Annotated in this window: 47 protein-coding genes and 1 tRNA gene (1 of these 48 only partly in view); 15 read left to right on the top strand and 33 right to left on the bottom strand. The window is 39.1% G+C overall.

All coding sequences use genetic code 11. The annotated features are described in order from the left end of the window. A protein-coding gene (locus tag WC614_08540) for a hypothetical protein (protein MFA5033053.1) crosses the window boundary here: on the top strand, positions 1–581 show its 3' portion. It extends 484 nt beyond the left edge of the window; 581 of the gene's 1,065 nt are visible here — the last part of the coding sequence; the start codon falls outside the window, past its left edge; its stop codon occupies positions 579–581. A 1-nt stretch (position 582) separates the two neighbouring features. Here the strand turns inward: WC614_08540 and WC614_08545 are convergent, their stop codons facing one another. The 12 genes from WC614_08545 to WC614_08600 form a co-directional block, all read right to left on the bottom strand. Then, positions 583–1,113, bottom strand: a complete 531-nt coding sequence (locus tag WC614_08545) for a Fe-S-containing hydro-lyase (protein ID MFA5033054.1) — start codon at positions 1,111–1,113, stop codon at positions 583–585. Further along, positions 1,107–1,943, bottom strand: a complete 837-nt coding sequence (locus WC614_08550) for a fumarate hydratase (GenBank protein ID MFA5033055.1) — start codon at positions 1,941–1,943, stop codon at positions 1,107–1,109. The genes WC614_08545 and WC614_08550 overlap by 7 nt, the downstream gene beginning before the upstream one ends. Then, positions 1,921–3,177: a malic enzyme-like NAD(P)-binding protein gene (locus WC614_08555; GenBank protein ID MFA5033056.1), complete on the bottom strand. Its 1,257-nt coding sequence runs from the start codon at positions 3,175–3,177 to the stop codon at positions 1,921–1,923. Before WC614_08555 ends, WC614_08550 begins: the two co-directional genes overlap by 23 nt. A gap of 530 nt (positions 3,178–3,707) precedes the next feature. Further along, complete coding sequence (locus WC614_08560; GenBank protein ID MFA5033057.1) at positions 3,708–4,484, bottom strand: radical SAM protein; 777 nt, start codon at positions 4,482–4,484, stop codon at positions 3,708–3,710. A gap of 4 nt (positions 4,485–4,488) precedes the next feature. Next, positions 4,489–4,953: an NUDIX pyrophosphatase gene (locus tag WC614_08565; GenBank protein ID MFA5033058.1), complete on the bottom strand. Its 465-nt coding sequence runs from the start codon at positions 4,951–4,953 to the stop codon at positions 4,489–4,491. Next, positions 4,925–6,205: an RIP metalloprotease RseP gene (gene rseP, locus WC614_08570; GenBank protein ID MFA5033059.1), complete on the bottom strand. Its 1,281-nt coding sequence runs from the start codon at positions 6,203–6,205 to the stop codon at positions 4,925–4,927. The genes WC614_08565 and rseP overlap by 29 nt, the downstream gene beginning before the upstream one ends. A 17-nt stretch (positions 6,206–6,222) precedes the next feature. Continuing rightward, positions 6,223–7,371 (bottom strand): 1-deoxy-D-xylulose-5-phosphate reductoisomerase, encoded by a 1,149-nt coding sequence (locus WC614_08575; GenBank protein MFA5033060.1) that lies wholly within the window; start codon positions 7,369–7,371, stop codon positions 6,223–6,225. 36 nt (positions 7,372–7,407) lie between these two features. Then, positions 7,408–8,979, bottom strand: a complete 1,572-nt coding sequence (locus tag WC614_08580; GenBank protein ID MFA5033061.1) for a SurA N-terminal domain-containing protein — start codon at positions 8,977–8,979, stop codon at positions 7,408–7,410. A 459-nt stretch (positions 8,980–9,438) separates the two neighbouring features. Continuing rightward, on the bottom strand, positions 9,439–10,362 hold the full coding sequence (locus WC614_08585; GenBank protein ID MFA5033062.1) for a glycosyltransferase: 924 nt from the start codon (positions 10,360–10,362) through the stop codon (positions 9,439–9,441). After that, on the bottom strand, positions 10,359–11,300 hold the full coding sequence (locus WC614_08590; protein MFA5033063.1) for a glycosyltransferase: 942 nt from the start codon (positions 11,298–11,300) through the stop codon (positions 10,359–10,361). The genes WC614_08585 and WC614_08590 overlap by 4 nt, the downstream gene beginning before the upstream one ends. A 168-nt stretch (positions 11,301–11,468) precedes the next feature. Then, on the bottom strand, positions 11,469–12,623 hold the full coding sequence (locus WC614_08595; GenBank protein MFA5033064.1) for a lipid-A-disaccharide synthase-related protein: 1,155 nt from the start codon (positions 12,621–12,623) through the stop codon (positions 11,469–11,471). Between the two features lie 189 nt (positions 12,624–12,812). Next, positions 12,813–14,519 (bottom strand): TonB-dependent receptor, encoded by a 1,707-nt coding sequence (locus WC614_08600; GenBank protein ID MFA5033065.1) that lies wholly within the window; start codon positions 14,517–14,519, stop codon positions 12,813–12,815. A 496-nt stretch (positions 14,520–15,015) separates the two neighbouring features. On the opposite strand from WC614_08600, the gene tuf reads away from it, so the two are divergent. Together tuf and recA are read left to right on the top strand one after the other, a co-directional pair. Next, positions 15,016–16,209, top strand: coding sequence for an elongation factor Tu (gene tuf, locus WC614_08605; protein ID MFA5033066.1), 1,194 nt, complete (start codon positions 15,016–15,018; stop codon positions 16,207–16,209). Between the two features lie 195 nt (positions 16,210–16,404). Then, positions 16,405–17,496: a recombinase RecA gene (gene recA, locus WC614_08610; protein MFA5033067.1), complete on the top strand. Its 1,092-nt coding sequence runs from the start codon at positions 16,405–16,407 to the stop codon at positions 17,494–17,496. 411 nt (positions 17,497–17,907) lie between these two features. Here the strand turns inward: recA and WC614_08615 are convergent, their stop codons facing one another. Further along, positions 17,908–18,330, bottom strand: coding sequence for a hypothetical protein (locus WC614_08615; GenBank protein MFA5033068.1), 423 nt, complete (start codon positions 18,328–18,330; stop codon positions 17,908–17,910). Between the two features lie 217 nt (positions 18,331–18,547). Between WC614_08615 and mutL the strand changes: the two genes are divergently transcribed. Together mutL and WC614_08625 are read left to right on the top strand one after the other, a co-directional pair. Beyond that, positions 18,548–20,128, top strand: coding sequence for a DNA mismatch repair endonuclease MutL (gene mutL, locus WC614_08620; protein MFA5033069.1), 1,581 nt, complete (start codon positions 18,548–18,550; stop codon positions 20,126–20,128). Positions 20,129–20,195: 67 nt separating this feature from the next. After that, positions 20,196–20,486, top strand: a complete 291-nt coding sequence (locus WC614_08625; protein MFA5033070.1) for a (2Fe-2S)-binding protein — start codon at positions 20,196–20,198, stop codon at positions 20,484–20,486. A gap of 5 nt (positions 20,487–20,491) precedes the next feature. Here WC614_08625 and WC614_08630 read toward each other — a convergent pair whose 3' ends face one another. Next, positions 20,492–21,232 (bottom strand): hypothetical protein, encoded by a 741-nt coding sequence (locus WC614_08630; protein MFA5033071.1) that lies wholly within the window; start codon positions 21,230–21,232, stop codon positions 20,492–20,494. 192 nt (positions 21,233–21,424) lie between these two features. Then, complete coding sequence (locus WC614_08635) at positions 21,425–23,653, bottom strand: T9SS type A sorting domain-containing protein (GenBank protein ID MFA5033072.1); 2,229 nt, start codon at positions 23,651–23,653, stop codon at positions 21,425–21,427. Between the two features lie 279 nt (positions 23,654–23,932). Between WC614_08635 and WC614_08640 the strand changes: the two genes are divergently transcribed. The 3 genes from WC614_08640 (at position 23,933) to WC614_08650 (ending at position 26,719) form a co-directional block, all read left to right on the top strand. Continuing rightward, on the top strand, positions 23,933–24,766 hold the full coding sequence (locus WC614_08640) for a hypothetical protein (protein MFA5033073.1): 834 nt from the start codon (positions 23,933–23,935) through the stop codon (positions 24,764–24,766). Between the two features lie 242 nt (positions 24,767–25,008). Beyond that, positions 25,009–25,737, top strand: coding sequence for a hypothetical protein (locus WC614_08645; GenBank protein ID MFA5033074.1), 729 nt, complete (start codon positions 25,009–25,011; stop codon positions 25,735–25,737). A gap of 43 nt (positions 25,738–25,780) precedes the next feature. After that, positions 25,781–26,719 carry a hypothetical protein gene (locus WC614_08650; GenBank protein MFA5033075.1) on the top strand — a complete coding sequence of 313 codons (939 nt, stop codon included), beginning with the start codon at positions 25,781–25,783 and terminating at the stop codon, positions 26,717–26,719. A 166-nt stretch (positions 26,720–26,885) separates the two neighbouring features. Here the strand turns inward: WC614_08650 and gyrA are convergent, their stop codons facing one another. The 4 genes from gyrA to WC614_08670 form a co-directional block, all read right to left on the bottom strand. Beyond that, positions 26,886–29,336, bottom strand: a complete 2,451-nt coding sequence (gyrA, locus tag WC614_08655) for a DNA gyrase subunit A (GenBank protein MFA5033076.1) — start codon at positions 29,334–29,336, stop codon at positions 26,886–26,888. After that, entirely contained in the window at positions 29,308–31,050 is a 1,743-nt protein-coding gene (locus tag WC614_08660; protein MFA5033077.1) for a tetratricopeptide repeat protein, read from the bottom strand. The genes gyrA and WC614_08660 overlap by 29 nt, the downstream gene beginning before the upstream one ends. A gap of 179 nt (positions 31,051–31,229) precedes the next feature. After that, positions 31,230–31,937 (bottom strand): C4-type zinc ribbon domain-containing protein, encoded by a 708-nt coding sequence (locus WC614_08665; protein ID MFA5033078.1) that lies wholly within the window; start codon positions 31,935–31,937, stop codon positions 31,230–31,232. A gap of 10 nt (positions 31,938–31,947) precedes the next feature. Continuing rightward, positions 31,948–32,021: transfer RNA gene (locus tag WC614_08670), tRNA-Val, on the bottom strand. Positions 32,022–32,185: 164 nt separating this feature from the next. Here WC614_08670 and WC614_08675 point away from each other — a divergent pair. Continuing rightward, positions 32,186–32,635: an FKBP-type peptidyl-prolyl cis-trans isomerase gene (locus WC614_08675; GenBank protein ID MFA5033079.1), complete on the top strand. Its 450-nt coding sequence runs from the start codon at positions 32,186–32,188 to the stop codon at positions 32,633–32,635. Between the two features lie 92 nt (positions 32,636–32,727). Here WC614_08675 and murI read toward each other — a convergent pair whose 3' ends face one another. From murI to WC614_08710, 7 genes are all read right to left on the bottom strand, one after another. Next, a complete protein-coding gene (gene murI / locus WC614_08680) occupies positions 32,728–33,519 on the bottom strand; it encodes a glutamate racemase (protein MFA5033080.1) in 792 nt (263 codons plus the stop codon). 297 nt (positions 33,520–33,816) lie between these two features. After that, positions 33,817–35,688: a T9SS type A sorting domain-containing protein gene (locus WC614_08685; GenBank protein MFA5033081.1), complete on the bottom strand. Its 1,872-nt coding sequence runs from the start codon at positions 35,686–35,688 to the stop codon at positions 33,817–33,819. Between the two features lie 109 nt (positions 35,689–35,797). Continuing rightward, positions 35,798–36,493 (bottom strand): 3-oxoacyl-[acyl-carrier-protein] reductase, encoded by a 696-nt coding sequence (gene fabG, locus WC614_08690; GenBank protein MFA5033082.1) that lies wholly within the window; start codon positions 36,491–36,493, stop codon positions 35,798–35,800. Between the two features lie 63 nt (positions 36,494–36,556). Continuing rightward, positions 36,557–36,970: a tetratricopeptide repeat protein gene (locus WC614_08695; protein ID MFA5033083.1), complete on the bottom strand. Its 414-nt coding sequence runs from the start codon at positions 36,968–36,970 to the stop codon at positions 36,557–36,559. A gap of 8 nt (positions 36,971–36,978) precedes the next feature. Then, the gene (locus WC614_08700) at positions 36,979–37,836 is read right to left on the bottom strand and encodes a class I SAM-dependent methyltransferase (GenBank protein MFA5033084.1); all 858 of its coding nucleotides are present in this window, start codon (positions 37,834–37,836) and stop codon (positions 36,979–36,981) included. A 24-nt stretch (positions 37,837–37,860) separates the two neighbouring features. Further along, on the bottom strand, positions 37,861–38,760 hold the full coding sequence (gene fabD, locus WC614_08705; protein ID MFA5033085.1) for an ACP S-malonyltransferase: 900 nt from the start codon (positions 38,758–38,760) through the stop codon (positions 37,861–37,863). Between the two features lie 118 nt (positions 38,761–38,878). Then, entirely contained in the window at positions 38,879–39,847 is a 969-nt protein-coding gene (locus WC614_08710) for a hypothetical protein (protein MFA5033086.1), read from the bottom strand. Positions 39,848–40,060: 213 nt separating this feature from the next. Between WC614_08710 and WC614_08715 the strand changes: the two genes are divergently transcribed. From WC614_08715 to WC614_08730, 4 genes are all read left to right on the top strand, one after another. Then, positions 40,061–43,015, top strand: a complete 2,955-nt coding sequence (locus WC614_08715; protein MFA5033087.1) for a C25 family cysteine peptidase — start codon at positions 40,061–40,063, stop codon at positions 43,013–43,015. A 317-nt stretch (positions 43,016–43,332) separates the two neighbouring features. Then, complete coding sequence (locus WC614_08720) at positions 43,333–44,871, top strand: hypothetical protein (protein ID MFA5033088.1); 1,539 nt, start codon at positions 43,333–43,335, stop codon at positions 44,869–44,871. Then, positions 44,868–45,959 carry an AmmeMemoRadiSam system radical SAM enzyme gene (amrS, locus tag WC614_08725; GenBank protein MFA5033089.1) on the top strand — a complete coding sequence of 364 codons (1,092 nt, stop codon included), beginning with the start codon at positions 44,868–44,870 and terminating at the stop codon, positions 45,957–45,959. The genes WC614_08720 and amrS overlap by 4 nt, the downstream gene beginning before the upstream one ends. Then, positions 45,956–47,659, top strand: coding sequence for an FAD-dependent oxidoreductase (locus tag WC614_08730; protein ID MFA5033090.1), 1,704 nt, complete (start codon positions 45,956–45,958; stop codon positions 47,657–47,659). The genes amrS and WC614_08730 overlap by 4 nt, the downstream gene beginning before the upstream one ends. On the opposite strand, the gene WC614_08735 is transcribed toward WC614_08730, so the two are convergent. Continuing rightward, the gene (locus tag WC614_08735) at positions 47,586–48,437 is read right to left on the bottom strand and encodes a 4Fe-4S binding protein (protein MFA5033091.1); all 852 of its coding nucleotides are present in this window, start codon (positions 48,435–48,437) and stop codon (positions 47,586–47,588) included. The genes WC614_08730 and WC614_08735 overlap by 74 nt on opposite strands. Positions 48,438–48,476: 39 nt before the next feature. Then, a complete protein-coding gene (locus WC614_08740) occupies positions 48,477–48,611 on the bottom strand; it encodes a hypothetical protein (protein ID MFA5033092.1) in 135 nt (44 codons plus the stop codon). 138 nt (positions 48,612–48,749) lie between these two features. Between WC614_08740 and WC614_08745 the strand changes: the two genes are divergently transcribed. Together WC614_08745 and WC614_08750 are read left to right on the top strand one after the other, a co-directional pair. Next, positions 48,750–49,280 (top strand): hypothetical protein, encoded by a 531-nt coding sequence (locus tag WC614_08745; protein ID MFA5033093.1) that lies wholly within the window; start codon positions 48,750–48,752, stop codon positions 49,278–49,280. Positions 49,281–49,559: 279 nt separating this feature from the next. Beyond that, positions 49,560–50,273, top strand: coding sequence for a DNA alkylation repair protein (locus tag WC614_08750; protein MFA5033094.1), 714 nt, complete (start codon positions 49,560–49,562; stop codon positions 50,271–50,273). Positions 50,274–50,297: 24 nt separating this feature from the next. Here the strand turns inward: WC614_08750 and WC614_08755 are convergent, their stop codons facing one another. From WC614_08755 to WC614_08775, 5 genes are all read right to left on the bottom strand, one after another. Further along, positions 50,298–52,748, bottom strand: coding sequence for a S8/S53 family peptidase (locus WC614_08755; GenBank protein MFA5033095.1), 2,451 nt, complete (start codon positions 52,746–52,748; stop codon positions 50,298–50,300). A 322-nt stretch (positions 52,749–53,070) separates the two neighbouring features. Continuing rightward, positions 53,071–53,574: a glucose-6-phosphate isomerase family protein gene (locus WC614_08760; protein ID MFA5033096.1), complete on the bottom strand. Its 504-nt coding sequence runs from the start codon at positions 53,572–53,574 to the stop codon at positions 53,071–53,073. 5 nt (positions 53,575–53,579) lie between these two features. Further along, positions 53,580–55,085, bottom strand: coding sequence for a hypothetical protein (locus WC614_08765; protein ID MFA5033097.1), 1,506 nt, complete (start codon positions 55,083–55,085; stop codon positions 53,580–53,582). 132 nt (positions 55,086–55,217) lie between these two features. Then, positions 55,218–56,468 carry a nickel-dependent lactate racemase gene (larA, locus tag WC614_08770; protein ID MFA5033098.1) on the bottom strand — a complete coding sequence of 417 codons (1,251 nt, stop codon included), beginning with the start codon at positions 56,466–56,468 and terminating at the stop codon, positions 55,218–55,220. A gap of 29 nt (positions 56,469–56,497) precedes the next feature. After that, positions 56,498–57,661: a DEAD/DEAH box helicase gene (locus WC614_08775; GenBank protein MFA5033099.1), complete on the bottom strand. Its 1,164-nt coding sequence runs from the start codon at positions 57,659–57,661 to the stop codon at positions 56,498–56,500. Positions 57,662–57,671 lie beyond the last annotated feature (10 nt).

Here is a 57,671-nt window from a genome sequence, read left to right on the forward strand (position 1 = left end):
TAGATATCTCGGATATTAAAGATGAAGTTTTTTATAAGGATTTTGTATCCCCAGCTCCTTTAACGAAAGGAATAGATCCTTTTTTGCAAAAAACTTCTTTTGTTTATGGATTTTTAAGGGTTCATTTATTAAATGAACACAATTTTATCAGGTTTTTCAAGAAAAACAAAAAAGGCCCTGCAGATAATAATTATTGGGATAAATGGGCAAATGATTGGGGAAAATGGACTTACGACAAAACAACTTTTGACAAATGGGGGACAGAAGGATTAAATCTGGGAGAAGAAAATATGAATAAACTTTATAACTTATGTAAAAAAAATGATATTAAAATTAATATTGTTGTTTATCCATGGCCTGAGCAAATACTTAATGACAGCTTAAAATCCATACAGGTCACATTCTGGGAAACATTTTCTCTAAAAAGAAATATTGATTTTATAAGTTTCTTTCCTGCCTTTATTCGTGAGGCTAATCATCGGGCAACTATTGATAAATATTTTATAAAGGGAGATACCCATTGGAACGAAAGGGGCAGCAAATTAATAGCCGATACATTACTTGCAAAAATATCCGGCTAGTTTAACGTCGATTATATATGTTCTTGCCCCTGCAATCTATTCCTACGATTGCCGGGAAATCTTTGATTTTCAATTTGTAAATAGCTTCACACCCTAGTTCGCCATACGCTACCAGATCACACTTTTTAACCGTCTGCGAAAGTAACGCCCCACATCCCCCCGGCGCAATAAAATAAACCGCTTTGTGTTTTTTTATTTCGGATACGACTTCCTTCGAACGGTCTCCTTTTCCAATCATTCCTTTTAAATTGTTTCTCAATAAAGACGGAGTATATTCGTCCATCCTGCTGCTTGTCGTAGGCCCGCAGGAACCTATGATTTGTTTCGGTTTTGCAGGAGCAGGCCCCGTGTAATAAATCGTCTGGTTTTTTAATTCCAGCGGGAGTTTCTTTTTGTTTTTTATGCAATCGGTCAATCTTTTGTGCGTCGCATCTCTTGCAGTGTATATTATTCCCGTCAACAAAACCCTGTCGCCGGCGTTTAATCCGGAAATTATTTTATCATCCAGAGGAAGCCTAATCTTTTTCATAATATTATAGTTTGAACACGATGACACCAGCACCCTATGTTTATTGCCACGGGCAATCCCGCAATGTGCGTCGGATAAGTTTTTATGGTCACCCTTAATGCGGTTGTCTTTCCACCCAATCCTCCCGGCCCGATATCTAATTTGTTTATTTCTTTTAATAAATCTTTCTCAAGTTTTTTTACCGTAACGTTTTTGTGACTATCTTCGGAATCGTTTATTAACGCTTCTTTCGCCAGCAGCGCTGCTTTCTCAAGCGTTCCGCCGATTCCTATCCCGATGACTACAGGCGGGCAGGAGTTTCCGCCGGATTCTTTTACGGAATCCAACACGAATTTTTTTACTTCCTTAACGCAATTTCCTATGTCAAGCATTGAAGCTTTTCCCATATTCTCGCTGCCAAATCCCCTCGGCACAACCGTAATTTTTAACCTGTCTCCCTTTACCAGATTCGTATGTATTGTTGCGGGAGTATTGTCTCCGGTATTCTTTCTGGTTAACGGGTCAACTATTGACTTCCTGAAATACCCTTCACGATAACCTTTCCGAACTCCCTCCTGGATTGCTTCTTCCAGACCGCCATCAACCTTTACCCCTTCGCCTTTTTTTACGAACACCACTGTTAACCCCGTATCCTGGCACATAGGTATTTTCTTGGCTTTTGCGATGCTGCAATTTTTTAATATGTCACGGATGACTTCTTTGGGGAGGATATCGGTTTCTTCTTTGTAGGCTTTTTCCAGTAACCGTTCAATGTCTTTATCTATTTCAAAATTGGATTTAATGCACAAGTTCTTAACGGAGTCAACGATCTTATCTTTTTTTATTGTTCTCATTTTTTAACAGGATAACGGTTTTCTTAAAAACTTCTCCCGGTTTGAGTTTTATTCTTGCAACACCGCTTTTTATTGCCGCCTGCGCTACGGCTTCCGCAACTGCCGGCGCAACTCTCGGGTCATAGGCTTTTGGAATAAAATATTCTTCGGTGAGTTCTTTTTTTGAAACTAAACTGCTAATCGCCAGACTGGCGGCTATTTTCATTTCTTCGTTTATAACTTTTGCGCGCACATCCAGAACTCCTCGAAATATTCCCGGGAAAGCCAGAACGTTGTTTATCTGGTTCGGGAAATCACTTCTTCCCGTGGCGATTATTTTTGCGCCGCCTGCTTTTGCTTCTGTAGGAAGAATCTCGGGATCAGGATTTGCCATTGCAAATATTATTGGATTTTTATTCATTGAGGCAACCATCTTTTTATTAAGAATATTTCCCGCGGACACTCCGATAAAAACATCCGCATTTTTAATAACGTCTACTAATTTGCCTTTCTCTTTTTTGCGGTTCGTAATTTTTACAAGTTCTTTTCTGGAGGAATTCATTCCTTCTTTTATCCCTTCGTATATAGCTCCGTATATATCGCAGACGATAATATTTCTTGCTCCAAAATTATACAGACACTTGCAAATGGCCGTTCCTGCTGCGCCGGCGCCGTTTATGATAATCTTTACTTTGCTTATTTCTTTTTTAACCAGCTTGAGCGCGTTAATCAAACCCGCCAGAACGACTATTTCCGTGCCGTGCTGGTCGTCGTGAAAAATGGGAATGTCCGTTTCTTTTATGAGTCTTTTTTCTATTTCAAAACATCGTGGAGCAGAAATATCTTCAAGGTTAATTCCGCCGAAAGTTGGAGATATATTTTTTACGATGTTTACGATTTCATCGGTATCCTGTGTCGCAAGACAAATAGGAACTGCATCCACTCCTCCGAACTTTTTAAACAATATTGCTTTGCCTTCCATAACGGGAAGGCCTGCTTCTGGACCAATGTTCCCGAGTCCGAGAACTGCGCTCCCGTCGGTGACGATTGCGATGAGGTTAGCGCGTGAAGTATATTCGAACACGAGGTCTTTATTTTTGGCAATTTCCCGGCAGGGTTCAGCGACGCCCGGGGTGTATAACAAACTAAGGTTATCTTTGGTGACGGGGATTTTGCTTTCGATTGTAATTTTTCCCCTGAGCTTTTTGTGTAGGAGCAGGGATTTTTCTTTTAGCTTTTCCGATTTGCTTTTCATAAAAGTGATAATGTATCATTTAAGGTAGGAATGAGAAAAGTCAAGAGGAAAACAAACAACAAATTGGAACCACAAGATTACACGAGATTTCCACAAGATTAAAAAACATAACAAATATTAGCCACGCCTGCCTGCCGGTAGACAGTGATGGACAAGGATTTCCACGGATTACCACGAAAAACGGAAAGCTTGAAAGTTAAAAAAGAACAACCTTTTTGGGACACAGATGAATAAGATAAAAAATGGGTAGGGAACAGGCATTCTGTCATTCTGAACGAAGTGAAGAATCTCGTTTTTGTTTTTCCTGTTCTATTAAAATATTGGGTAGTCCGCCTGAGGCGGATTAGAGTTTGTTATCCAGCTCCGCTGGGGTCTGTTATCCGTGGCTAATTTTTTTGTATTCTGTTTTTATCCTGTTTATCTGCGGAAATCTGCGTCCAAAAATTCTTTTTGTTGTTTTTTTCTCTCTGCGTGCTTTGCGTCGAAGTTTACCCCGAAGAAGGCGGGGCGGTGAAAATTTTCTTTTTCACTCAAAAAACCGTTACTTTTATACCCGTTTTTTCTGTTAGTTTTCGGGCGATGTCTTTCAACACCAACTTATCCAACACTTTCAAGTTCGAATCTGCCGGCATCCTGTCAAGTGTATATATTTGAACTTCTAACGGTTTAATTTCTTCTATGCAGGTTATCCATTTTTCAACTGCAGAATCGTTCGCATTCGTTTCTAAAAACATTGATTGAATAATAATATCTTTTAACGTTTTTAGATTTTTTACGATGTCATCGAGAGTTACTCCTTCCGCAGGTTTATTAATTTCATTGAAAATATTTTCTTCACAGGCATCCAACTTCATTGCCCGCACATCTGCAAGCTGAAGTCCCTCTCTCGCGTTTTCTATGTTCGTGGAATTGGATATCACGACTATCGGTATCGGGGGAACGTTATGGTCTTTCGAATATCTATCCCGCAAATCTTTTGTTTGTTTTATTATTTCATTAAACTGCGGATGCAATGTAGGCTCGCCGTAACCGGAAAACGTCAGACAATCCAGGGGCGTTTTGATTCTGTGCAAAACGCCTTCTATTGCAGTTATTACTTCCTGGACACCCGGGAATTTTACTCTGCCAAGTTCGTTTTTGTTTATCGTGTGAGTATCCGTCCACCCGTATTGACAGTAACTGCAGTTGAAAGAACAAACTTTACACCCTACGGGCAAAAGGTTAATTCCCAGGGAATTGCCTAACCGTCTTGATTTAACCGGACCGTAAATTATGCTTCCCGGGAAATGAGAATTATCTGCTTTCATATTTTTATACCTCGCTTATGCTTTGAAATGTTTCTTTTAAGTTTGGAACCGTATCATATTTCTCCATATCTTCGGGTTTAATCCAAATCGTTTCGGAATGTTCCCAATCGATTTTAATTTTGTCCGGCGTTTTCACCCTGAACATAAAAGGATATATTTTCCATTCTTTATTTAATTTTTCGTCTTTAACCATTACCGGTTTCCCTTTTTTTAATAGCTCAACTTCTTCCGCAGCCAGTGATGTTTCTTCGTTTATTTCTTTCAACGCTTGCTGTTCCGGTGTAGTATCCCTGCCCGTCGTTTTTTTGGAGGGCATATATCCGCTCACTCCCGCCCATTTTCCTTGATAAGTTCCAACTTTGCTACTTCTTTTTAGTATTAAAATTTTTCCCTCGGATTCAAGAAAGCAGGTTACTACATTACTTATTTCGGGGGACATTTTATTTTTTGAAAATGCGGGTGATATCATTAAAAGTGACGTATACCATAAACAACATCAGCAAACTAAATCCGATATTTTGAATTAAAATTATTGTCTTCTCGGGAACGGGTCTTTTCTGCAACTTTTCAATTCCTATAATAAAAATCTGTCCTCCGTCAAGAGGCGGGAAGGGCATAAGGTTGAGTAAAAACAATTGAATTGACAGGAAAGATATGAGCAATATAAAGCTGTCCAATCCCCATCTTGCGCTTTCGCCTGCAAACTTTCCGATTGATACGGGTCCGCCAAGCGCTTTGGCTGACATTTTTCCTGCAAAAAGATTTTTGAAGAATTTTAACGTAAGCAATGCAACATCCCACGTTCTTACGAACCCGTCCTTGAATCCGCCTATTAAAGTGATAGGTTTTCTTACGGTTTTTAATTGAACTCCGACCATTCCTATTTCTTTTATTTTATTGTTTTCATCCATATACTCTTTTTTTTCGGGTATTAGAACTGCGCTCATCAATTTGGAATCTCTTGTCCACAGGAAAGACACTTCTTTGCGTGCGTTATTCTGGATTAAAGTTACGAGCGTGTCCCAATTGCTAATTTGTATCGTATCCCTGAGACTATCAATAATTATTTGGTTAATGACGTCATTCTCGCGGATCCCGGCCTTCCACGCAACGCCCTGTTTTATGACTCTGCCGACTACCGGAAGTATTCTTGGAGCGATGTCCAGGCTTTCCCCGTACACTATAACTTTTTGTATTTCGTTGTTTCTTTCGATTTCACAACTTACACTGTCTTTTTTGGAAATACCGGAAATGACGTCGTTCCACGTTTTTGTTTCAATCCCGTTTACGGAAACGAATTTGTCGCCTGTTTGGAGGTTTATTTGTTTCCCGGGAGTTTGCACAAAAGTGGTCGGAATTTCACTATTTCCCTGCATAAAAGAAACAATCGTAAATCCTACCCACGCCAGAACCAGGTTAAATACGGGACCCGCAACTATTACACTTGCCCTTACTCCGGGAGATTTTGACGGAAATTCATTGCCTTCACCTTTTACGTCTTTCAGGTCTTCGCCTGCCATTTTTATGTACCCGCCGAACGGCACAAGCGAAATCCTGTAATCCGTATCTCCTTTTTTTATTCCTATAAGCCGGAGTCCCATCCCAAGGGAAAATATTTCTACTTTTATACCCGAGCGTTTCGCGACTATGAAATGCCCAAACTCGTGAAAAAGTATTAATACGCTTAAAACAATGAGTGTGCTTACAAGGGTTAGTATCATTTTATTTTTACTTTACGTTAAAGATTCAAAAAGTCAACTGTTTTAGCTTTTGCCCATTTTTCCGCTTCCTCTATTTCCTTAAATGTTGGGCTTGGTATAACTTTATGTTTTGACATAACTTTTTCTATGATACGTGGGATGTCTTCAAATTTTATTTTTTTATGTAAGAATGCATTTACGACTTCTTCGTCTACGGCATTTAATACTGCCAGCATCGTCCCGCCTATTTTTGCGGACTCGTAAGCAAGCCCCAAACAGGGGAATCTTTTGAAATCGGGTTTGCTGAATTCCAGTTTAATCCCGCTTTTGAAATCCAGTTGTTTTGCCATAGAAGGAACTCTTAAAGGGTAAGTCAATGCATACTGGATTGGAAGTTTCATGTCGGGCAATCCCATCTGGGCAATAACCGAAGAATCCGGAAATTCTACCATTGAGTGAACAATTGATTGCGGGTGTATTACGACTTCTATGTTTTTCACGGGCACATCAAACAACACACTTGCCTCGATAACTTCAAATCCTTTATTCATAAGGGTGGCGGAATCTATCGTAATTTTTTTCCCCATTTTCCATACGGGATGGAGTAATGCGATTTCCGGGGTAATGTTTTTTACGGATTTTTTGTTCCAAAAAGGTCCACCGGACGCAGTTAAGAGTATGCGTTTCACAACAAAGTCTTTTGCTCCTTTGGCTCTATAAGAACCAAGGCATTGATGTATTGCGGAATGTTCGGAATCCACGGGCAGGAGGGATGCTTTTGATTTACTCAATTCTTTCATAATTATCGTTCCGTAAGCAACGAGTGTTTCTTTATTTGCGATGGCAATTGTTTTATTTGCTTTTATTCCGGCAAGCATAGGACGAACCCCGATGGAACCGACAAGTGCGTTTAACACGATGTCCACGTCCGGGTGGCTTGCGAGTTCGCATAAGCCATCCGTTCCGGCAAGCACTTTACAATTGAGTTTTTTATTTATTTTTGAAAAAGAACTATTTGCGACACATACGTATTTTGGTTTAAATTGTTCTATTTGTTTTTGGAGGAGTTCTGTATTTTCGAAGCAGGTAATGGCGAATACTTTATATTCCGGTCCGAGCTTTTGAATGACTTCAAGTGTTGATTTTCCTATGGAACCGGTAGCCCCGAGAATGCATACGTTTTTCATAGATTTGTGATATTTGACGTTTGCCCAAAAGAAAGATTAGTAGGTCTTATATCTGTAATCCTGGATTTTGGCAGTTTCTTTTTGCCCGTTTACCCATTCCGTAAAGATTTTTTTGCCTTCTTCTTCCGACCATATGCTATAGAACTGGGGCATTTCATTTTTTATGGAATCGGCTTCGGGTTGAATTCTGTCTAAAGAATGAACTATATAAGATGTGCCGTTAACTACTACGTACATCGTAGTATCTTTTGGAATGTTTACTGCTTGCATAAAGAATTCAGGCCCTTCCGGCGAGCTGTAGAAATCAAATGTTCCGGGGTTTATTGCCGTTAAGCCTTTTGCTTTAACGAATTCTTTAAAGCCTTGTTTAAACAAAATAGGAGAATTTACAGACAGGTATTTGTATTTAACTTTATCGGCTATGTCGTTAAATTTTGGTATATACTTCTCGGATATGCCGGCAGTTCGGACAACATAAAAAGCGTTTTCGCCTTCCACGGGACCTATAAGAATAGGCTTCTTTTTAGACTCAATATAAGACAAGTCAATTTCGTTTATCGGCGCTTCGTCTATCCTGCTTGTTTTAACTTCCATTTTGTATGCTTTTGCCGTTCCTTCAAAATCGGATTTTGCTTCTTCAATAAAGCTTTCCGCAGATTCTTCTACTCTACCCATCGTCTCAGTAGAAGGATGCATCGGCAATAATAAACTTCCTACAATACTGTCTTTTTTTACGGAAATATGCCAGCCGTCATCTTTCTTGACGATGCCTGAGTTTTCAGGTTTTTCCGGCAATAAAATGCAGTTATGGGTTTCGACTATAGTGTCAAGGGGGGTTCCCTGAAGCGCAAGATTAAGAATTTCTTCTGCTGCTGCCTTGGAATCCATTTCATCTTCAACGGTTATTTTTATCGGGAACATAACATATTTTACAATTGGTTTGCTTTCTTTGGCAAAAATATCTTTATTCTTGTCGTAATAGTTTTGTATTTCAAATGGACTTACTTCGGGGGCCGATTTTACATATTCCACTTTTAGTTTAGTTCTTCTCTGCAAGAATTCTTCCATAAAGTCTATGGTAGTCGGTCTAACTGTTCCTACAATCATCTGGTATAGGACCTGTCTCGGCAATTGAGTTCTCAGCACTTCTTCGTAACTTTTCAGCCATTCAATATTTGAGGGATTGGAAATTATGGATAAATATTTACCGTAGTCAAATTGTCCGTTTGTTTGCAATGAGGTATCGCCTAGCAACTGTGGTGGAGGGTTAGTTTTTATGAACTCAACGATATTTTCATCCGTGATGTTAATCTTTTTCTTTTGTATTGCGTTGTTAATCAATACATCTTCTACCAGTTTATTGAAAGCCGCTTTTCCTGCTTCGCTTCTTGATTGCCCGCTTTTAACATAATATTCCATAAGGTCGCCGTAAGCTTTATAAGTAATCGGTTCTTTGTTTACTTCTGCGATTATTCCCTGGTCGCGTTTGCTTATTTTCTGGGTAGAATAGTCCTGCATTCCCCAGCCAACGAATATAAAGGCTACGAATACTATTATAAGAAGCCAGAGAAAATATACTGTTTTCCCCCTCAATCTTCGCATCATCATAGATTATTTCCCTCCCAAAAATGTATCCGCTTTAGGCGGACCAAACAATTAATAAAAGTTTTTATTTAATAGCCTAAAAATGATTTATTGTCAATTTATATATTTCTAGTTGATGTTTTTTGAGAGGTTCTGTCTGCTTATAGACATAACAATAACGGCGTTATTGCAATGTCTGTTTGTAGGGAACGCATATATGCGTTCCCTACAGTCTCTGCAGACAAATCTACTCAAAAAACTGGCAGTTACCCCGCCGGAGCGGAATAAACTCCGGTTTATTCCTATGCAAAAAGAAATAATTTTTCTGTTTTAATCTCGTAAAATCCCTGTTAAATCCTTTGTTTCTTTTCGTGCTTTTCTTCCATTTTTTATTTGTGTTTCCGTGATTGAAATCTTTCTGTCTTTTAATCTTTTTCTGCGATCATCTGCGTCCAAAAATTTTGTTCCCTACCTACTGCCTACCTACTTTCTAATGCTCTTAATTCCCTTTGCGCGGTAGTGGTATTTCGTAAGTTCTTTAAGTATGGGAAATATAAACGGCAAGGGAAAATCTATACTCTTTACCAGCAAATTAAACAATCCCGTTTTTTCTATCCATTTGTTGGTTTGTAATAAACCCGACAGGTAAAGCACTTTTAAATTTGCGACGTTTTCCGAAGTTTTTCCCTGCGCGCGCGCTATGAAACGCAGTGAAGTTCTTCCACGTTCCTCGGCTTTGGAAAAAACGTTTTTTAGTTTTTCTCTGGTATAAAACCCGTCAACGTGATAAGCAATACAGTTGTTAAATGCATACACGACTTTTACTCCGGCTTTTTTAAGCCTCATCCCAAGTTCCACGTCCATATATCCCATAAATTTATATTCATCAAACAGACCTACATCCAGAAGTTTTTGTTTGGGAACGGAGCAGTTTTGTATTACGAGTCCTGTGTTACATATCCCGTCTACTCGCAGGGTTTTGATGCCGAATTTCTCCGGTCTGCTTATGTGTCTGACTACGCCCTGGACTGCAATGTTTGGATTATTTTTATGCAACTCAATATGGTCGGCAATGAAGTTTTTATCTACCAGAACGTCCGAATCTACGAAAATGATTATTTCTCCGGATGCATTTTTTATGCCAACGTTTCGCGCTGCCCAACATCCTATCCTTTTAGGTAATTTTATATACCTTATTGATTTGCTGAGTGACGAAATTAAGTCTCCCGTGTTATCATCTGAAGCGTCATCAATAATAATAATTTCATAATCTTTTGCGGATTGGTTTGACAAATGGCGTATGCAATCTTTTAAAACCCAGGAACGATTTCTTGTCGGAATAATTATGGAACATCCCGCCTTGTCGGAGATCCCGCTGTGGCGGTGGGCGGTGATGGATGCTTTCATTTTTTCATCTCCGCTTCTCTTATCCCTTTCGCGCGATAATGATATTTAACTGCTTTCCTGAACAACGGAAACAACGGGTAAATAGGAGAGTCTATACTGTTCTCAAGAAATTTCATACACGACGGTTTTTCCACCCACTTATCCGTATTAAGAAATTTTGCTTTGGCAAGTATTTTCTTTGTATGGGCGATTTGTTCTGCTTTTGCCCCATGTTTTTTAGTAAAATAATACGCACATTTCCCGCGTTCAAAATGTTTTGAAATATATTCTTTAATGCTTTTTTTGCTATGAGGCAGGTTAATATGGTATGCCTTACATTGTTTAATTGCGTACCGGAATCTTAATCCCAGATTCTGCAATCGGATACCCAAATCTATATCTTCATACCCGATACCAAAAGTTTCATCAAATAACCCGGCCTTTATAAGCCATTCTTTTTTTATGGATGCATTTTGCGATACGAGTATTCCAAAGGACATCAGATTGGTATAGAAAAGTTTAAATGTTGCTTTCCGTATATCTTTTATGTAGCGCACCATACCTTGCAGAATTATATCGGGATATTGCGTATGAATATTGATATGGTCTTTAATAAAATCCGGATGTACCAAAACATCGCTGTCTACGAATATAATAAGTTCGCCTGTTGCTATTTTTATTCCGGCGTTCCTTGCGGCATGAGGTCCACTCTGTTTCTCCAATTTTATGTATTTGAGGTTTGAATATTTTCCCAGCTGAGCTGGATAAGTTGGAGTAATCTGCCTATCGTCGGAAACTCCAACTAAAAACTTTGATATTATTTTTGCCGTATCATCGGTAGAGGCATCGTCTATAACGATTACTTCGTAGTCGGAAATGCTCTGGTTCAGAATGTGTTGAAGACAATCTTTCAATATATAAGCCCTGTTGTGTGTAGGTAAAATTACGGATGCTTTCATATCGTTTTTTTTTTTTTTTTATTCAAATCAGGGTAGAGGACGGAGCACGTGCTCCGTCCTACCCAATATAATTGTCATAAATGTTTGTCGGGGCAGTTGCTCTGAATATACTAGTGGGGTTGACCGACGTCGGTCAACCTGCCCCATTTTTTCTTCCCTACATACTATCTACTTCATGCTACCTACTATAACTTGTGCTATTCTTTCTGCGCCACCGGACGGACCCATCCTGAATTTTCCGATTTTGCTTCTCCTTTTTATTTCATCGGGATGCTGTAATAAAAACATTATTTCATTTACGACTTCGTCAGGGAAATTTTTAACAACTTTCAAACATCCCCCCAATAAATTTTGCTGGTTATTCATTCGCACGTTCGAAGTTTGCGGGCCTGTTCCTTGGAACCCAACGATAGGTTTCCCGAAATACGCTGCCTGTTCGTTTGCCGTTCCCGCTAACCCGATTATAATATTTGCCTGCTCAATTATGTCAACAAAAGCATTGTAATATAAAAATACTTTTGTGTCTTTTTTTGTCAGAACGCTTATATCATCGGTTGACAAATTCCATCCGTTATTTTGAGAAAGAGTTGTCAACGTATCCAACTTAATAGTATTCGGCAAAGCCGTAACGAAGGATAATTTCGGTAAGTTTTTTTGTTCGAGCAACTCAACGACTTGTAGTATTTTGATAAAATTTTTATAAGCTTCGGTTCGTGAACCGGGAAGTATTCCGATTGTGATAGAATTCTTTTCCGGGGTGAATTTATGTTCACGTTTTAGTTCGTCAACCATCGGGTTGCCGACAAATGTCGCGGGGACGTTATTTTTTCGTAAGTTATTTGCGGTATATTCATCGTGAGTAAAAATTTGTTTTATTTGTTTTTTGTGAATCAGACTTCTCATTATCCACAACTCAACTTTGTAATGGGGGTTCTGGTAATCGGACTTAGCGGGAGCAAGAAAGAAGATAGGTTTGCGTGCGCCGAGCCATCCCAGAATGAGCAAAAAAACGTCTCCCGTTATCATAACGGAATCCGTTTTTGGACGAAGTTTTTTAAGGGCAAGGCAATATCTGATGGGAATGTAAAACCCTGTTAGCACGTCAAGAATTCCGGCAATGCTTCTTGTGGTAAAGCCTCCGGACGGTGGGACTTTAGTTTTCAGGAGAACGGGGATATTTCTTTTTTCGTATTCTTCGCCAAAGGATATGAGTGGCGCGCCTATGATTTCGGTATCGGGGCGCATCTTTTTTAGTGCGGAAGCGATAATGGCGGCGGAGCGGTCTTCGCCGTAACAGTTACTTAAGAAAAGAACGGTAGGCATTATTGTAATGCAAGCATCTTGCTTGCTGATATCAGATACAATGTATATTAGACATAAATAATGTCAACAAATAACAGACCTAGCGAACAGTTTAATAAGTTTAGTGAGTTGAGTTAGTAAGAGAAAGAAAAGAATAAGTCATACAGGGCATATAAGAAATATAAGTCAACAGGCAAGAGAAAAGGCCGTCTATATTTCTAACTTAATTCCTACCTGATAACCTCTGCCGGGCATCTCCATATTGAGGTCTTTATAGTAAGCATCCAACAAATTCATTCCCTGCAGGAATAACTTCCCTTTTATTGAAGTCGTGGCCTGAATTTCTACCGATAGTTTACCATTGAACACATAATAATACGTCGTGCCTTGCACCATTACCGTGTCCTGTAACTCCTTATATAAACCGTCTATACTCGTTTCAATGCCATACGGAAACGTGTATTTCAGTTCACCCGAAATCAATTGCTTTGCCCTGTTGCGGATGTATTTTGCGGTTTGCATATTTTGCGCCCACAGATACGTATAGTTCAAACGAAGTATCTTTGAAGTTAACCCCGTTTCAATCCCTTTCACACGGTCACTCGTTATGTTTCTTGCGTGGACAAAACCGTCCGATTCCCCTACCCAGTCTATAATATTATTCCCGTCCCGTATGAATACCGAATTCATAAGAGTGAAATTCTTTACTGTATAATCAATACCCGCTTCATAATTCCACGCGTTTTCGGGTTTCAAGTTTGGATTTCCTCTTAAATTGCCCACATTATAATATAATTCTGTAAAAGACGGCGTCCTGAATGCGTGTCCAACGGATACACGGATTTTTATCGGCGAGCGAAATCCTTTGCTTAACTCAAACCTCGGATTGGTCTGCCAGCCGTAAAGCGAATTGTAGTCAGACCGTATGCCTGTTATAAAAAACATTCTACGACCAATTTTTTTGCGCAACTGTCCAAACAGGGCAAACTTTCCGACGATATGGTTGTCAAGTATGTTGCTTGTTAAATAGTCAAATACGGTTTCCGTGCCGAGGATAAAAGATTTGGTGCTGAGTTGCGTTTCAGCGCCTATCGTATAAACCGTATGTCGATTAACCGGACTGTCGGGATTGGTTATGTTTTGGGTGTATTTATCTTTGTGGATACGCGAATAGACATTGGTTTTCAAAAGCCGGTTTTCGAGTTTTATTCCCGAGAATATCGTATTCGTGTGTTCCCGCGCATAATGCTGGCCGTAAAAATCTGCTGCGCCGAATTCTTTCTCCATATAATTTATAAAAGTATGAGTTAATTTTGTGGAATATTGCGCTCCATAAGTCGAGTTTTTGAAGTCCGTGTTCTCCCTGTACCCGTCAGAAGACGAACTCTCATAAGATAGTCCGGCTTTTTCGTTTTCAACGCTTGCGGTTTTGAGTTGTGCATTGTAGGTCCCGAAAGAAGTTCCTGCGGAAGCGTGAAACTTTTCCCCTGCGGGACGGGTTATAATATTGACGACTCCGCCAAAAGCGTCAGGCCCGTAAATGGAAGAAGCGCTCCCACCGAGTATTTCGATTTTGTCTATATCCGAAACCATAAAAGGAATTTCAAGATTATGATGAGAGGTCTGGGGGTCGTTCATTCTTATCCCGTTTACCAAAACCAATGCCTGGTTAAAAGTTGAGCCTCTTATCGATAAATCAGTTTGCACGCCGGGCAGCCCCCTGTCGGAAGCGTTAACGGATAATGCAGTTTTAAGGGCATCGCTAAGGGAGGAGGTGGTGAAATCTTTAATTACGGTGATAGCACGGGAGGATTCGGAAAGTTTGGTAGGAGTTCGTGTGCCGACGACGACAACGGTGTCCATCATATATGTTTTGATGGGAGTTGCGGACAGAAGAAATAAAAAAGGTATAAGCATTGGGGTATAATAGGAGGGGATTCAAAAATTGCAAGTTTTTCTTACGGGAAGTCTCACCGCAGAGTCGCAGAGTACGCAGAGAAGAAATAAAATTTAGAGTCAAACAACATAACAGATAGAAGAGAGTTTAACAAAAGAGGAGAAGAGGACACAGAGGAAAGAAATTGTAACTGCAGATAAATCCGCCTGAGGCGGACAGGCGCTAATAAACACAGATAAAAATTCGTAGAATTTCGCATATTTTTGTCCTTTGCGTGCGGAGTTTATCCCGAAAAAGGCGGGACGACTCTGCGGTGAATATTTCTTATCTCTTCAATTTCCACCTACCCCAGAAAAGAAAAAAGGGAGAATATTCGTTGCAGAGTTTCCCCGAATATAGTTAGAAATAAAGGTATATATTTATTTTCTTGACAATTATTTTAGTATAAGATAAGTTAAGCAGAATATAGATTTAACAAGACAAATAACAATTTAGTATCAGGGAGGAGGATGTTTTATGGCAAAAGAAAAATTTGAACGGAAAAAGCCGCACGTAAACATAGGGACAATAGGCCACGTCGACCATGGAAAAACAACATTAAGTGCTTGTATTACAAAGGTGCTCGCAACCAAGAAATATGCAAGCTTTATGGCTTATGACCAGATAGATAAGGCACCTGAAGAAAGAGCTCGTGGATTGACCATTCAGTTATGTCACCTTGAATACGAGACGGACAAAAGACACTATGCACACATCGATTGCCCGGGACATCGTGACTACATTAAAAATATGATTACCGGTGCAGCACAGATGGACGGAGCAATACTTGTAGTTTCAGCTGCAGACGGAGCACAGGCGCAAACTCGCGAACACGTTCTACTTGCAAGACAGGTAAACGTTCCCGCGCTTGTCGTATGTATGAATAAAATTGACCAGGTCGATGACCCCGAATTACTCGAACTCGTTGAACTTGAAATCAGAGACCTTTTAAAGAAATACGAATTCCCCGGCGATACAACGCCAATCATAAAGGGTTCAGCATTGAAATGCCTCGAAAGTCCTGACCCGAATGCAGATTGCTGCAAATTTATATGGGAACTTATGGACGCAGTGGATAGTTTTATTCCTGAGCCTACAAGAGAAGTAGACAAAACGTTCCTTATGTCAGTGGAAGACGTTTTCTCGATTACAGGTCGTGGAACGGTAGCGACGGGAAGAGTTGAAAGAGGCAGAGTGAAAGCAGGCGACCCGTTGGAAATCGTAGGATTTACAGACACACAGAAAACTACGGCAGTAAGCGTTGAAATGTTCAGAAAGATACTCGATGAAGGACTTGCAGGGGATAACCTTGGAGTACTTTTAAGAGGTGTAGAAAAAGACAAAGTTGAAAGAGGTATGGTTCTTGCAACACCGGGAACAATAACTCCGCATACACATTTCAAAGGAAGAGTGTATATTTTGACACAGGCGGAAGGCGGAAGACATACGGCTTTCTTTAACGGATATTCGCCACAGTTCTTCTTTAGAACGATGGACGTTACCGGTAATGCAAACCTTCCGGCAGGTGTAGAAATGGTAATGCCGGGCGATAACGTTGAACTTGAAATAAAATTGATTTCACCGGTTGCAATGGAAAAAGAAATGAGATTCGCCATCAGAGAAGGTGGACAGACAGTCGGAGCCGGCGTAGTAACTGAAATCATATCGTAAGACTGCTAAGAAAAAGTTGTTTGAACGTTTGTAGGTTTGAATGTTTGCCCAGTATAGCTGGATAAGTTGGACTAAAGTCCCGCTTTCGTCATAGCTAAAGTTCAACTATTCAACTAATTAGGTAAAGAAATAACGGATAACAAGATATAATTTAATTTTCTCCGAACAATTGAAGAGAAAGAGGAGTGGGGTGTCATGGATATAGATCGTAAAAAAGCAATAGACGAAGCATTAAAACAGATAGAAAAGTTTGCAGGAAAAGGTTCAATAATGAGACTGGGCGACGAAGAAGTTCACGAATTCAAAGACATTATTCCGACGGGTTCACTTGCTCTTGACAAGGCGCTTGGAATCGGAGGAATCCCCAAAGGAAGAATTACGGAAATATTCGGAGCTGAAGGAAGTGGAAAAACTACACTTGCGCTGCATATTCTGGCAAATGCCCAGAAACAGGGCGGAGTAGGCGCTTTCATTGACGTAGAACATGCATTAGACCCGTTTTATGCCAAGAATCTTGGTGTGGATACGGTTAACCTTTTAATCTCCCAACCGGATACGGGCGAACAGGCATTGGAAATAGCCGAAGTCCTTACGAGAAGCGGCGGGTTAGACGTAATAATCGTTGACTCGGTGGCAGCTCTTGTTCCACGAGCCGAAATAGAAGGTGAAGTCGGAGATGCTTTTATCGGATTACAGGCAAGACTTATGTCACAGGCTTTGAGAAAACTTACCGGTATAGTCAGTAAATCAAAAGTAAGCATTATATTCATAAACCAGTTAAGATATAAAATAGGCGTTATGTTTGGAAATCCTATGACGACACCCGGCGGACTTGCATTGAAATTCCATTCATCAATTAGACTTGAAATGTTAGGTTCTGCTCCTATTAAAAGAGGAGAAGAAAGAGTCGGCAGCAGGATGAAAGTCAAGGTAGTGAAAAACAAATTTGCACCTCCTTTCAAATCGGCAGAGTTCGATATGTTTTTTGGCAAAGGAATATCTAAAGAAAGTGAAATTATTGATATTGCTTCCGAGAATGATATCATTGATAAGTCCGGCGCATGGTTCTCTTATAAAGGGGAGAAACTCGGGCAGGGAAAAGAAAACACTTTGGAAATGCTGATACAGCGTCCGAAAGTCTTGGCCGAAATAGAAAAAGAAGTAAGGAAATTCCTTAAGCTTGCTCCGGTCGAACTGGCGAAAATAGAGAAAGAAATAAAGAAAGCCGTTAAGACGGAAGTAGCCGAACTAGAGAAGGAAATAAAAAAGGTTACGAAACCGGAATAAGTTTTTTTCTATTGAATTGTTTTTCTTCGTTGGAAAATCCATAAAACTCTAATACCTACTAATTTGCCACAAAAACACTAAAACACGAAAGACGGAAAGAGTGCACACAGATTCCCACACCTGCCTGCCGGTAGGCAGGGATTAGAAAGATAAGCACAGATTAAACAGAGAGAACAGAGACAACTAACGGAAATTTTGGCCCAGCTGAGCTGGATAGGAATCTCTAAGGGCTTCGCCCAAGAGCTTCTTACCACGGATAACAGACCCAACAAACTCTAAGGATTACATCCAAGAGTTTGTAAACGGATCTCCACGGATAGAAAAACAGATAATTTAACAGGGATTTGCAAGAGATTAAGAAAGATTAACACAGATTGAAAAGTTTATTTGAAGTTATTAAAAGCTAAAGGATTATCCAAACCCGTTTGATGATTCATTCCATACAAATCTTGATATTATAGCTCTTACTTTTAAAGTATCGCTCGACGAAGTATTTACAATTTTAAATACAACGGTATCACACTTATCCGTTTTCCAATACCAATTAATAGAAAAAGTTGTATCTTTTCTAATGTCCGTATATTCTCCCGTTTTGTAAGCACTAAGAACTACTCGCCCGGTAGAAGGCCCGTATTCTCTAGTTACTTCAAAACGCAACGTATCTTCACGAGATTGTGGCTGTTTCCACGTAACAGAATCGTTCTCGGGGATAATCCATGTTGAGTCACATGCAAGAATCAATGTTCTATAAGGTGGAGCTTTTCTGCACGATGATGAACAACAAACAAGAAGAGCAAAGATTATGCAAGAAACAAGAGAATAAATAATTTTCATATCTATGAGGAAGATATTGTCTTTATGTTAATTTGTCAATAGAAAAGGGAAGAGGTAGGAGCAGATGCTCCTACCTACCCGCTGTTTTTCTTCGTTGGAAAGATATACTTTTTTCCCAATTGACAAGTCCATATTTCCTATATAACATCTTTTTAGTGTTGGGATGCATAGAACAAGCAGGGCATTAAAGCCCTGCCTACCCAATAAGAGAATTAAAATGGAATCACGAATCATAAAACTTTCCGAAGATATAATTGCAAAGATTGCCGCAGGCGAAGTTATAGAACGCCCCGCTTCCTGCATTAAAGAATTAATCGAAAACGCAATTGACGCCGGTGCGCATACCATATCCTGCGAAGTCAAAGGGAATGGAGTTCCCGAACTTAAAGTCATTGACGACGGTTACGGGATGAGTCAGGACGAAATAGAAATCGCCGTCCAGCCGCATACCACAAGTAAACTCAAAACCGAAAAAGATTTGTTCAACATAAAAAACTTCGGGTTCAGGGGAGAAGCCCTCGCTTCAATATGCAAAGTCGCAGAAGTAGAAATCACTTCCCGCGTTGCTTCCGAACCAAACGGAAATTACATAAAAGTGCGGGACGACCAAATACTTGAAAAGAAACCGGCATCAAGAAATACGGGCACGACAATAAGAATTAAGGATTTGTTTTATTCTATGCCCGCGAGAAGAAAATTCCTGAAATCCGCCCCGGTAGAACTTAAACATATTATAAACGTAATCCAGAATATGGCGCTCGTGTATCCTGATATCGCTTTTACTCTTACACACGACGATAAAGAAATCATGAAATTTCCAAAATCGGACTTGAAACACAGGATACTTGCAATGCTTGGAAACGATTTTCTTGCCTCGCTTGCTCCCATAGAACATAAAGTTTCCGATTTCGTATTCAGCGGATACCTGTCAAAACCTTTCAGTTTTGCGGAACACCCAAAGCAATTTATTTTCATAAACAACAGAACGTGCAGGGACAGAATAGTGAGACGCGCCATAGAAAACGCATACGCCGTTCCGATGAAAGAAAAGATTCCGTCGTTTGTAGTGTTCCTGAAAGTGCCGCCGGAATTCATAGATGTAAACGTTCACCCGAGAAAAGAAGAAGTGCGGTTCAAAGACGAATCTTTTATTTATAATTTGATAATAAACGGAATACGAATTGGACTGGGAATAAAAGGATTCACGGGACAGGAACAATACCAGGTGTTGGAAGAAGCTTTTGACCCTAAGGAATGCGAAGTATGGCAGCTGCATAACTCTTATATATTTGCCCAGACCCCTTCGGGATTGCTTATCGTTGACCAACACGCTGCGCACGAACGAATTATGTTTGAAAGGGTAATGAGGGAAAAGGGCACGTCACAAAAACTGCTTTTTCCCGTAGTTGCAGAACTTACAGACATAGAAGAAAAGTTCTTATTGGAATATAAAGATTGTCTTATAAAGTTAGGTTTTGAGATAGAAGAATTCGGGAAAGCGACGTACAGGATTACTGCTATTCCTTCCGTATTAAAGGAATGCACGGCACCTGAATTCAAGTCGTTGTTGTCCGAGTTGCAGGAGAACGAAGCGATAAGCGAAGACAAATTTACGAATGCCGCAAAAAGGGTTGCTTGCAGAGCATCGGTAATGGCAGGCGCTATTATGAAAACACGGGAAATGCAGTCGCTTTTGGACCAGCTATTCCATACGAATAACCCTTATTTCTGCCCTCACGGCAGGCCGACAATAATAAAATTGACAAGAGAAGAATTGGAACGTAAATTCGGAAGATAATTAAAAAAGTAGTAGGTAGTAGTAAGTAGGTAGGAAAGCAGGAAAGATAATCTGCGTCCTAATAAAAATGAGAATAGATAGTCATCCAATATTGGAGTTCAAAAGGGAAAAGAAAACCACTTTTTATTTTGAAGATACAGAAATAGAAGCTTATGAGGGCGAGACTATAGCCGCCGCGCTTATAGCCGCGGGAGTAAAAGTCTTCCAGCACAGCAAACATCACAACAGGCCGCGGGGGTTCTTTTGCGCAATCGGTAAATGTTCCAGCTGTCTTATGGAGGTCAATGGAGTCCTAAACCAGATGACCTGTATGCGGTTGGTAGAACAAGGGATGCGCGTAAAAAGACAGAAGATATAACGGGGTTATTTTATGTAGGGGGAGGCGGTTTTATCGAAGGGGTTTGTCCTCATAGCGAGCGAGAACAGATAAGGATAGTTGTTTTTTAAGTATTTCATATAGTCCAGCCACTGGTGAACCAGCAAAACATATACTCTTTTTATATCCCCGTTTAGATGTTTGTAATCATTTTCCGGGAGGTTTTCCATTGAGTCCCTGCTTTCGAGTTCTTCAGTAAGATGAAACAACGCCCTGAGGAGTTCGGTGAAAGATTCGTGTTCGAGTAAATTGGGATTCTCCAATAAACGGATTGAAAAATTTCTTTTTTCTTTCAGGAATGTTTTTAACTTTTTCAGGTCAATCTTTTTGCTTTCAATAACATAATCGTAACTTTTAAGTTTGAGGCTGACATCGTTGAATTTCTTTTCGGACCAGCTATCGGTTACGATTAAGTCTTTTTTTATTTTATCAAGTTCGGGGTCAAAATCCGAGAAATAAATTATAAGTTTTGTTCCGATTTCGCTGAAAAAAACGCCTATAACCATATTCATTTTTTCCAGAAGGATGCGTTTTTCTCTTTCCGTTAATAATTTATTGAGGATGAAAGTAACAAGTAGAATTTCAATAGGCAAAAAGGCAAGTCCTGCAAGTAAATACATAAACATCAGATTGGCATCTTTGAAAACGGCGAAGAAAATCATATACAGCAATACGGATAATATGATTAAGATTATTGCTGCACGAACCTGCCAACTTAAACGTTTCATTTTTTTTAATTAGACATATAAGTCAATAGAGAAAAACCTAACCCAGAGCCATTATCTTTCGCTTCGCTTCACCACCGCCAAGGCGGGTTGTCGCTTTGCTCCAGATAGGCATCCCTCCGGTAAAAAATTCCGGACAACAAGCTCTAACTAACGTAAGAGCTTGTAAGTAATTGCTAAAGCTTCAAGGGCTGCCTAGATCTTAACTATTTTCTTTGTTATAGTTCTGGTATCCGTGGTAAAGCGTATAAAGTATATACCGTTCTTTATATTTCTATCTTTTAGTTCTATTTGTTGCCTACCTGTTCGAATTTCGTTATTTATGAATTTCTTCACGCATCTGCCGCTTAAGTCATACAGCGCAAGAGTTACTTTTTCCGCTGATGGCAGCATAAAGTCAATGGAAGAAGACGTTTTGAAAGGACTCGGCAAGACGTTGAAATAGAACTTGTTTTTGGGCGAGCCCTCAACTCCTGTCGTATTAACAGAAAGTTTTACGTTAAGGTTTACGACTTCTTCATCTTCAACTAAATCTTTGGCGGAGAATACTACATACCATTTTCCTTTTGGACAGGTAAAAATAACGGAGCCGGAGTCTACATTATGTCCGATTTCAAAAGCCTGGAAAGCCGAACCTGCTTTATATAGTACAAAGTTGGAAGAATCGCAGATGAAAAATTCTATATTTTTTGCATCATCAAAGTATTCGCCATATCTTTGTATAATGGAGAGTTCGGGTGACGGGTACAGAGCTTGTCCGCGGACGATTTCTTTTTGAACGCCAAAATTGGCTTCTATTTTATAGAACTCCGACATATCCGATAAAGTGTCTTGAGTGACGGAAAGAACAGGTTGTTTTCCGGACAGGTTATGAGACCATGTATAATGTTGTCCGGCAACGGAGCCGGTTACTATTTTATACAATTGGTCTCCCGAGGGATAAAAACCGCGGGTTCCTGCTTTCAGGTTTATAAAGTAGTCTCTTGTATCGCCAACCAGAAAGTCCACTCTGCCGTCAGAATCCGTATATCTTTTATTTCCAAAATCCGGGAAAGAATCCATAGGATCATCATAATAAACACATCCCAGTCTGACCTGCGCGCCATCAACCGGGACACTATTTACATCATTCACAATAACCGTAAGCGTGCAATAAGGTGTGTATCTATGCGTTACGTCATAATTATAACCATCGCCTCTCCAGCAGAAAACGTTATTGAACTGCCATCCATCGTCTTCGTAGTGGGAAGTGGAGTTAATGTAATTATTGATTGGTTCCCACCCCCGGTGATCCGTGTCGTACCATTCGTTCCAGGTATGGTCCCTGCAAACGTCGTAAGGGTCGTTGGTAGGTATCAGTGCAGCTCTTGATGTGGCGGCGGTTATTGCGGCATGTTCGCCGCATCTACCGATATGTATATGGAATATTCTTACAGGTTGGCGCGGTCTTTCCGTTCCGGAGTTAAAAACGAGAACGTCCCTGATCCAATTATTTACGATTCCAATGGCGCCATTATCGCCCGGGTTATCCTTTCTGCCGTTGTATAAAAGTTTTTCTCCGGCAAGAAGGTCTTTTAGTATGGGGGAGACAAAACCTGCTAATATGGTATCGTTTTGATCTGGGTAGACGCTGACTACCGTTGCGGGGCAGGTGTCGGGGTAATTGAACAAATAATCTCTCCAGAATTTTCCGGTCGGTGGAGCGGCTTCTTTTCCTGTTTTAGGGTTTACATAGAACAGGGCTTCATTTGTAATGATTGGGTGAACGACATTCCAGTAATATTCCTCTTTTGGAATTTCAATTTCCGTAGTGTCGTCACCTTTATCCGCTATTTTATATTTTGCGGTAGTATAGCCAGAGTATTCGACAAGGCGAACATAATCAAGAACGCTGTCATTTTTGTATATAAGACTTACGTTATCCAGAAATATTTGGGGATTAGAGTTATAGTGTTCAATAATAACCGGGTCAGTTCGCGCTATTACAAAAGCAAGTTCATCCCTGTAAAGAGAAGGAGCGGATAAAACAAGTGCTCCAAAGACATTCTGTCCCGTAGCGCCCATAAGAGAAAAGTTATCCCATAGAGGTATTCTTATCCATTCCGGGGACGCTTCTACTGCCTGTTTTGCTATAGTAGTAAGAGTATCGGAAAGAATGGGATGAATTCCGTTATTATCAATTAATGCAACATATTCTCCCTTATTTTTTATCCTCCCGTAAAAAGAACAGGTATCAGTAAGTACCCAGTTCGCATCTGTTTTTTTATTTTGGGAAAAGATTTTATTTTTTGTTGGACGCGGGATATTGCCCATAATAACTTCTTTGGTAACATCACCAATTACCTGGAGTTTTTGGATGGGCAGACCCGTTTCCGTGTTTTCCTTCAAAGTAAGTACGGCAAACATAAAGATTAAAAGTGGCATAGTGCCTCCCTTTTGGTTTAAATAATAATTATAATTATATATGTAATTAAGAACGCTATTTGTCAAACATAAAAATAAAATCATCTTAACTCTAAAAAAATTTGACAAAAGCGGGTTAATAAATTATCTTGAGTGCAATAAGCACTTATGAGAAGTTCTCTGTGGTTTTGTTTCGGGCTAAAGCCCAAGAGGGCGTTGAGTTAGTCGTCACCCCCGCTCCTACTGAGGCGGACAGGTCTAAAGGGCAGGGTAAGTTTAAAGAAGAAGTGAGGAGGTAGTTTGAAAAAGTTTTTTGTAGACGGAATAAATCAAATTATACAAATTTTGAACGGCAGTCCAGAAGAAGGTGGGACGTATTATCACACGGTTTTGTGGACAGGCGAGACGGCTTTTCACTGGTGGGCAAATTTCGGGTATGAAGAACTTTTGCAGGAATTAATCATCCCGTACATAAACAAACAGGTCGTTCTGGTGGCTCCTTATGGTGAGAATAAAGCGATAGCGAATTTTGGAGCCGTGTCGTATCTTAAAGTATTTAAAACAATTAAACCTTTATACGGCAGGAAAACAGGCGACAGGTTGTTGTCCCGCAGGTTCCGTAACAAGGAATGCACGCAGGAAGTAATAGAAGCGGCACTGTTAAATAAGTCTGTGGCGGATTCAAAATCCTTGCTCCAGCTTTCATTTATGCCGGATAAAAAGCAGGTGTTCGTAATAATGGATTTCAAGTCGAAGTTGTTAAATTCTGCTTATGACAATAGTATTTTGCCGGTTATACGGGAGTTTGAGTACAGGCCCGTCAGGATGGATGAGATTGTAGAAAAAGATACAGTCAACAATGTCGCGCTGGAAGAGATGACAAAAAGTAACATTATAATCGTGGACTTAACGGAAAGTAAAAACTATTTTTATTATTTAATCGGGTTTGCGTATGCGATTGGCAAGGAGATAATTTTTACCGCACGCAAGGGAACAACGCATTGCCTTGATTTTAAAGGGGTTGCGATTATCGAATGGAGTTCACAGGAAGCGTTGAAACAGGCATTGAGCAAAAAAATCAAAACTCTCCTGCGTAAAATCGAGTCGAAAACACTTTCGAAGAGTCATAAGTAGGAACAGAAGTTTTCACCGCAGACCATGCCAAACAGAATGGCAGGCAGGGAACGCAGAGTTCGCAAAGAACGGAAAGAAACCAGAGTTTTGGACACAGATGAACGCAGATTTCTCAGGAAAAAGAAAAACAAAGAAATTAAAGAAATAAAAAAACAGAAATAATTTAGATTAACAGATAAAGATTACCGCAGATCCCAGGAAAGACTTGAAATTATAGAAACAAAAGAAAAAAGATTATGCAAGTGATTGGTTTGTTTTTATTGCTGAGCGTTTCTAATATAGCGGACAGCAGTAAGTTGAGCCTTCCGGGAAATGATACTTTAGTTTTTTCGGGATACACTTGGATAATAAAAACTTCTGATAGTTTAGTATCCCCGGGACCAAATTATTTTTCGAAGTCTAAAAAAAATGTATGGGTTGATAAGGACGGGTATTTGCATTTGAAGATTACGCGCAGGGAAGACAAATGGAATTGCGTGGAAATAAATTCCGAAAAAAGTTTTGGGTACGGGAGATACATTTTATACCTTGCGAGCAGGGTAGATAGTTTGGATAAAAACGTGTTTTTGGGAATGTCAACGTATAGCGACAGCGTGGAATATAAACATCGTGAAATCGATATAGAGTTGTCGAGGTGGGGAGGTTCGGGTGGATATAACGGGCAGTTTGTGGTCCAGCCGTGGAATGTTTTGGGAAACGTGTACAGGTTCAATATGAAATTAAAGGACAACTATTCCGTTCATAGTTTTAACTGGCAAAAGGGTATTATATATTTCCAGAGTATATGCGGGGAGAAGTATGTTATACCTGACAGCACGAATACTATAAAAGTGTGGAATTATACGAGAGATGGAATTCCGTTACCGGGGGATGAGCGAGTAAAAATTAATTTGTGGTTGGTTAACGGGAAGGCGCCGTCGGATAGTTTGGAGACGGAGGTAGTTGTGAGGAAGTTTGAGTTTGAGAAGTGAGGGGGGAAGGTAACAATTATATCATTATTTTATGACAACAAAAATGAATTTTTGGATTTTTAGTATCTTTTTATTCTTTCCGATAGGAGTAAGGTGTGAAAAACTTATTGCTTACGTAAATAACGGAAATATTTGGTTAATGCATTCCAATGGTTCCCAGAAAAAGCAAATAACATTTGTTGAAAAAGGACGAGGAGAGGAAAAAGCAAACATTGTTGGCCCACTTTCCTGGTCACCGGATAATAAAAAGATAGTATTTGCAAGAGAAGGGTGGTTATCAATACGATATCCCGATGGAGGTGGAGGATGGCAACCTCTTTCCGATTTATGGATTATGAATACTGATGGCAGTGAAATACAAAACATTACAAATAATTATGGCTCAAGCCGTCCTTCATGGTCACCCAAAGAAGATAAAATAGTCTTTAATTACGACAGCATGGCTACAAATATTAATGCCTGTACTCCTATAGTTGATGTTGTAATTATGTCTAATGTGCTCCATGCGAAAAAGTCAATTGTAGAGGCAAGAAAAACATTTATAACCGACGAAATACAAAAATTTAATATAGAAGGTGCTTGCGGACCAGTCTTTTCTCCTGACGGGGCAAAAATATTGTTTGAAATGGTGACAGGGGGACCGCATGGGATAGAAATAATGGATATGGAGGGAAAAATAATTTATACTTTGAAAGAAATGTTTATGACCCCAACATGGAATCAGGATGGGACAAAAATTGCTTGTGCGCCCGGGGGAATATGGATAATTGATATTCAGCAAAAGACAAGAAAACAAATTCTGAATGATAAGGGGAAAGAAATAAATCATTTAAGTTGGTCTTCCGATGGGAAACATATAGCCTTTTCTGCCCGGGAGTGGCCTAATACTGAGTGGAATATTTATACCATCAAAAGTAATGGCGAGGATTTAAAACAGATAACCAATGACGGGAAAAACTTCTATCCCGAATGGTCGCATTAAAGACATTTTAAAGCAGAAGCTCTTGTCAGAACGGGGTAAACTCCGATTTATGTTACATATGTCAAGGTCAGGAGACCTTTCCCACAAAAGACAGAACAATCCTTGCCTGTTCCCTACAATAAAAGAAAGGTCGGATTTTAATCCGCCCTTTCTTTTAATAGAAAATCTATTTGGCTTTTTCTTTTGGTGGTTCCGCCGGTTTGGTTTTATCTTCGGGCGGGATAACATCTTCAGTAATAACCTGAACGTCTGCGACCATATCGCTTTTCTCCAGGTTTATGACTCTGACTCCGCGTGCCGACCTGCCCATTTTTCTTACATTTCTTACCGGAGTTCTCAGTGTTTTACCGTTTGAAGTGGTAATGAGTATTTCGGATTCATCAACTTTCACGAGTTCGCACATTGCCAATTCTTCTTTGTTTCCGATAACTCCGCTTCCGCCTCTGTTGGTAATTCTAATCTTGTCTATAACGACCCTCTTTGCATACCCTTTTTTCGTTACGATAAGCAAGCTTTGTTTTGTATCTGCAGCAGGAGTTACGTATATGACTTTGTCATTTCCTTTAAGTTTTATTCCTCTGACGCCCTGCGCCGTACGACCGCAGGCACGGACTTTGGATTCGTCAAACCTGATTACTTTGCCTTTTTCCGTGACCATAAGAATACAATTCTTTGGTTTAACTATATCCGCGAAAGCAATATCATCGCCATCTCTGAGAGATATTGCGATAATACCGGTTTTTCGTAAGTTGTCATAAGCGGACATAACGGTTTTCTTTATCAATCCTTTTATCGTAACTATAATTAGCGCATCATCTTTCTTTGAATCTTTCATAGGAAGCGCAGCTTTTATGTATTCTTTTTCTTTCAACGGTAAGATATTAACGATGGATCTGCCCCTTGCGGCACGTTCAAATTCGGGAAGTTCGTATACTTTGGCTTTGTAGCACCTACCGAGATTTGTTAAGAAGAATATATCGGAATGCGTGTCGGCTTCAAAGCTTTGTATTATCTTATCTTCCGGCGCAAGTGTAGCGGCAATCAATCCTTTTCCGCCCCTGAACTGTTTCCTGTAAGCGCTTGGTTTGGAGCGTTTGATATGGCCTTTCGCGGTTAACGTGATTATTTCGGGTTCGTTTGCGATAAGGTCGGTCATATCAAGTTCCTTGAGTTCTTTTTTAAGTATTCTGGTTCTTCTTTTATCGGCAAATTTTTCTTTCAGATTTGCTAATTCCGTCTTAATTACTTCCATTATGGTTTTCTTGGAAGAGAGAATTTGTCTCAGTCCTTTGATTATTTTTATAGTTTCTTTGTATTCGTTTTCCAGTTTCTGGGTTTCAAGTCCAACGAGTCTTGCAAGTCTCATATCCAGTATCGCGCTTACCTGTGGTTCGCTCAAAATGAATTTGGCAATGAGGTCTCTTTTTGCGTCTTCAGTGGTTTTTGACGTGCGTATGATTTTGACGACTGCATCAATATTTTCGACTGCTATTTTTAAACCTTCAAGTATATGCGCTCTTTTTTCGTTTTCTTTAAGGTCGAATTCCGTTCTTCTTTTTACGACAACATAACGGTGTTCAAGAAAAGCGTTGAGCATTTCCTTGAGAGTCATAAGCTTGGGAACGCCGTCCTGAAGTACTATCATTATCACGCCAAAAGTTGTCTGCATGGCGGTGTGCTTGAATAGTTTGTTAAGTATTATTTGTACGGGAGCATTGTTTTTAATTTCAATGACTACTCTTATTCCATCGCGGTCGGATTCGTCCCTTATGTTTGATATGCCTTCTATTTTTTTATTTCTTACAAGGTCGGCGATGTTTTTGATGAGGTCTGCCTTGTTAACCTGATAAGGCAGTTCTTTTATAATTATGGCTGTTCTATGATTTTCTTCTATTTCTGCAACGGCTTTAAGTGTAATTTTCCCTCTGCCTGTTGAGTAAGCAGAACGTATCCCTTCTTCGCCTACGATTAAAGCTCCTGTTGGAAAATCAGGCCCCTTTATATACGGGAAGAAATCTTCAATATCGGGATCATCAATAAGTGCGGTCATAGCATCTACGACTTCTCCGAGATTATGAGGAGGCAGGTTTGTGGCCATACCAACTGCGATTCCGGAAGTCCCGTTAACGAGTAGATTCGGGAATACGGATGGCAGGACGTCGGGTTCTTCAAGTCTATTATCAAAATTCGGTTTAAATAAAACGGTTTCTTTTTCGATGTCCTGCAACATAAGTTCTGCGATTTGAGTCATTCTTGCTTCGGTGTATCTATAGGCTGCGGCGTTATCCCCGTCAATGCTTCCAAAATTTCCCTGCCCGTCAACAAGCGGACACCGCATAGAGAAAGTCTGCACCATACGGACTAAAGTGTCGTATACGGCATTATCCCCGTGCGGATGGTATTTACCGAGAACTTCTCCTACGACCGTTGCGCATTTTCTGTACCCGTGATTATGAACGAGCCCGAGTTTATACATAGCGTATAAAATTCTGCGATGAACGGGTTTTAAGCCGTCCCTTACGTCCGGCAATGCTCTACTCACAATTACACTCATCGAATACGCAAGATAAGAATTTTTTACTTCTTCTTCAATCGGGGTTGGTAGTATGTTGCTCATTTTTAGTATCCTCTCTTCTTAAATTTTTAAGTTTTTCATTTGCTTCCCTTTCTAATAAAGGGTTTGGCGACAATAAAATAACACTTTCGTATAACTTTATAGCTTCTTCTGTTTTTGTCAACAATTCTGTGCATTTTGCTGCTCCAAGTAAGGCACGAGCCTTAGAATCGATATCTTCGTACTTGTCAGAGGCTTTAATATAGAAGATTTTAGCGTTTTTATAATCGGACTCATTAAAATACAAGTTGCCCAGCAAGAAACCTGCCTCCCTGCTAGTTTCCAGAGAACCGTGCGCGTCGACATCAAGTAAAGATTTTCTGTATTGGTCTATAAAACCTTCATTCCAGTAGGTTTTTGCAATTCGCAGTTTGATATCCCATAATTTCGTATCTTCGGGGTATTCGTTTATAAACTTTTGGAAAAATTTTCTTGCTTCGGTTGGTTTTTGTAATAATTCATAAGTAACGCCTACCTTAAATTTAGCTTCTTTTGCTTCGGAAGATTTTGGATATTTCTCGATTATGGTATTGTATTCGTTAAGAGCCTGATTATAATTTTCTATCTCAAAATAAGTATTTGCAATCTTAAGTTGAACCTTTTGGCATAAGCTTGTTTGTAACAATTCCTGGTAAATGTTTATTGCCTCGTCCGATTTGCCAACCTGCAAATAACATTGAGCCAATTCATATTTGGCATCTTTAATAATGTTTGACCAGCTAAATTGTTGAATCATTTTATTGTAAGCGGCAACGGCGTCGGAGAATCTTTCTTTTTTTACCCAGTAGCGGGCGATTTCAATTGCCAATGAAGGAGAACGCGGGGAGTCGGGATATTTGCGTATAAAGTTAGACAAAAAGTCCACGTATGAATAATATTTTCCGAGTTTGAAATAACATTTTTCTATTCTAAATCTTGCCTCGTCGAGGTGCCATTCGGGACCTGTTATTTTGTTGTAATAACATATTGCAGAGTCGTAACTTGGTATATTGTAATAACAGTCTCCGCATAACAAATAAGATTCCGGAACAGATTTAGATTCCGGAAATTTAGATATTAAAAGTTTTAGTTCATCCAGAGAGGCTTGAAAATTTGACTGGCTGTAATATAGTTTGCCAAGCCAGTAATAAACCGATTCCATAAGTTCAAAATCGGGATAATTATTTCTCACTTTTGAAAGGTATTCTAAACTTTTTGAAATATTATTGTTATAATAAAAAGACATAGCGGAATAGTATAAAGCTTTGGCGCATAGTTTATCATTTGGATAATCAGCGGAGAATTGAGCAAATTCATTTGCCGATTCGGAGAAACGATTCAATTTATAATGAGACCAGGCAAGTCCGTATAAGGCGTCATGTTTTAAAGAAGGAGTTTTTAGTGCTTCCGAGTAATGTTTTTCTGCGTTTTTAAATTCGTTGAGTTTGTAATAAGCTTCTGCAATAAACAAATCGGCATCGGTGGAGTTTTGGGCTTGAGATAAATAAGTTATCGCGGAGTTATAATCGCCGGTTTTATATTTACATAGTCCTTTGCCGTATAAATTATTTATCTGGTAAAAGCAATTATAAGCATCATCAATTAAGTTTTGTTTATAATTAATAATGCCGAGTGAATACAAGTCATTGATTTGAGAAAAAAACTTTTTAGCGAGTAGTGTGTCGCCTTTTTTAAGGGCGTTAAACGCGGATATGTATTTTTCATTGTCCCGTTTCATAGTTAACCGATTCTCACACAAAAGAAGTTTTTTGTCAAGCATAGAAGAGGGATTTTCTTTGGAAGCTAATGTATATATTTTAAGGGATTTTTCGTATTTAGAGAGGTTGAAAAAATAATCGCCTACAATGCTAAGGTCAGGCGTTGAAACAAAAAGAAAGAGAACACAAAGCATCTGTTTTACTCATCATGCCATATAAGGATTCTACCACAGGATTCACAAAGCCAGATTTTTTCGCCCTTTTGAACTTCGGCAATTACTTGAGGCGGGAGAAGGGCATTGCAACCTTTGCAGGTAAAACCTGATATTTCTGCTATACCTATACCGTGTCTGCCCTGTTTTATATGTTCATATTTAATAAATAAAGATTTTGAAATTGATTTTGTGAGTTCATCCCGTTCTTTTATTTTGACTGACAATTCTTGTTTTACCTTTTCAAGCTCCTTGTTTAATTCCTGTTGAGAAAGTTGCGTGTCTTTTTTGTTGTTTTCCATCTGATTACGAAGGGTCTGAAATTCTTTTGTCAGAGTTTCGCTTTGAGCCAGCGTCTCAAGTATTTCTTCTTCGTAAGCGGATATTTTTGCCTGTTCGGTGCTTATTTCCTGCAATATAGCCTGGTATTCCTTGTTGGTTTTTATTTGCAGTAACTGTGATTTATATTTTGTTATCTTATCTTTGGCGTCCTCAATTGATTGTTCTAATTGTCTTGTTTTAGTAGTAAACTTCTGAAGATCTGCTTCCTTTTTTTTGAAATCTTCTTCTTTTGCGAGCAAGTCTTTGCTTAATTTTTCTATTTCAAGAGGGATATCTTTTATTCTTGTTTCCCGTGTGATAATCTCCGTGTCAATATGCTGCAATCCGCATAAAGCCTTTAAGTCTGTTTTCACTTATTTAATCTGGGCGGAAAGGGATTTGAACCCATGACCTCCGGTATGTGAGACCGACGCTCTAACCAGCTGAGCTATCCGCCCCCGTTTATATTGTAGACGAATAGCCTTTTTCATATATCTTAATATAGCGTTAATGTAACAATATAACTCTTTTTTGTCAACTTTTTAGTTATTTTATTTTCAATAATAGAAAAAGTTTGACTTTTTGTTAAAAATCTATTTAACTGCAAAACTAGGAGGCAAAAATGTGTATAAAAGATTTAAGTTTTGTTTTGGTTGGCGCAGTATCTTTTCTTTGTGCGTTTTCGGGATGTAGTCCGGAGAAACCTAAAAAATCGGGAGAGCCGGCAGTTGTTACTACCCCGTCAGGTTTGAAATATGTGGATTTAAAAGTGGGAACAGGGAAAGTAGCTGAATCCGGTAAAAAAGTTTTTGTTCATTATACGGGTTGGCTTGAGGACGGCACAAAATTTGATAGTTCCGTAGACAGAGGACAGCCATTCGGTTTTGACCTTGGAGCGCAGCAGGTTATTAAAGGCTGGGATGAAGGAGTTGCAGGAATGAAAGTAACCGGTAAACGCAAACTCATTATCCCGTCTCAACTTGGTTACGGAGAAAGAGGCGCAGGCGGAGTCATTCCACCAAATGCAACATTGATTTTTGAAGTAGAGCTGATAGACGTGCAGGATAAGTAAATTACGGAATAATAAGACAAAAAGAAAAAGCCCTTTTCATTACCGGAAAGGGCTTTTTCTTTAGATAGATAATATCTACAAAATAAATAGTATTACAGCGTAGTTTTTATATATTTTATTTTTACGCCGAGGAAGTTTTTTGTTAATGTGCTGAATTGGCGGGGGATATCGGAGAAGTAAAATTTGTTAGGGGCTTTTATTTTTGCATCGGCAGTTTTTTTGCTTTTGTGTAAAATAGTTTTCACTTTCTTTGCTACGGAATCCGCAGAATTTATTAATGTCACATTTTTCCCCATAACTTCCTGAATGGTGTTTTCCAATAACGGATAATGTGTGCATCCGAGTATGAGGGTGTCTATACCTTTTTTCTTAAGCGGGAAAAGGTAATCATTCAAAATTATCTTAGTTGCAGGCGAATCTAACCAGCCTTCTTCTGCAAGCGGAACTAATAACGGACAGGGATAAGAATAAACTTTGGCGTTCGGTTTTTTATGCAATATACTGTTTTGATAAGCGTTGCTTTCTATGGTTGCTCTTGTCCCGATAACTCCTATTTTATTGCTTTTTGTAGCCTTTATTGCATCTTCTACTGCAGGTTCTATAACTCCGATTATCGGTAATAAATAGTGAGAAGTAAGCCAATCCAAGGAAGTAGCGGATACGGTATTACAGGCAACAACTATAAATTTAACATCATGGGAGACAAGAAATTGGGCTATCTGGTAGGAGAATTTTCTAATGGTAAGCGTAGATTTATTTCCGTAAGGAACTCTGGCGGTATCGCCGAAATAAACAATCTGTTCTTCGGGTAGTGTTTTTAGAACGGATTTTACTACGGTAAGCCCGCCGATTCCAGAATCGAATATTCCGATAGGTTTGTTCATATGAAGTGTAATATATTCGTGGAGGCTGTTTCGTCAATAAATATTTATGGGAGAAGAGAACAGAAAGAATCAGGACGCACCCTCCAAACAAAACGGCGGGCAGGGATAAACGCAGATTTGCAGGATAAAAAATAGAGAAAGAAACGCTTAGACATAGAACAAACATATAAAAAAGATTAGGACACATATAAAGATTATCGCAGAAAAAAGAAAGATCAACCACGAAAGGCAGAAAAACGAATAAAAACAGAGAAAAGAAAATTAGAGGATTAAAATAGAACAGACAACGGAAAGAAATTATTTCAACTTAATGAGTTTTACTGTTTTGTTGCCGAGAGGTGTTTTCAGAACTACGAGGTAAACTCCTTTTGCCCGGATTTCTGAAACAAAAGTATATTTATTTGCAGAAAGAGCTCCCTTGTAAATTGTTTTAACAAGGTTGCCCGCAGTATTATAGATAGAGAGTTTTGCATCTTTTATGTCACAGGTGATGTTTAACAAAATCCTGTCTCCCGAAACTTTTAATGAAACAGATTCTCCCGAGAGCGGTTTTTCTTCTGCTGCCGAAGGAGTGCAAACCGTATCCCTTAGCCAGACTCTATAAAGGACCGGAACATCAAGCGGGGAGGCATTTGGACGGAACTCAACTTTATACTGGAAGTATTTATAACAGGGCAGCATCCCGGAAAAGGGTACGCTGTCTATTTCTTTTGCCGGGTAATATTTTGTTGTCCAGGGTTTTGCCTGTAACGCGCTAACCGTAGTATCCGTTCTCCAGTAAAAAGCAAGGGTTGAATCCCCGGGAATACAGGCTTCCCAGCCAAACCACTGAAGACGTCTTGTTTGTGCGTTTAACTGCAGTATGGAAGAAACCAGTTCGCCTCTTGGGGCAAAACCGTTGAGCATATTGTTTTCATAGACTAAATGCGCTCCCCAGCGAGTTACAAGAAGTTCCATATCGGGCGTGCATTTATTATCTATATCTTCTACATAAATCCAGTGAGAAATAGAATCCGTTGGAAGAACATCTATAGGGTACAACGTAAAAGTTAAATTTCCTGTTTGACGAAACCAGCCTACTTTTGATAGAGTTCCTGCGATATCCGGTTTCCCGTCCATATCAATATCTCTTGCCATAGCGCCGTCGGTATATTCGCCCGGCGGGTCCGTGACAAGGAGTTGACGGGTAAAATTAAGTCCTGTTCCGTCGTTTATATGCGCCCAAAAACCATTCGTAGGTCCACCCATTGATTCAAAATACGCCGCGGTTACGAGGTCTTTATAGCCATCCATATTTATGTCTACAGCCCATGCTCCATCAAAATCAGGCTGGGAAGTTCCCTGCTGAAAATAATAACTACTGCCACTGATTTTATGTGTTACCGGGTCATTTAGGAAAACATAAGTATAGTTATATACGGAAGAAATATCCGGGTATCCGTCATTATTGAAATCGGCAGGATAAACCCGCCATGCTTCCAAAGCGGTTCCGAAACCTATTCCGAAATTATATGAAAAATTATTAGAACCGTTATTAAAGTAGAAACATATGCGACCGGTCAAAATTCCGCTATTATTACGCGCTCCTATTATATCAATGTCTCCATCCAGATCCCAGTCAGTAGTAAAACACCTGTGATAAGAAGTCGTATCGTTTGCCGGTTTAAAAGAGCTCCACGATGCGCCATTTCCAAGATTCTGGAACCAGCCGAGTCCTATGTCGGAGGCAACGACTATATCGATTTGTTTGTCTTTGTTGATATCTGCGGGCCACGTGCAGGGAGTATGAGAAACCGCACTACTGGCATTACCCACTATATGTTTGGTCCATACGTCCCAATTTCCCGTATTCTCGTACCAGACAACCTGATTGTTAGTATGAGCCATAAGGTCTTTTTTGCCGTCATTATTTATGTCGGCAGGGAGCAATCCCTGTGCATGAGGCTCTATTCCGGGATTTGCTTCTACGGTATGTTTAGTCCAGTTCGTGTAATTCCAGCCCGTCGCTATAAGCGAGATTTGTCCTTCGCTTGCAACGGTTATACTGTCGTTATCCGTGTAGTATCTTGTTCCCCACGTATTTACAGGACCTTCCAGACCTTTCCCCCCCATCCAGTCCGTTTGTTCGAATAAATTAGACAAAAGACTTAATAGAATTAATATGTTCATCTTTGACTTCCAGCTTAGAAATAATATTTCGGCAAGGTTGTATTGTCAAGTTTTTTTGTCCCTTGGGCGGGATTAAATAAAAAAATGGAATAGCGTTTTAAGAAAAAAACTACATAACCATTCCGCCGTCAATATTTATAACCTGTCCCGTGATATAACTTGCGTTATCAGAAATCAGAAAGCTTGTGAGTTCGGCGATTTCTTCGGGCGTGCCGGGTCTTGCGAGAGGGATGATTTTTAGGTACGCGTCTTTTACTTCCTGCGAGAGTTTATCCGTCATCTCGGTTGAGATAAACCCCGGCGCAATTGCATTACAGGTTATGTTTCTTGAGGCGACTTCTTTTGCAACGGATTTTGTGAAGCCTATTATTCCGGCTTTTGATGCGGCATAGCTTGTTTGACCTTTGTTTCCCATTATGCCTATAACGGAAGACATATTTACGATTCTGCCCCAGCGTTTTTTTATCATTGAGGGGAGAACCGCGTAGGTACAGTTAAATACGCCTTTAAGGTTTACGGATATGACTTTATCCCAATCCGATTCTTTCATCCGTATGAGAAGATTGTCTATGCTTATCCCTGCATTATTTATTAAAATATCTATGTCAAGAGGTTTTACAATAGTCGTTACTTCGGTATGATTACTTATATCAATTTTTTTGAATTCTGCACCTATTTGAGATGCGATTGTTTCTCCTTCCTGAACGACATCAACAATTATAACTTTATTCCCATCGGCAATAAGTTTTTTGGCAATTGCCAGGCCAATACCTTTTGCGCCACCGGTAACGATTGCTGTTTTCATTTTATCCCCCTATTACAAAGAAGAGCACATATTATTTCTCCCGAAGTTAGCAGGGATGCCCTTCTACAATTTAATTTTATTTTTTGCTGCTCTTGATTTTTTACAAGCAGCCATTCTTTTGTACGCTTCTTTTGCTTCTTCTTTTCGTCCAAGTGTCTCGAGCAACCATGCTTTGCTGTTCCACACGAAAGGGTAATCCGGTGCCAACTCCGTTGCTCTTTCAACTGCCTTAAGCGCCTCATCATACTTTCCAAGCCTAAAAAACGCAATTGCTTTCGAACACCATGCCTCAACATAACGTGGCTCCCACTTAATTGCTTTTTCATAAAAACTAATTGATTCTTCATACAATTCATTTTTGGCAAGAGCAATTCCTCTGTTATAATATGCCCTGGAAAAACATAGTTTGGCAAAATAATAAGCTCCCCAGCCTGTCAGACAACAAATTATTATAATCAAAAAATGAGATCTTTTCATTTAGTTTTTCAGTGAATAGAATTCTTCAATAATATTATTTTATATTCAATATGTTTTCTGAATTTGTCAACGTCAAGTTTTTCAGGAGTATGCGTGTAAACATAATATTTAATTTTTTTTAACTGGGGAGAAAATACAAAATTAAGAATTTTTGTTAGTAACGGAATTTTGTCCGAAAAATATCCGGTAATTATTTTTGTTACAGGAACTGCATAATTTAAATAAAATTGTTTTCCAAGTGTTAATGTTGGCAAAACCCCTTCGGTTATGTCTTTCTCATACACAATTTCGAAATTATTTTTTTTCACGGCATTATAGAAATCTTCCAATGTGTGCGTTGTCCTGTAATAATTCTCTTTAACTTTTCTAAAATAATCAGAAATAAGAATGTGCCCATTTTCTTTTAATAGTTTCTTGCAGTTTTTGAATGCAGGGTCTAATTTCAAGTACTGACAACTTTCTAACATAAGTATAGCATCAAACGATTTTTTTATATCCAGCTTCTCAAATTTTGTCCTATGAAAAGGCATCTGCGGACACTTGGATTTGCAAATTTCATACTGGTAAGTATCCGGAGACACAGCTTCTACTGTATATCCTCTGGCAAGCAATTCTTTTGCAACTTCGCCTGTCCCCGCTCCTACATCAAGCAATGTCTTAACATTTTTAGGAATGACCTCGATTAGTTTTTTAGTATAATTTTTTTGCGCCAACTTGAGAGTTTCTAAATTTAGTCCGGAGTCACTATTGTTTGAAATACCTTCCCAGTAACCAAAATGTAAAGCTTCCAGTTGTAATACGTCATGAAAAAACTTTAATCCCCAATCAATCCGCACCTTCGCGGGACGTTCCATCTTTGGTTTCACAGTTTTTTTAGTGTGGACACGAAATTATAAGTAGTTTTCTAAACCCGTAAGTTCAGCTTCGGGGGAGATTTGTTTGATTAAACCTGTTAACACTTTACCCGGGCCTAATTCTACGAATGAAGTTGTTCCGGCAGAAACAATATTTTTTACTGTATCTACCCACCTCACGGAAGATATAATTTGTTTTCCCAAATTTTCTTTTATTTCTTCGGCCGATAATGTAAGCTTGCCGGTAACATTCGGAACAACAGGAATGGATGGATTTTTGATCTCTATTTTTTCTAACGCTAATTTAAATGTTTTGAAAGCAGATTCCATTAACGGAGAATGAAATCCACCACTTACCTGTAGAGGCATAACTCTTTTTGCCCCACAGGTTTTTAATAATTCGGATGCTTTTTTTATTCCCTCTATGTCGCCTGAAATTACCGTTTGCATCGGTGAATTATAGTTTGCAACAACAAGTGTGGGACTCCCGATTTCAGAAATTATCTGCTCTATTTTATCGGCAGGCATTCCAAGAACTGCAGCCATTGTACCCGGGTTAGCTTCCCCTGCTCTTGACATCAGTTCCCCCCTGAATCTGACAAGCTGGAGAGCATCGTCAAAATCAATGGCATTTGCAGCAATAAGAGCAGCATATTCGCCGAGCGAATGTCCCGCAGTTACAGAAGGAGTTATCCCTTTTTGAATTAAAAGTTTGTAAGATGCTACCGAGTGGATAACTATTGCTATCTGGGCATTTTTCGATTCTTTGAGTTCGTTCTCGGGACCTTCAAAAGATATCTTTTTTATGTCTATACCGAGAATCTCATTTGCTTTCTCGTATAAGGATTTTATTTCGTCATACTTCTCATAGAGATCTTTCCCCATACCGACAAATTGAGACCCCTGCCCCGGGAAAACAAAAGCAAAATTAGACATAACTCTAAGTTAACATAATAAATAAATATTGTCAAATATTTTATATGGGGAAGAAATGAAAAACAGGAAGAATGATTAAGTTTGACGTTTTTTTGTGATTTAAGAAATCGAAAGGCAGTTAAGTTTTAAATCTTTTTAATATTCGCAGGGATAGAAAGGTAACCCATCGGGAAGGATATTTCTTTTGTCCAAAGTCCCAGTTTTTCCAAACTTTATATTCGGATTCGGGAGTGAATTTACCTTCTTTATCGGCTTTTGATTTTAGAACTTCTGTCATTTCTACAAGCCTTTTGTCTTTTTTAATGGAGTCTATTTGAGTTAATACGTCAAGGGCGTGTAGCAAGTCATACCAGATATAAGGTGTTTTAATTTTTCTGAAATCAGTTCCCATATAAAACATATAAGGATGCAGTTTTTTGCTGTTTTCCCATAAATCCAATAAGCAATTTGCGCCAATTAAGGTCCCTTTGCTATTTTTGTACTCATCAAACAGCACTACCATTTTAAGCATAACAAAAGTAGCATAAGGACAAGGGTCATCTTTGCGACCGGGACCTCTGAATTTCCCAAGTTCTTTTGATACGATACAGCGCCATCCGTTATCACTGACAAGATTGGTTAAATATTTCACTACATTTTTGATTTTTATATCCTCACTAAGTCCAAATTTTATTAGCGAATAAAGTATTACAGGGGCATCGCATAACGCCCATGCCCATTCATCTGTGCCGGAACCTCCAAAGTGTTGAGGAATATTCATTGGTAATTGAAAGGGACCTTCTTTGGACTGGTGTTTAAATATTTTTTGTATTACTTGTTTGATTGGAGGATCATTCTTATTCATTCCGATATCGGCAAGAAAAGATAATTTATGATAGGTTTGATTTGCGCTCTTATGGCTACTCAATGCTTTGCCGGGCCAATTTTGCACTTCTTCACAAATTGTTTTTATTTTTGGGTGATTGATTAGTTCGTTCCTGGATTTTACTACATAGGGGTTAGTTTCGGGCAGGTTCAGCAAATCAATTCTTGTCCTGTAAACAACCCACGGGTCGCCCTCTAAAAGCCATTCAATTAGTTTGTCCATTTGCTAAAAGAAATGTTTCATAAAATGGGTATTGTCAATATTTTTTTATATTTGTTAGGGACAGAAAGATAGTAACTCATTGTAATTAAGGAGTAACACATAGTAACTCATTGTAACAGATAAAAAAATAACAAAAGTTAGTTGACAATATTATCTAAAAGTATCATATATAACTATATAAATATATATAAGGTTCCATATTTAGGAGGGGTTATGAATAGAGTTAAATTTTTGATATGTGGTATAATTTTTTTTTCAACGCAAATCTTTGCGTTGCCTAATCTTGCTCCCGTTACTTTAACCGGGTGGAGCGCTCCATTAGTTTGTGCGAATACTCAGGATACGATTCTGGATGATACGTTATATACGGGGACTCCATATTATTACAGTTGGGCTGTTACCAATAATGGTGACCAGAACGTTACTTCCAGCTTTGATGTCAAGATAATGCGAGAGGATTCGGTTATTAAATCGTATACCTTCCCTTCGCTTGCAGCCGGGAGTACTTTGAGGGTGAAATTTTTGCAGAGCACGGTTTCGGTTGTCGGGTCAAATACGATGAAACTCATTGTTGACCCATTGGGAAATGTTACGGAATCTTCAGAAGCGGATAATGAATATACGCATAGTTATTATTGGAGAGCCGGGGGAGCGCCCGACATAGATGTAACTCCGGATAAGTTATCGTATTATTATCATATGCCTGAATATAAATATATGAGCTGTTCGTGGACATCAAATGAAGTAACGGTTGACATAGATGTTCCTGCTTTTGATATAAAAGAAGTAAGCGCAGGTGCCCAGAATATAGATATAAAAGGGTTTGATAAAACAGGTGAGCCCGGTAAACCGACAGTGCCGTTCAAGACTATAATTCTTGCAATTCCACCGCAAGGAACGGTTGAAGGGATAGAAGTAATAGGAAACAGCGTTCCTCTTGTGGGTAAATATAATATTGCGCCGGCACCAGTTGTTTTTCCCATGAGAGATAATAAGAGTAAACTCGCCCTTTGTTATAAAGAATATAATACTAACAAACAAATTGCTTATTCATCAAACACGCAATATCCTGCAGTAAAAGGAGAATTAGTATCTACCGGGAATTTAAGAAAATACAACCTTGTAACGGTAGCGGTTTATCCTATCCAATATAATGCAGTAACCGGGCAATTAAGTTATTTGTCCCATTTGCAGGTTAAAGTGAAATACCGATTTGATGCAGATAAAGAAGCGGAATATAAGAGGTTGGCATCAGACAACCTTGCGGAAAAAGAAGCAAGCGAGCTTATTTACAATTTTGAACAGGCTAAAGAGTGGTATGCTTATAAGGGCGAACCAAAAGCACCGACGTATGATTACGTAATTATAACTACGGCTGCAATGCAATCGGCTTGTGAAGCGCTTGCGGGATGGAAAGCAGGATTGGGTTTTAAAACTAACATAGTAACGAAAGAATGGATAAATACAAATTATACCGGAACGGATATACAGCAAAAAATAAGAAACTTTTTGAGAGATAAGTATCCCGTAAGTCAGTGGGGAATAAAGTATGTGTTGATAGTAGGGGACAACACGAATATCCCGATGCGAATTTGTTATATCCAGAGTAACACTCCTTTGCCAAGCTGGGCAATAGATGCGCTTGATTATCCTCTTGCTACGGATTTATATTACTCTGACCTTGGTTCTGCGGATAATACTTCCTGGAATAAAGACGGGGACAGTTACTGGGGAGAAATTTTGAGTTCTTCCGGAGGCACGGGAGGGAATGATTCGCCGGATTATGTATCGGAAGTATCTTTAGGTAGAATCCCGTGGAGCGATGCCACAAAAATTGCACATATAACTCAAAAAATCATCAACTTTGAGAGAAATACCGATGCTGCATATAAGACAAAAGCGCTTTGTGCGGGTGCGATGTTACAGTTTGCTAACCAGGATAATAGTGGTTGTGCTCTTGTTGATGCTGCTTCCATACTTGAAAGCATAATGAGTAGCAACATTATTGTTCGTTCAACTGCTACACTATTATATGAGAAACAGGGAAGAACAAAGAGCTCTTATTCGTGCACGGACAGTTTGACAAAAGCAAATATAAAAAGCCGCTGGCAGGGTATGGGAATTTTTGCTTTTAACTCACATGGCATGCCTACAAATTGTGGGCGTATGGTGTGGGCAACGGATGATGGGGATGGTGTACCGGAGAGTAGCAGTGAATTTGTATATCCTGACATATTAACGACTTCCGATGTTTCCGCGTTGGATGATAATCACCCTGCAGATGCCTTTCTTATGTCCTGTTTGTTAGGTCATCCTGAGACAACAAATAATCTGGGGGCCGCATTATTGAACCAGGGGTGTGTCAGCGTATGCGCGGCAAGCAGGTCTGTTTATACAAATCCGGCGAATGTTATGGAAACTTACTTTTTCAACAAACTACTAAAAGACACGACAGTTTCGCATTCGAAGGTAGGTCCTGCATTTGACCTTAGCCGTCAAAATTATATGGGAGGGACGGGGGCAGCGCAGAATAAATGGGTTAATTGTACGGCATTCAATCTTTATGGCGACCCGTCTTTAGCTCATTTCGGTTATGCAACTACGCCTTGTAAAAATGGGACAATCTGGGTATGCAACAGGGGAGGACCTCCGACAAACCTTTCAGTGTCAAACATAACTTATACGGCATCATGGATTCTCGAAGTATCAACCAAAACTATGACTCTTGCCCCGGGGGAGTCGTCTTCCGTTTCGATAACCGTGCAGCCGGCAGGGCTTGCAGAAGGCGCTTACCTGGATACTTTGAGAATTACGTCAAATGATCCCGATGAGGGCACATATAAAGAACCTGTGATTTTAACCGTTTCAACACAAGGCGTTTCGGAAACGAGTACATCAGATTATAACGTGTCCGTAAATGTAAACGCTTATCCAAACCCGTTTGTAAGGTCAACGATTATAAGTTACCAGATGCCATTGAATAATAAAGTGTCCGTAGAACTTTATGATTTGAGTGGAAGACAGGTGAAAACGCTCGTTAACGGGGAACAAAAAGCAGGGACTTATAATATAAAGTTGGATACGGATAAGTTGTCAAACGGTATTTATTTTGTGCGTCTGAAAGCCGGAAATTCAAAAGTTACAGGGAAATTGATTTTAATGAAGTAAAGACAAGACGCTAAGAAAAACAGCTAACAGGCAATAGTAGAAATCACTTTGACTTCAACTTAGTAGTTTTCCATTGTTTCTTGCTTATCAAACGGAATATTGGTTTGGTAAAAAATCTATTATTTGTATAATTCATGCTTTTTTTAAGTTAAAACAACATACGATAAAAACTCAAAAACTATTTGACATTTAAGATATTAATCATACCCTATAGTCAGATAATTATTATGTTACTACCCTTATACTTTTTGTTCCTCTCTATTACCGGCATAGATTTTTTTCATTCCCCCGGCTGACCAAAATGCCGGTGGGTAGTGATGAATATCCTGCCCAAACTACAAGAGCAATATCATATAAAAGTAACCCCCTATAACGTAGATACAGACGCGGGAATGGCTTATCTTAACACGATAGAAAAAGATTACAATGAATACGTAAAAGACTGGCCCGGTATGTTTGTCCACGAAAAATTAAATAACACCCTGACGAAAAATTTTATGCTCAGCGGTAAAGACGAAATAAAAGCAATGAACTGGGATTCGTTAATAACAAACTCTCCTCCGGATGGAACATCTCGCTCTGGAGCGGACAGCGCAATTCAAGATACAACCTCTCCTATGAAACATCCCGTAACGGCAGTGACGGGCAATACACAAACATCCCCACCTAAAACAGTACCCACAAGAAAAGAACCAAAATCCGATTCAGGCAAAGCAACGGCAGCAACCATAGACACATCTATAGTGGAACATCCCAACCGCCTGTCCGCCGTAGGCGGAGCGGTGGTTGTTTATTTCTACAAAACCGGTTGTTCGGAATGTTCGAGAGTGGAACATACGTTAAAAAGAATATCCGAAAAATATAGAGATTTGGAAATAAAAAGATTTAATATTGCCGACTCCCAAAGCATTCTTTTGTATGAAACGCTGTCAAAAAAATATAAAGTTCCGGAAAAACTAATACTGGTTACGCCTGCTTTATTTCTTGCCGATACCTTCTTCATAGAAATCGTAAAAGAATTGGAATTGAATGAAGTTATCGAACAAAAAAAATCGTGGAAGTCTCCTGCGGAACCATCCGATTCGATACAAACACCCGTTGATGCAAAACAAAGCATTATAGAAAGGTTTAAGAAATTCTCTCTCCTTTCCATAGTCGCCGCAGGTCTCGTTGACAGCGTAAATCCCTGCGCATTTGCTACACTTATATTCCTAATATCTTATCTGGCTTACGTAGAATACAAACGAAAAAACATACTATGGTGCGGGTTGTCTTTTACCTTAGCCGTATTCATTACTTATTTTCTTATAGGAATCGGATTACTTAGACTCGCAATACATATGGAAGGTTTTATCCTTTTGTCAAAAATAATATATTACGCCATCGCGGCATTTGCTTTCATAATAGGATGCATAAACTTATACGATTATTGGTTGTGCAGAAAAGGTCGGGCAACGGATATGGCACTCCAATTACCCGATTACATAAAAAGAACAATTCATTTTATGATCAGGGATAAACTAAGTATTGAACGGCATCCTGCTGTTTTATACGTAACTGCTTTTGTCGTGGGAGTCATCATATCAATTCTGGAAACTATTTGTACGGGACAGGTATATCTTCCTACCATAACTTATATTATTGGCGTACCTGCATTAAAAGTAAAAGCCATTTTTTATCTTTTAATATATAATTTACTTTTTGTTGCGCCTCTGGTTTTTATATTTATATTCGTTTACTGGGGGATGAGTTCCAAAAGACTCGGCGCTTTAATGAATAAAAACTTGGCTCCCGTAAAACTTGCGACGGCTATTGTTTTGTTTGCTCTCTGCGCATTAATGCTAATACTAAAATGAAAACATATAAGACTTTGTTCGTACTCTTATCTTTAATTACTATTTCTTTGCTCTTTGCCGAGGAATCTAAAATCACCCCTTACCCTGCAAAATACTGGGAAGCGCTTGGAAACAAATTAACACAATGTACCCTTTGTCCGAGACGTTGCATAATTAATCCAGCTCAAAGAGGAGTTTGCGGAGTCAGGGAAAACAAGGACGGCAAACTATTCACTATGGTTTATGGGGTGCCCTGCGCAGTAAATATAGACCCCATAGAAAAAAAACCATTGTTCCATTTCCTTCCCGGAAGCACGGCTTTCTCCATTGCAACCGCCGGTTGTAACTTGAAATGTAAATTCTGCCAGAACTGGGATATTTCTCAATCCCTGCCCGAACATACTCTTAATATTCCTATGCAGCCGGACGAAATCGTAAAATCCGCAAAAGAAAACGGTTGTCTTTCTCTTGCTTTTACTTATTCCGAACCTACCATCTTTTACGAGTATATGTTTGACATCGTTCAACTTGCTCACAAAGCAGGAATTAAAAATACAATGCACTCATCGGGATATATCAATCCCGAACCGTTAAAAGCATTATGTAAATATCTCGATGCCGCCAACATAGACTTAAAAGGATTCACGGAAGAATATTACCAGGAAATGTGTTTGGGTAGTCTGACACCTGTTTTGCAAAGTTTGAAAATACTAAAAAAAGAAGGGGTATGGCTTGAAATAACAAACCTTATCATTCCGACAAAAAATGACGATTCCGCAAGTATAAGAAAAATGTGTGAATGGATACGCGACAGTTTGGGAGCTGACGTCCCCTTACATTTCTCAAGATTCTGGCCTATGTATAAATTAAAAGACTTGCCGCCCACGCCCATAACGACACTTGAACGGGCATGCAAAATAGCCAAAAAAGCGGGATTGAAGTATGTATACATAGGAAACATACCGGGGAATGCATCCGAAAATACTTATTGTCCGAGTTGTAGAAGGATAGTAATAAAACGTAAAGGATATTATGTAATGGAAAACGATATAATGGTTAACGGTAAATGTAAATTTTGTGGCAAAAAAATAGCGGGGGTATGGAAATGAAAAAAAGATTAATCGCAGGCGTACTTTCTATTATTCCGGGATTAGGTCAATTATACAGAAAAAGATGGGGCGCAGGAATTTTTATCTTCCTGCTATTTTTCCTGTCAATATGGTTTTTAAAAATGATATGGACAGGCTTCAACCCATGGTTCATCGGAATCTTATTCGCATGGTTTATAATCTGGGTTGCCAATATCATAGACGCATACAAAGGTCCTTTTTATCTTTCTTCTCCTTGCGAAGACGGTTGCCCTGCACATGTTAGAGTGTCGGAATATGTCTCGCTTTTAGCCAACAATAAATTTGACGATGCATATAAAGTTATTGCCAATGTGACTCCTTTTGTTGGGACACTCGGCAGGATATGTCCGGCTCCCTGCGAAGCAAAATGCGCGCGAAAAGGCATTGAAAGCCCACTCGCAATAAGACGGCTTAAAAGAGCCATTAGCGAGTATGCAAGCACAGGCGTTCGCATTACTCCAATCTTAAAGGTCAAAGACCAAAATCTACAATCCAAAAAAGTTGCCGTAATCGGCGGCGGACCGGCAGGACTTACCTGCGCTTACGAGCTAAGAAAAAAAGGATACGCCGTTACGATTTTTGAAAAAGAAAAAGAAATGGGCGGGATGCTGAGAATTTCCATCCCCGAATACAGACTCCCAAAAGATGTCCTTTTGCAGGAAACAGAACTAATTGAAGATTCCGGTATTACAATAAAATCGGGAACAGAAGTCGGGAAAGATGACTTGCCTGACGGCAGTCAGGTTTCTTTCGACACGATAACAAAAGATTTCGACGCCGTATTTATAGCTACGGGAACGGGCATTGCCCAAAAACTTAACATAGAAGGAGAAAATTTGTCCGGAGTTTATTACGGGATAGATTTCTTAAAGGCAACAAAACCAAACAATCCCAACGGATTCGAATCTTTTGCTAATAAAAAAACTCTCGTAATCGGAGGAGGAAATGTCGCCATTGATGCGGCAAGAACCGCCTTCAGATTAAACGCGGGAACAGTCAATCTAGTCTGCCTTGAATCACGGAAAGAGATGCCCGCCTGCCCTCCGGAAGTAGAAGAAAGTCTGGACGAAGGAATCAAAATTAACAACGGCTGGGGACCTAAAAAAATAATAGAAAAAGACGGGAAAGTGACAGGAGTTGAGTTTAAAAAATGTACTTCCGTCTTTGATAAGAAAGGTAATTTCAAACCCGTGTTTGATGAAAAAACCACTACGACCATTGATTGTGATAACATAATTATCGCTATCGGACAAACAAGAGAAGCTTCCTTTGCGGATAAAATTCAAATCCCGAACAACAGGACAAAAGATATTCACAATGTAAGCTCAAAGACACCCCTTCCTAATGTATTTGCAGGCGGAGATTTTGTTACGGGACCCCGTATAGCCATAGACGCTATCGTAATGGGCAAAAGAGGCGCAAAAGAAATTGACGTATATTTGCGTGGATTCAAAGCTAAACTCGAAGAAATGCTGAGTTTTGTTGAACCTTACACGCCGGCTAATTTATCTGATGCGGCATGGACTCAAAAAAATCCCGGCGAGAAAAAGAGAATTGATTTAACACTAATCAAAGACAGGAAAAACTTCAAGGAAGTCGAACAAGTTAGTTCACAGGAGTTGGCGATTGCTGAGGCAAAACGGTGTCTTCAGTGTGGGTACAAGTGCCGGTGGCGTTAACCTTTATCGCATTCATCGGGCATATAGATTTACAGCTAAAACATCTTACGCATTCCGGCGTATTGGCTACTCCCGGGTTATCCACCGCTTCATACATTTTAACATCCGTAGGACAAACTTTTTCACACATACCGCATTGAATACATTTGTCTTTATCTACTGCAAGCTTTATAAAACTAACTTTATTAAACAATCCCCACATCGCTCCAAGCGGACACATAGTTCTGCAGAACACCCTTTTAATGAATATTGACCCTATTATTACCAACAGAATAATCATATATTTCATATAGAATAACCAGCCGAGAAGAGGTCTTAATTCTTTGTCAATTAACACTTGTGGTATGCCTCCGACAAGAATCCCCGACGGGCAAATTTTACAAAACCACGGGTCTCCGGTTATCCATACGACTATAATCGCAACGCCAAACAGTATAACATATTTCCCATAGTTAAAAACCTTTGCGAGTTTTATTTTGTAGGTTTTTATTTTGTATAAAAGTTCCTGGACTAATCCAAACGGACAGAAGAACCCGCAAGCGAGTCTCCCCCATACAACTCCCAGCGTCCCTATAAACCCAAAAACGTATAACGGGAATTGTTTCATCCCGAGAAAATGCTGGAATGAGCCCATAGGACAAGACACCCTGGTTAAAGGACAGGCGTAACAATGAATGCCGGGGATGCATAATTGTTTTGTTTTCCCCTGGTATATGGTCTTATGGAAATTGCTGTTAGTTAATAAGAAAGTCCCAAACTGAACAAGTTTTCTATACATAGAATTGTAACTCAAGCTTCTAGCTTGAGGGTAATTATTTTATCCTATCCCGATGCAAGAAAGACAAAGATAATCAGCGTTTGTCTCTACTTCCGAAACTTGCCCCGATTTAATTCCGTATGCAAGCAATGCGACTACTACGATAAAACACAAAATACTTATTACCTTTTTCATATATCCATTGTTATATTAAGGAAGCAACACTGTCAATAAAAAATTGACAAATAATTGCAATGAATTTAAGGTATCGGGTAGACAGGAGCACGTGCTCCTGTCTACCCGTAGTATATTTTCAAATAGGAGGAGAAAGTTATGGGACAAATAAAAGAAATTCTTGAATCCGACATTAAACCTAAAGAGAAACAAACAAAGCTGGTTGAAATAATTTGCCAAAAGAAAATCCCGGTTAAAGAGTTTGTTGAGTATTTTGTTTCTGCCTCGGATGTTGACAAAGGCAATTGTGCCGACGCGATGAAACACATTTCGGCGTCAAACCCGGAACTCCTCGCGCCGCATATTGATACACTTCTCGAATATATCAATTACAAATTGCCAAGAGTTAAGTGGGGCGTGCCGGAAGCCATTGGCAATATGTCCAAAGATTATCCGGAAAAAACGGCTAAAGCTATTCCGTATCTTTTGAAAAACACTACCGATGACGCGATCAATACCACAGTTATAAAATGGTGCGCAGCTTATGCTCTTGCAGAAATCGCCAAGAATAATCCCGAAACCAGAAAACAGTTGTTGCCGATTTTTGAGAAAATCATAAAGGGCGAAAAAAACAACGGCGTTAAGAATGTTTACGTTAAAGCATTAAAAATTATTGATAAATCCTCCTGAAAAAGGTAGGGCAGTCCGCAGCCTTGCATCTTTGTAAAAACTGTAGGTGTGCACATCCGTCATTCTCGTGAAAACGGGAATCCACTGTTTGTTTCTTCCTCTTACTAATCTGCGTTCATCTGCAGTTAAAAATCCTTTTTATTCTGTTTTTTCTGTCATTTCTTCTCAGTTTTAATCCTGTTTATCTGCGTTCATCTGCGTCCAAAAATTCTCCATTTTCTTTTTCTAACAACTCAATAAAAAATTGACAAATCCCAATAAATATATACAAAAGAGTGTATGAGCAAACTTCTTAAAAATTTTAAGTCCGAACTCGCACAAAACGCTTCTAAGGAAAAAGCCCTAATCTACCAGAGGTTTTTTAAAACCGGCAAAGGAGAATACGGGGAAGGGGATATATTCTTAGGAATTACCGTCCCTGAGCAAAAAAAGATTGCGAAGAAATATGCCGAACTTTCAATGCAGGACTTGCAGAATTTAATTAAAAGCAAGATTCACGAGGAACGACAAATCTGTTTGCAGATTCTTATATTAAAATACAAAAAAGCTGATTCAAAACAACAGAAAGAAATCTATAATTTCTATATTAAAAACACCAAACAAATCAACAACTGGGATTTGGTTGATTTATCCGCATACAAAATTGTTGGACCTTATTTAGAAAATAAAGACAAATCTATTCTTTATAAACTTGCCAGATCTTCAAATCTCTGGGAAAGAAGAATTTCGATTCTTTCTACGTTTTATTACATAATGCAAAATAACCCGGAAGATACTCTGAAAATAGCTTTGATATTAAAAGACGATAAACACGACTTAATGCACAAAGCCGTTGGATGGATGCTCAGGGAAGTAGGAAAACGATGCAGCGAAGAACTTGAAGAAGAATTCTTAAAAAAGCACTTTAAGACTATGCCCAGAACTATGCTTCGCTATGCGATTGAACGATTCCCCGAAAAGAAAAGACAATTCTATATGGCAAAACCCCGATAACCTCTATCAAAAAACCTTCGAATCTTATTTAATCAGAGTCACTTTTTTAGATATCGTATTATTTCCCGTTTTCAACAAAACAAAATAAATACCCGAATTCATCTCTGTCATATTGATTGTCGGGTTATAACTGCCTGCCGTTTTAACTTCATCGAAAATCGTTTTTACCAATCGTCCTGCAGTATTATAAATCTTCAAACTAACGTTCTGGGAAGCAGGAATAGTAAATTTTACGGATAACACTTTTGTAGCCGGGTTCGGGAAAATACCTAAATTCGGACTCCGCAACCCAAAATCCGCGTTCTCTTCTGTCCCGACTTCTCCCACTTTGAGAATAACAGGAACAAGATATGGATTATTATCCGGGTCATTTGAGGTAACAAACAAAGTGTCGTAATAATAGCCCGTTTCAAGACTCGCCAATACAATAACCGTAACTCCTGCAGAACTCCCTGGCACGATTCCAAAACTCGTCGGACTCACGGAGCTAATCCATGATGAGTGGTATGTAATTCCGGAAACTGCTAAATTTCCCGAAGCAGAAGGTGAATTATAAAAAGTAACCATTCCCGTATCCCCGGTCATAGCGGAAGCCCCTTTTGCTGCCAATACGGCAGCCTGAAGATTGAGTTTTCCCCAACCATATTCTTTGTCCCAGCCCGTAGTTCCAAGATCCGTTGCAGTATTAAGTAAAATATCCCTTATTTGCGCATTCGTTAAAGATGTATTTGCTGCCCACACAAGCGCAGCGCCACCTGCCGCCTGAGGACAAGCCATAGACGTACCACTCCATCCGGACTCGTAAGTGCTGCCGGGTATGGTCGAACAAATATTTTCACCCGGGGCAACAAGGTCTAAATAATTTCCATAATTACTGAAAGAAGACCGTGTATTAGTTGTGCCTATTGAACCAACTCCTATTACATTGGCATACGCCGCAGGATAAATGGTAGTATCCCTGCCATCATTTCCGCTTGCCGCAAATATTAGTCCACCCCCATTCCATACCGCCTGACACTTTGAATTAACAAAAGTCGAAGGACTTCCCCCTCCAATACTCATAGATACTATTTTTATATGGTTCGTCGCGCACCACTGCACTCCATTTCCGATTGCCGTAGCCGTACCCCCGCCGGCAGAACTCATTACTCTTAGAGAATAAAGTCGCGCATTAGACATTCCTGCAATCCCCTTTCCGTTATTAACCGTAGCAGCCGCATTGCCGGAGCAATGTGTCCCATGGGATTCTGCAGCAACGGCATTTATGGGATCAGCATCACCATCCACATAGTCATACCCCTTAACGGTAGTATATCTTGCGCTCAAATCGGGGTGCGTATATTGCGCCCCCTGGTCAACTATCCCGATTGATATACTGTCGTTTCCCCAGCCATAAGCCCATGCCTCAGGCGCCTTAACGCTTCTCTTATCCCACTGGTATGAAGAAAAATATGGGTCGTTGGGGTTTTTGAAAAGTTTCATTATCCTATTTGGCTCTATTGACGCAACATTAGACTTTGCTTCCATTGTTTTTACAAAAGCTTTTTGTTCCTCAATAGTCCCCGCTACCTTAACAAGTATGAAGTTATCCCCGAGCTTTTTATCTGCCAAAGTTATGCTTTTTTGTGCTATACCCATCTGTTTTAAAGTTGCCTCTTTGACGTCTACTTTATTATTATAACCAATTATGAATTCCCCGGGAACTATATCCTGCCAGTATTTTTCATCGTCTTCGCTCAGCAAGGATAATGGTATTGCCGGCGGTTGCTGTAAAAGCGATTTTTTGGCAATAGCGGGTATTTGCATCACAAAAGGGAACGGTGAAGCACTTATTTCGGCAGTTCCGCTTAGTTCGTATTTTACGGCTACCGCGTTCATATAATCAAATGTAATAGAATCGCCCGCTATCCAAGCGCTTCCGTTAAAACTAAATTGCGAAGGCAAACTCATAGTTTCATCAAACCCTGTGGTTGGAAACAACGTATCGTTTTCTTTGCTTCCCACCCAAAAAGAACCTGCCATTCTTATGGGAGCCGGCAAAGTATGGCTATTCCAATAAAGATAACCCGCGGATTCCGCCTTAAAAGTCATAGTATCACTGAACAACCTCGTCCCGGGAGCGGTTCCTGCATCACTCCAGACAAAAACACTGCATATCTTAGTCCCCGCCGTACTTCCTCCTGCGCCTACCCAAATCTGTTGAAGGGAACAAGGAAGCATCGGAGTAAACTTCGTTGCTTTATAAGAATTCCTGTATTCCGACGAATAGATATAATAAGGCGAAGCCAACTCCGGGGTTATAGTATCTACTTCTCCCTTGGTCGCCCCCTTTAGTTTAGAAGAGTTTTCTATCACACCATTCTTTGCAATCTTAAGTTTTTCTTTAGAGACAAAAAATGGTTTTTCGGAAACGGTGCTACCCGTAAATACTATTCCAAAACATATTAGTAATAAAAACCTTATAGCTTTATTCATATTGCCTCCTTAGATAGAGTTTTCGACTTTAGACGAATTACTCTATCTTATCCCGAACAAAGTTCGGGGTCTTAGTTGGAGTTCGTGATTTCAGGAGTGATTACTCCAACTTTTCCCTATAATTCTACACTAAAGTATATACATATATGTGTTAACTAAATAAGAATTTGTCAATGGGTAAATAAGAAATAATAAACAACCTACTAAAGTAGGAAGAGATTATAATCTGTTCCTACAGATAAGCAAATTCCACATATACCATTTTTCTATCAGAATATTTTAAAATTGTGAAAATTATATTGAGGCGGATTTCTATCTTTCCTTAATCTTTTCGCTGAAGTATTTTTTTTACAAATCCCTTCTTAATTATGGTCTCGTAATCATGCCCTACATCCGCCCTGCAAATAGAGAGGAAAACAAGTTTTTCATTAGAGTTATTCACGACTCTATGCGCCCACCCGGGAGAAGAATACGCAACACTAAAAGGCGTCAGCGGTTCGGATTTAACCTGATTTTCCCTGTTTTGAAGCAATACTATGCCTGCCCCCTGTATCCCAATCGTTACTTCTGCTCCATCAGGTTCAAAATGAAAATGCCCCTTGGTAAAATAAAACTCATTCCCTACTTTACCGGGATAAAGAACAGTCGTGGCAAAAGTAAGATGCTCTTCTTCTTTGGGAACCTCGTTTTCATAAACTTCATAGAGAACAGGGTCGGCTTTTTTTAATATTTCTTCTACTGCTTTCTGGTCGGAAAAATAAGTCTTTAAATCACTTAACTTTCTATATGTAACTTTCCCGTAAGCAGATTTAATGTCCGGTATCATTTTTACTATTTATTAAAAAAATCTAACAGGTTAACTCTTTCTAATTCAAGTTGATATATTTTATACGATATAGTGTTACCTTCCATTGCCAAACCTACCCATTTACCGTTCTCTTTGTTAAACTGTAAATTTGCTTTGAAATCTATTCTAAAAGGAGGCGCGTATAAACTGTTTTCCAAAATAACGGTTCCTTCGTTCCCCTGGGCATATCTCCCGTTAAATTGCGATTTAACTTTATTATAAAGGTCATCTACTGTATTCAATTTTTTACTCATCGTCGAAGAAGGAGCTATTTCTTTTAAATCCAAAACATTATTCTTTATGTTATCAATTGAAAAATCTGAAGACACATTATTGTTATTCCTGGTTGCATGAAATCTAATAGTATATTTTTTATTACCTATAAACACAGGCACATCTTCATCATAATTTGGAGAACCTATCAATTGCATATTATAATTTTTATATAAAATTTCTTTTACTGCTCCGGTGCAACCCGTTTTAGCAATAGAATACCCAACTTCACAGCTATTATCAAACCAATCCTCAAGTCTATAAATATCCATACTGGAAACAGGCGGGACCCACATTTTCTTTCTGTATATTTTGCCGTCTTTTATACACTCTAATAAATATTCTCCCGTGCCAAGCTCTATAGGATGAGGACGCGGCATTGGCGTTATTGTCGGCGAAACGTTATGAATTATTTTATTTAAATCATAATAAGTGAGGTTCGGTTTTTCTATAACATATGTTTCCGATATGTTGGAAGATATTGCTACTTTTTGGATTTTCGGAGTTACCTTAATTACGAGGTTATTATTTGGCCCTTTTCTTGCAGTGAAAGTATTGGGCGTAAGTTCCACCTGTGCAGTAACAAGTTCAGGATTAAGCTTGGGAAGTTCCACGGAAAGAACGCTTATATCATAATCCCCTTCTTCTTTTAATATTCCGTCTATTTGACCATTTGTAATTTTAAGTTTATACGTTTCTACGGTAGAAGATCCTTTCCCGCGTTTATTCACACACAACTCACGGGCAACCTGTATTATCGAATTATCCGCAATAAGTTTTCCTTTAATTAATATAATATTTGACTCAATAAACATATTTATCGGCTTCGTATAAACGGCTTTTCCATCTTTAATATACATATCCTGCCCGACAGCAACTTTGTCTTTTTCGAGTCTTATTTCAAAACCTTCTGCGTCACAAAGTTCAAGGACATAATCTCCTGTTCCGATAGAAAATGAATATTCTTTTTTATCAGGGTAAAACTTAGCGATTACCGTATCCTCTAAATCAACGACAAGTTTTTTGTACGAACTTACGTATTCGTGTTTGCGCATTGCTCTCATAGAAAAAGGTTTATCTATGGAGTTGTTTACTTTGAAAGTAACTTCAGCCTTGCTGTCATTGATAAGCCCAAGTTCTGCCGAACCCAGTTTTAATTCATAAGCGGAAAGAGAACTTGCAACAAAAAACACAAACATCCATTTTAATAATTTCATATTGACTCCTTATCTCAACTTTAATATTAGCTTTTAGTTTTTACCTTAATAATATCTTACTTTCTACAAAAACATTCAAAAACTGTCAAGGTTAAAATAAAAAAGTCACGAAATTTAGAGCGTTGAAAATAATTAAAAATCCGGACACACCGGTACCGTAATGCTTCCATCCATTAAAAATAGAGCTCTTGCGGTTGTGCCTTTCTCGTCTATCGCATTATCCACAGCTTCCTGTAAGGAAGAAAAAGACTTTATGAATACGCTTTTTAGAGTATTTTCATCTAAATCCGTTACCCCCCAGATTTCTGCAATCCTTAATAATTCCACCAATTTTACTGCTTTGTGATACCCAAGTTTATACTCCTTGTTAAGTTTTTCAAAAACTAACTCGGGAGTTTTGCAACTTGCAAGAATTTCAAAAAACGCCTTATCCCCTATCCCTTCCCTGCATTTTGATACGAAAATCAAAATGCCGTTTTCTTTCAATGCCAATCTTCCACTTTCTATGGCTTTCTGTGATTGATACAAATCAACATCCAGAGGATATCCTGCAACGGATACAACTATATCCGCTTTTTCTTTTATTTTTACGCAAAAGACTTCATTTGCTTTGTCCACAGCAGAATAAAAGGAATCGTTAATGTCTCCTGCCGTTACCGAATAAATTTTATGTTCCCTATCCAGCACAGTTTGAATAGAAAATATTTCTTTATCTGAAAGAAACTCCAGCGTATCCGTCATATCCTTATTAACGGGATTGTTTTCAAGCGCAAGTATCTTTGCCTCAGGATTCAAAGCGTGTTTATGATTTTGTTCTATCGTTTTAAAAGAAGCTATGCCGGGCAAAAACACTTTTCTGCCACCCGTGTATCCTGCAAAATAATGAGGCTCTACCGACCCGATAACGATAATTTTATCAGCTTCAACGCATAATTTATTTAACCATATTTCCGTGCCGCTTTTGGAAGTTCCGATATAAGCCAAATCTTCATTTTTCTTTGCATTGTGAATATATATTTGTTTTCGAAAATCAACATAATGTTTGCCGAAAATAAGTCGCAATTCTTCTTCGGTTGTCTCAGAATGTATCCCGGTAGCTACTAAAAATTTTACAGGTTTGCCCTGGATTTTATCAAACAGAATGTCTAATATTTTTGAAGTAGGGGTAGACCTTGAAGCATCGTTTACAATAAACAGAATGTTTTTTGCATTCTCAAGAAATTTATCAAACGGTTTTGCATTGATTGGGTTTTCAATCGCCGATATTATAGTTTTAGTCTCGTCCCCAATCTTTACTTTATCTGGATATATAATACCGGCAATATTATTGTCGGGAATAGAAACGTTTTTTGTAGCTTTGCCGTACGGGATTTTTATTTCTATTCTATCCCCCTACCCTTCCGCCGCTATCCTTAACTTTTATGGAAGTTGAATTTTCTTTTACGGAACTGATTTCTTGCAAATTCTATACGTTTGAAATCAGGCGTTTTCAGGTTACGGATAAGTATCAGTTTATCCTCAAGGACTCTTGTGAAAGATTCATAATCCGCCTGAGACAATAAAGAAATTACTTTTCCCTCTTGTCCTGCCCTTGCGGTTCTTCCTATTCTATGGACATATTCTACGGACGTTTTTGGGATATCGTAATTTATTATCAAAGTTACGTCTTTTATATCTAACCCGCGCGCAGCGACATCACTCGCAACAAGAACGTTAAGTCTTTTCGCGTGAAATGCATCTATTACCTGCTTTCTTTTCCCCTGGGTTAATCCGCCGTGAAGCGCTTCCGACATTACGTGTTGCCTAACTAGATTTTCATTGACTTTATCAACGGTTCTTCTTGTTCCGCAAAAAATTATAGCAAGCCCCTTTGACTCAGTTTTTAATACATGCACCAGCAAGGCAAACTTGTCTTTTGCTTCAACGTCATAATAATGTTGAATAAGCTTACTTTTGTCAACATACGTTTGCATCTTGACTCTTTCAGGATTGTTCATATAGCTCTTTGCGATTTGCATTATTTCGGTGGGCATTGTCGCGCCGAATAATAATTTCTGACTGTCCCTTGGAATCATTGCAATTATTTTTTTCAAATCTTCAATAAATCCCATATCAAACATTTTATCTGCTTCGTCAAGAACAAGAATATTTACGCGGTCTGTCTTGCAAGTTCTGCGGGAAAAATGGTCCAAAAGCCTTCCCGGAGTACTAACCACGACCTCCGCATATCTCAAGTCCGTTATCTGGGGATATATGGAAACTCCGCCATATACTTCAACGATATGCATCTTTTTGTATTTTGAAAACTTCCTTAATTCATAAGCAACCTGATTGCAAAGTTCTCTTGTGGGAACAACGACCAACACTTGTATTCCCTTTCCGAGTACGACTTTTTCAAGAGCAGGAAAACCAAATGCAGCAGTTTTCCCTGAACCGGTAAATGATAATCCGATTACGTCTTTCCCCTGTTGTATAAGCGGGATGCACTTCTCCTGTATCTCCGTGAATTCGGCAAATCCCAAATCCAATATAGCCTTCTCAAATTCCGGCTTCAAAACTATTCCTTTTGTGTCCATAATATCGAAA

Source organism: bacterium (genome assembly GCA_041649255.1).
Classification (GTDB): Bacteria; Hydrothermota; UBA3073; order JACQXS01; family JAQTXJ01; genus JAQTXJ01.

What these genes read in the sequence shown, in the direction of transcription:
- WC614_08600 (MFA5033065.1), bottom strand. Translation starts at nt 14,519, where the DNA reads ATGCTTATACCTTTTTTATTTCTTCTGTCCGCAACTCCCATCAAAACA.
- WC614_08765 (MFA5033097.1), bottom strand. Translation starts at nt 55,085, where the DNA reads ATGAAATTATTAAAATGGATGTTTGTGTTTTTTGTTGCAAGTTCTCTT.
- WC614_08565 (MFA5033058.1), bottom strand. Translation starts at nt 4,953, where the DNA reads ATGATATCACCCGCATTTTCAAAAAATAAAATGTCCCCCGAAATAAGT.
- gyrA (MFA5033076.1), bottom strand. Translation starts at nt 29,336, where the DNA reads ATGAGCAACATACTACCAACCCCGATTGAAGAAGAAGTAAAAAATTCT.
- WC614_08560 (MFA5033057.1), bottom strand. Translation starts at nt 4,484, where the DNA reads ATGAAAGCAGATAATTCTCATTTCCCGGGAAGCATAATTTACGGTCCG.
- WC614_08630 (MFA5033071.1), bottom strand. Translation starts at nt 21,232, where the DNA reads ATGAAACGTTTAAGTTGGCAGGTTCGTGCAGCAATAATCTTAATCATA.
- WC614_08755 (MFA5033095.1), bottom strand. Translation starts at nt 52,748, where the DNA reads ATGAATAAAGCTATAAGGTTTTTATTACTAATATGTTTTGGAATAGTA.
- WC614_08575 (MFA5033060.1), bottom strand. Translation starts at nt 7,371, where the DNA reads ATGAAAAACGTATGCATTCTCGGGGCTACCGGTTCCATAGGAAAATCA.
- WC614_08580 (MFA5033061.1), bottom strand. Translation starts at nt 8,979, where the DNA reads ATGATGATGCGAAGATTGAGGGGGAAAACAGTATATTTTCTCTGGCTT.
- WC614_08625 (MFA5033070.1), top strand. Translation starts at nt 20,196, where the DNA reads ATGAGAATAGATAGTCATCCAATATTGGAGTTCAAAAGGGAAAAGAAA.
- WC614_08660 (MFA5033077.1), bottom strand. Translation starts at nt 31,050, where the DNA reads ATGAAACGGGACAATGAAAAATACATATCCGCGTTTAACGCCCTTAAA.
- murI (MFA5033080.1), bottom strand. Translation starts at nt 33,519, where the DNA reads ATGAACAAACCTATCGGAATATTCGATTCTGGAATCGGCGGGCTTACC.
- WC614_08745 (MFA5033093.1), top strand. Translation starts at nt 48,750, where the DNA reads ATGGGACAAATAAAAGAAATTCTTGAATCCGACATTAAACCTAAAGAG.
- WC614_08760 (MFA5033096.1), bottom strand. Translation starts at nt 53,574, where the DNA reads ATGATACCGGACATTAAATCTGCTTACGGGAAAGTTACATATAGAAAG.
- WC614_08635 (MFA5033072.1), bottom strand. Translation starts at nt 23,653, where the DNA reads ATGCCACTTTTAATCTTTATGTTTGCCGTACTTACTTTGAAGGAAAAC.
- WC614_08590 (MFA5033063.1), bottom strand. Translation starts at nt 11,300, where the DNA reads ATGAAAGCATCCGTAATTTTACCTACACACAACAGGGCTTATATATTG.
- amrS (MFA5033089.1), top strand. Translation starts at nt 44,868, where the DNA reads ATGAAAACATATAAGACTTTGTTCGTACTCTTATCTTTAATTACTATT.
- WC614_08775 (MFA5033099.1), bottom strand. Translation starts at nt 57,661, where the DNA reads ATGGACACAAAAGGAATAGTTTTGAAGCCGGAATTTGAGAAGGCTATA.
- WC614_08615 (MFA5033068.1), bottom strand. Translation starts at nt 18,330, where the DNA reads ATGAAAATTATTTATTCTCTTGTTTCTTGCATAATCTTTGCTCTTCTT.
- WC614_08730 (MFA5033090.1), top strand. Translation starts at nt 45,956, where the DNA reads ATGAAAAAAAGATTAATCGCAGGCGTACTTTCTATTATTCCGGGATTA.
- fabG (MFA5033082.1), bottom strand. Translation starts at nt 36,493, where the DNA reads ATGAAAACAGCAATCGTTACCGGTGGCGCAAAAGGTATTGGCCTGGCA.
- recA (MFA5033067.1), top strand. Translation starts at nt 16,405, where the DNA reads ATGGATATAGATCGTAAAAAAGCAATAGACGAAGCATTAAAACAGATA.
- WC614_08675 (MFA5033079.1), top strand. Translation starts at nt 32,186, where the DNA reads ATGTGTATAAAAGATTTAAGTTTTGTTTTGGTTGGCGCAGTATCTTTT.
- WC614_08555 (MFA5033056.1), bottom strand. Translation starts at nt 3,177, where the DNA reads ATGAAAAGCAAATCGGAAAAGCTAAAAGAAAAATCCCTGCTCCTACAC.
- mutL (MFA5033069.1), top strand. Translation starts at nt 18,548, where the DNA reads ATGGAATCACGAATCATAAAACTTTCCGAAGATATAATTGCAAAGATT.
- WC614_08685 (MFA5033081.1), bottom strand. Translation starts at nt 35,688, where the DNA reads ATGAACATATTAATTCTATTAAGTCTTTTGTCTAATTTATTCGAACAA.
- rseP (MFA5033059.1), bottom strand. Translation starts at nt 6,205, where the DNA reads ATGATACTAACCCTTGTAAGCACACTCATTGTTTTAAGCGTATTAATA.
- WC614_08650 (MFA5033075.1), top strand. Translation starts at nt 25,781, where the DNA reads ATGAATTTTTGGATTTTTAGTATCTTTTTATTCTTTCCGATAGGAGTA.
- WC614_08550 (MFA5033055.1), bottom strand. Translation starts at nt 1,943, where the DNA reads ATGAGAACAATAAAAAAAGATAAGATCGTTGACTCCGTTAAGAACTTG.
- WC614_08740 (MFA5033092.1), bottom strand. Translation starts at nt 48,611, where the DNA reads ATGAAAAAGGTAATAAGTATTTTGTGTTTTATCGTAGTAGTCGCATTG.
- WC614_08735 (MFA5033091.1), bottom strand. Translation starts at nt 48,437, where the DNA reads ATGTATAGAAAACTTGTTCAGTTTGGGACTTTCTTATTAACTAACAGC.
- WC614_08595 (MFA5033064.1), bottom strand. Translation starts at nt 12,623, where the DNA reads ATGCCTACCGTTCTTTTCTTAAGTAACTGTTACGGCGAAGACCGCTCC.
- WC614_08695 (MFA5033083.1), bottom strand. Translation starts at nt 36,970, where the DNA reads ATGAAAAGATCTCATTTTTTGATTATAATAATTTGTTGTCTGACAGGC.
- WC614_08585 (MFA5033062.1), bottom strand. Translation starts at nt 10,362, where the DNA reads ATGAAAGCATCCATCACCGCCCACCGCCACAGCGGGATCTCCGACAAG.
- WC614_08750 (MFA5033094.1), top strand. Translation starts at nt 49,560, where the DNA reads ATGAGCAAACTTCTTAAAAATTTTAAGTCCGAACTCGCACAAAACGCT.
- WC614_08710 (MFA5033086.1), bottom strand. Translation starts at nt 39,847, where the DNA reads ATGGACAAACTAATTGAATGGCTTTTAGAGGGCGACCCGTGGGTTGTT.
- tuf (MFA5033066.1), top strand. Translation starts at nt 15,016, where the DNA reads ATGGCAAAAGAAAAATTTGAACGGAAAAAGCCGCACGTAAACATAGGG.
- WC614_08715 (MFA5033087.1), top strand. Translation starts at nt 40,061, where the DNA reads ATGAATAGAGTTAAATTTTTGATATGTGGTATAATTTTTTTTTCAACG.
- fabD (MFA5033085.1), bottom strand. Translation starts at nt 38,760, where the DNA reads ATGTCTAATTTTGCTTTTGTTTTCCCGGGGCAGGGGTCTCAATTTGTC.
- WC614_08720 (MFA5033088.1), top strand. Translation starts at nt 43,333, where the DNA reads ATGAATATCCTGCCCAAACTACAAGAGCAATATCATATAAAAGTAACC.